This is a genomic window from Prosthecobacter algae (assembly GCF_039542385.1).
Taxonomy (GTDB): Bacteria; Verrucomicrobiota; Verrucomicrobiia; order Verrucomicrobiales; family Verrucomicrobiaceae; genus Prosthecobacter; species Prosthecobacter algae.
The window spans coordinates 285,776-343,446 of sequence record NZ_BAABIA010000008.1 but is presented as its reverse complement, the minus strand read 5'-3'; the positions used below and the strand labels follow the sequence as shown (position 1 = coordinate 343,446).

General features: G+C 60.2%; 33 protein-coding genes (2 of these 33 running past the window's edge). 16 read left to right on the top strand and 17 right to left on the bottom strand.

Annotation, left to right across the window (positions count from 1 at the left end; all coding sequences use genetic code 11):
* From glnD to ABEB25_RS19235, 3 genes are all read right to left on the bottom strand, one after another.
* Nucleotides 1-1,763, bottom strand: partial view of a [protein-PII] uridylyltransferase gene (glnD, locus tag ABEB25_RS19245; RefSeq protein WP_345738066.1) — the 5' portion only. Its footprint begins 1,012 nt before the window's first position; the window shows 1,763 of its 2,775 coding nt (coding positions 1-1,763); it begins with the start codon at nucleotides 1,761-1,763; its stop codon lies off the left edge, out of view.
* A gap of 18 nt (nucleotides 1,764-1,781) precedes the next feature.
* Nucleotides 1,782-2,315 (bottom strand): adenine phosphoribosyltransferase, encoded by a 534-nt coding sequence (locus ABEB25_RS19240; RefSeq protein ID WP_345738065.1) that lies wholly within the window; start codon nucleotides 2,313-2,315, stop codon nucleotides 1,782-1,784.
* 72 nt (nucleotides 2,316-2,387) lie between these two features.
* Nucleotides 2,388-3,032, bottom strand: a complete 645-nt coding sequence (locus ABEB25_RS19235) for a hypothetical protein (protein ID WP_345738064.1) — start codon at nucleotides 3,030-3,032, stop codon at nucleotides 2,388-2,390.
* A gap of 166 nt (nucleotides 3,033-3,198) precedes the next feature.
* Here ABEB25_RS19235 and ABEB25_RS19230 point away from each other — a divergent pair, with 166 nt between their 5' ends.
* From ABEB25_RS19230 to ABEB25_RS19205, 6 genes are all read left to right on the top strand, one after another.
* Nucleotides 3,199-4,839: a peptide chain release factor 3 gene (locus ABEB25_RS19230; protein ID WP_345738063.1), complete on the top strand. Its 1,641-nt coding sequence runs from the start codon at nucleotides 3,199-3,201 to the stop codon at nucleotides 4,837-4,839.
* Between the two features lie 73 nt (nucleotides 4,840-4,912).
* Nucleotides 4,913-5,458: a hypothetical protein gene (locus tag ABEB25_RS19225; protein ID WP_345738062.1), complete on the top strand. Its 546-nt coding sequence runs from the start codon at nucleotides 4,913-4,915 to the stop codon at nucleotides 5,456-5,458.
* Nucleotides 5,459-5,594: 136 nt separating this feature from the next.
* The gene (locus tag ABEB25_RS19220; protein ID WP_345738061.1) at nucleotides 5,595-6,206 is read left to right on the top strand and encodes a sigma-70 family RNA polymerase sigma factor; all 612 of its coding nucleotides are present in this window, start codon (nucleotides 5,595-5,597) and stop codon (nucleotides 6,204-6,206) included.
* Nucleotides 6,190-6,837 (top strand): anti-sigma factor family protein, encoded by a 648-nt coding sequence (locus ABEB25_RS19215; RefSeq protein ID WP_345738060.1) that lies wholly within the window; start codon nucleotides 6,190-6,192, stop codon nucleotides 6,835-6,837. The genes ABEB25_RS19220 and ABEB25_RS19215 overlap by 17 nt, the downstream gene beginning before the upstream one ends.
* The gene (locus tag ABEB25_RS19210; RefSeq protein WP_345738059.1) at nucleotides 6,834-7,334 is read left to right on the top strand and encodes a hypothetical protein; all 501 of its coding nucleotides are present in this window, start codon (nucleotides 6,834-6,836) and stop codon (nucleotides 7,332-7,334) included. Before ABEB25_RS19215 ends, ABEB25_RS19210 begins: the two co-directional genes overlap by 4 nt.
* A 271-nt stretch (nucleotides 7,335-7,605) precedes the next feature.
* Complete coding sequence (locus ABEB25_RS19205) at nucleotides 7,606-9,888, top strand: bifunctional SulP family inorganic anion transporter/carbonic anhydrase (protein ID WP_345738058.1); 2,283 nt, start codon at nucleotides 7,606-7,608, stop codon at nucleotides 9,886-9,888.
* 56 nt (nucleotides 9,889-9,944) lie between these two features.
* Here ABEB25_RS19205 and ABEB25_RS19200 read toward each other — a convergent pair whose 3' ends face one another.
* Both ABEB25_RS19200 and ABEB25_RS19195 read right to left on the bottom strand, forming a co-directional pair.
* Entirely contained in the window at nucleotides 9,945-10,694 is a 750-nt protein-coding gene (locus tag ABEB25_RS19200; RefSeq protein ID WP_345738057.1) for an HAD family hydrolase, read from the bottom strand.
* 53 nt (nucleotides 10,695-10,747) lie between these two features.
* Nucleotides 10,748-11,830, bottom strand: coding sequence for a mannose-1-phosphate guanylyltransferase (locus tag ABEB25_RS19195; protein WP_345738056.1), 1,083 nt, complete (start codon nucleotides 11,828-11,830; stop codon nucleotides 10,748-10,750).
* Between the two features lie 80 nt (nucleotides 11,831-11,910).
* Here ABEB25_RS19195 and ABEB25_RS19190 point away from each other — a divergent pair, with 80 nt between their 5' ends.
* Complete coding sequence (locus ABEB25_RS19190) at nucleotides 11,911-12,231, top strand: hypothetical protein (RefSeq protein WP_345738055.1); 321 nt, start codon at nucleotides 11,911-11,913, stop codon at nucleotides 12,229-12,231.
* Between the two features lie 248 nt (nucleotides 12,232-12,479).
* The gene (locus tag ABEB25_RS19185) at nucleotides 12,480-13,481 is read left to right on the top strand and encodes an acyltransferase family protein (protein ID WP_345738054.1); all 1,002 of its coding nucleotides are present in this window, start codon (nucleotides 12,480-12,482) and stop codon (nucleotides 13,479-13,481) included.
* A gap of 56 nt (nucleotides 13,482-13,537) precedes the next feature.
* Here ABEB25_RS19185 and ABEB25_RS19180 read toward each other — a convergent pair whose 3' ends face one another.
* The 7 genes from ABEB25_RS19180 to ABEB25_RS19150 all read right to left on the bottom strand — a co-directional run bounded on the left by ABEB25_RS19180 (nucleotide 13,538) and on the right by ABEB25_RS19150 (nucleotide 18,869).
* On the bottom strand, nucleotides 13,538-14,152 hold the full coding sequence (locus ABEB25_RS19180) for a hypothetical protein (protein ID WP_345738053.1): 615 nt from the start codon (nucleotides 14,150-14,152) through the stop codon (nucleotides 13,538-13,540).
* Between the two features lie 66 nt (nucleotides 14,153-14,218).
* Entirely contained in the window at nucleotides 14,219-15,925 is a 1,707-nt protein-coding gene (locus tag ABEB25_RS19175; protein ID WP_345738052.1) for a GspE/PulE family protein, read from the bottom strand.
* A complete protein-coding gene (locus tag ABEB25_RS19170) occupies nucleotides 15,925-16,638 on the bottom strand; it encodes a hypothetical protein (protein WP_345738051.1) in 714 nt (237 codons plus the stop codon). Before ABEB25_RS19170 ends, ABEB25_RS19175 begins: the two co-directional genes overlap by 1 nt.
* A 60-nt stretch (nucleotides 16,639-16,698) precedes the next feature.
* The gene (locus tag ABEB25_RS19165; protein WP_345738050.1) at nucleotides 16,699-17,355 is read right to left on the bottom strand and encodes a class I SAM-dependent methyltransferase; all 657 of its coding nucleotides are present in this window, start codon (nucleotides 17,353-17,355) and stop codon (nucleotides 16,699-16,701) included.
* The gene (locus tag ABEB25_RS19160) at nucleotides 17,352-18,122 is read right to left on the bottom strand and encodes a glycosyltransferase family 2 protein (protein ID WP_345738049.1); all 771 of its coding nucleotides are present in this window, start codon (nucleotides 18,120-18,122) and stop codon (nucleotides 17,352-17,354) included. The genes ABEB25_RS19165 and ABEB25_RS19160 overlap by 4 nt, the downstream gene beginning before the upstream one ends.
* Nucleotides 18,119-18,616, bottom strand: coding sequence for a lysophospholipid acyltransferase family protein (locus ABEB25_RS19155; protein WP_345738048.1), 498 nt, complete (start codon nucleotides 18,614-18,616; stop codon nucleotides 18,119-18,121). Before ABEB25_RS19155 ends, ABEB25_RS19160 begins: the two co-directional genes overlap by 4 nt.
* Nucleotides 18,561-18,869 (bottom strand): hypothetical protein, encoded by a 309-nt coding sequence (locus ABEB25_RS19150; protein WP_345738047.1) that lies wholly within the window; start codon nucleotides 18,867-18,869, stop codon nucleotides 18,561-18,563. Before ABEB25_RS19150 ends, ABEB25_RS19155 begins: the two co-directional genes overlap by 56 nt.
* Before the next feature lie 108 nt (nucleotides 18,870-18,977).
* Between ABEB25_RS19150 and ABEB25_RS19145 the strand changes: the two genes are divergently transcribed.
* The 5 genes from ABEB25_RS19145 (at nucleotide 18,978) to ABEB25_RS19125 (ending at nucleotide 39,072) form a co-directional block, all read left to right on the top strand.
* Entirely contained in the window at nucleotides 18,978-19,418 is a 441-nt protein-coding gene (locus ABEB25_RS19145; protein WP_345738046.1) for a 3-hydroxyacyl-ACP dehydratase FabZ family protein, read from the top strand.
* Nucleotides 19,419-19,808: 390 nt separating this feature from the next.
* A complete protein-coding gene (locus ABEB25_RS19140; protein WP_345738045.1) occupies nucleotides 19,809-22,784 on the top strand; it encodes a PSD1 and planctomycete cytochrome C domain-containing protein in 2,976 nt (991 codons plus the stop codon).
* A 92-nt stretch (nucleotides 22,785-22,876) separates the two neighbouring features.
* Nucleotides 22,877-24,295, top strand: coding sequence for a DUF1501 domain-containing protein (locus tag ABEB25_RS19135; protein WP_345738044.1), 1,419 nt, complete (start codon nucleotides 22,877-22,879; stop codon nucleotides 24,293-24,295).
* 75 nt (nucleotides 24,296-24,370) lie between these two features.
* On the top strand, nucleotides 24,371-27,409 hold the full coding sequence (locus ABEB25_RS19130) for a PSD1 and planctomycete cytochrome C domain-containing protein (RefSeq protein ID WP_345738043.1): 3,039 nt from the start codon (nucleotides 24,371-24,373) through the stop codon (nucleotides 27,407-27,409).
* A gap of 164 nt (nucleotides 27,410-27,573) precedes the next feature.
* Nucleotides 27,574-39,072 (top strand): Ig-like domain-containing protein, encoded by an 11,499-nt coding sequence (locus ABEB25_RS19125; RefSeq protein WP_345738042.1) that lies wholly within the window; start codon nucleotides 27,574-27,576, stop codon nucleotides 39,070-39,072.
* 198 nt (nucleotides 39,073-39,270) lie between these two features.
* Here the strand turns inward: ABEB25_RS19125 and ABEB25_RS19120 are convergent, their stop codons facing one another.
* Nucleotides 39,271-40,812 (bottom strand): glycosyltransferase, encoded by a 1,542-nt coding sequence (locus ABEB25_RS19120; protein ID WP_345738041.1) that lies wholly within the window; start codon nucleotides 40,810-40,812, stop codon nucleotides 39,271-39,273.
* A gap of 227 nt (nucleotides 40,813-41,039) precedes the next feature.
* Here ABEB25_RS19120 and ABEB25_RS19115 point away from each other — a divergent pair, with 227 nt between their 5' ends.
* On the top strand, nucleotides 41,040-46,073 hold the full coding sequence (locus ABEB25_RS19115; protein WP_345738040.1) for a DUF1800 family protein: 5,034 nt from the start codon (nucleotides 41,040-41,042) through the stop codon (nucleotides 46,071-46,073).
* 12 nt (nucleotides 46,074-46,085) lie between these two features.
* Entirely contained in the window at nucleotides 46,086-47,531 is a 1,446-nt protein-coding gene (locus ABEB25_RS19110; RefSeq protein WP_345738039.1) for a DUF1501 domain-containing protein, read from the top strand.
* 249 nt (nucleotides 47,532-47,780) lie between these two features.
* On the opposite strand, the gene ABEB25_RS19105 is transcribed toward ABEB25_RS19110, so the two are convergent.
* The 3 genes from ABEB25_RS19105 to ABEB25_RS19095 are packed head-to-tail and all read right to left on the bottom strand — an operon-like array spanning nucleotide 47,781 to nucleotide 52,804.
* A complete protein-coding gene (locus tag ABEB25_RS19105) occupies nucleotides 47,781-50,048 on the bottom strand; it encodes an FG-GAP repeat domain-containing protein (RefSeq protein WP_345738038.1) in 2,268 nt (755 codons plus the stop codon).
* Nucleotides 50,049-50,063: 15 nt separating this feature from the next.
* A complete protein-coding gene (locus tag ABEB25_RS19100; protein ID WP_345738037.1) occupies nucleotides 50,064-51,896 on the bottom strand; it encodes a hypothetical protein in 1,833 nt (610 codons plus the stop codon).
* Nucleotides 51,893-52,804 carry a S1C family serine protease gene (locus ABEB25_RS19095; RefSeq protein ID WP_345738036.1) on the bottom strand — a complete coding sequence of 304 codons (912 nt, stop codon included), beginning with the start codon at nucleotides 52,802-52,804 and terminating at the stop codon, nucleotides 51,893-51,895. The genes ABEB25_RS19100 and ABEB25_RS19095 overlap by 4 nt, the downstream gene beginning before the upstream one ends.
* 187 nt (nucleotides 52,805-52,991) lie before the next feature.
* Between ABEB25_RS19095 and ABEB25_RS19090 the strand changes: the two genes are divergently transcribed.
* Nucleotides 52,992-53,333: a putative quorum-sensing-regulated virulence factor gene (locus ABEB25_RS19090; RefSeq protein ID WP_345738035.1), complete on the top strand. Its 342-nt coding sequence runs from the start codon at nucleotides 52,992-52,994 to the stop codon at nucleotides 53,331-53,333.
* On the opposite strand, the gene ABEB25_RS19085 is transcribed toward ABEB25_RS19090, so the two are convergent.
* Nucleotides 53,296-57,671, bottom strand: partial view of a beta strand repeat-containing protein gene (locus tag ABEB25_RS19085; RefSeq protein ID WP_345738034.1) — the 3' portion only. It continues 958 nt past the right edge of the window; only the last 4,376 of its 5,334 coding nucleotides appear in the window; its start codon lies beyond the right edge, outside the window — the gene reads right to left on this strand; its stop codon occupies nucleotides 53,296-53,298. The genes ABEB25_RS19090 and ABEB25_RS19085 overlap by 38 nt on opposite strands.

Here is a 57,671-nt window from a genome sequence, read left to right as displayed (position 1 = left end):
ATCGTTGTGGCAGTGCGATACATCAGCAGGTGGTTGTCCACCAGGAAGAGCAGCAGCTTGCGCCGCTCGCCTTTGATTTGCAGGCGTCGGCACACGGCATCGGCCATCAGGGTGCTTTCGGCGTCGTGGGCCTTGGCATTGGCAGCGCGGCCCGCATCGTGCAGCAGCAGGGCCAGATACAGAATGGCGGGCTGGGCCAGCTCGTGAAAGAGCGTTTGGTAAAGGCTGAGCCCCGGCTTCGGCGGGCCGCTCAGTTCATCCAGCTTATCTAGCGTCCTCAAAGTGTGCTCATCCGCCGTGTAGCGGTGGAAAAATTCATGCTGCACCAGGCAGGTCAGTGCGCCGAATTCCGGCATGTACCGCCCCAGGAAGCCCACGCGGTGCATCTGCCGCATCACACGCGCCACATCGCCCTTGCGGGAAAGGATGGCCTCAAAGGTCTCGCGCACCCCTTTGTTATACCGGTAGCTCACATTGACCAGACGGAAGTTTTCCTGCATGACCTGGAAGAGTTCCGGGCTCAGCCGCAGATGCCGCTGCTGCGTGTGCAGGAACACCTGCATGAGCTGGCTGGGATCCTCTTTGAAAAGACCCTTGTCCTCCACAAACAGGCGTTCGTTTTTGGCGATGAATCCGTCGAACTTTTCCGTCCGCTTCAGCGCTGTCTTGCGCCTCACCATGAAGTTCAGCAGTCCCTTGCGCGTGCTTTCATCGTCCAGCGACTGCAGGTGAAAGCGGTCCATCACCTCGCTGCTGCGCTGCAGGATGTCGCGCGTGGCCATGTAGTACTCACGCATGAAGGCCTCGATGCGGCGCAGGATGCGCTTGTGTCGGTAGCCCAGGTTGGTCGCCACAAAGCCCTGGAGCCGCAGCGTCAGAATGTCGCTGGCGCGCTTCTCCGTGTAGTGCATTTCATTGCGGGTGCGCAGGATAAAGTCATAGGCCTGCTGGATCTCCTTCCATCCGGCCGGTGACATCAGCCCTTTGGTCACTAGGTCATGCGGGTTCAGCGTGCCCAGTTTCGCATAGGTCATCCAGATCAGGTTCTGGTAGTCGCGCAGGCCGCCGCAGCCATTCTTCACGTTAGGCTCCTGCACGCAGTGCGTGCCCCCGTATTTGGCGTGGCGGCTAGTCAGGTCCTCCTGGCGTAATTTCAGGAATTCCGCCTCACGGCCCGCCATGCATTCTTTGTCAAACCGGCCCCGAAATTCCTGAATGGGTTCTTCGTTGCCACAGAGAAACCGCGCCTCCATCAGCGCCGTCTTCGTCTCCATGCTCTCATTGGCCAGCTTCAGGCAGTCCCCCACGCTGCGCGTGCCGTGGCCCACCTTCAGCTTCATGTCATAAAAGTACAGCAGGTAATCGCCGATCAGCTTTGCCAGGTCGGGGGACACGTTGGAGCTGTTGCCCGGCAGCATGAAGGTCAGGTCCACGTCGCTGCCGGGGCTCATCACCTGCCGTCCATAGCCGCCGTGGGCTACCACGCTGAGGTTCAGCTTTTTCTTCACCGCCGGGTCCAGCGCCGCCAGGCACTCCTCCCAAAGCAAGCGCACGATGTAGTCCATCACATCCGAGCGCATGCGGCAGATCTCGATCCCACTGCCACCCGCCCGGTGCCGCTGCTTGATGCGCTGCTCCTTCAGGCGCAGGAAGCGTTTGCAGAGCTTCAGCGTCTCCGTGCGGCCACGCGGCAGGGCCACGTCTTTGCCAAAGACCTTCTGGGCGGCCGCCTCCAGGCGGTGCTGATACTCTTGCTCAGTCATGTGGGCAGGGGGTCAGAGTCAGAATGTCAGCAGGGAATGGATCGGACCCATGCCTTCCAGCTTTTCCCGGCCACATAGAAAGGCCAGCTCAATGAAAAAGACCGAGCCCAGCAACTCCGCGCCCGATTCCCGGATGAGCTGCAGCGCCGCACCCGCCGTGCCGCCCGTGGCCAGCAGATCATCCGCCAGCACCACCCGCTCACCGGGGGCCAGGGCGTCCAGGTGCATCTCCACGCTGTTCGTGCCGTATTCCAGGCTGTAGTCCACGCCGCGTGTCTTCCACGGTAGCTTGCCCTTTTTACGCACCGGCACAAAGCCCGCGCCCAGCCGCTGGGCAATCATCGCGCCAAAGATGAACCCGCGCGCATCAATGCCCACCACCTTGTCCACCTTCTGGTCGGCAAAGATCTCCGCCATGCCTTCGATCGCTTCTTTCAAAAGCTGTGCATCCGCCAGCACCGGCGTGATGTCTTTGAAAAGGATGCCCGGTTGGGGAAAATCCGGCACATCGCGGATCGTGGAGCGGAGGCGTTCGAGGGAGTCGGGAGACATGGCGCGCCAGTGTGCGGGGCCGCCACGCAGATGCAAGGGCGAAGGCTGCTGCGGGCGAAAGTGCCGTATTTTCTATTCCAGCGCCCACACCTTCACATTGTCCAGTGCCACCTCCTGGCCATCCTTGCCGCCCATGCGGAAGACCAGGCCGGGTTTCTTCACATGGAAATCTGGGGCGTTGGCTTTCAGCGGTTCCTTGCCGGTCACTTGGGCCACCACCTCGCTGCCGCGGCATTCCAGCAGCAGCGTGTACGTCATATTTGGAGCAAAATCCGTCTTGGCCATCGCATGCACTTTCGTCTTGGAGGCCGGGTTTGACTTGTCGTTATGCTCGATCAGGGACCAGCTCTTCGGCGTGATGACGACGGAAAAAAGGTGGCCCTTTTTCTTCAGCTCACCGGGGGCCGGGTCATACCCCAGATTGATCACCCGCATGGCCCCCAGCTTGAACTCCACCTGCACCGCGCAATCCTGCAAAGGCAGGCGATGGCGGAAGGCACCAATGTGCTTGTCGCTGGATTTCTCACCTGCATGAAGCTGGCCTTCCACAATCCGCAGGCTGCCCGTGTTCGCATGCCAACCCTTCGGCACTTCCGGGCCGGAAAAGGTCTCCTCCAGCAGCAGTTTGCCCTTTTTGCCCAGAGTGGGCTCCAGGTCAGCAGCGAGGGTGGGCAGGGCGGTGGCGGCGAAGGCTAAAAGTAGGGATGTCAGTTTCATGGCAGGATCAGGTCTGCATGCAAACGCATGCCTGGGACGGATCTATGCCAGATTTTAATCTCGCATCGAAGGCCACCTCGGGACCCGCCCTCCCGCATCTCCCAGGAATCGTCCTTGAGAAAAGCTGCGGGGGAGGCGATGAAAGCCGCCCCCGTTTTCCACCGCCATGTCCGAAGTCGCCGCCAAAGCCCCCCACGAAGTCAGCCGCCGCCGCACCTTCGCCATCATTTCCCACCCGGATGCCGGGAAGACCACGCTGACGGAAAAGCTCCTCCTCTACGGCGGGGCCGTGCAGCTTGCGGGCAGCGTCACCGCCCGCAAGAACCAGCGCGCCACCACCTCCGACTGGATGGAGCTGGAAAAGCAGCGCGGTATTTCCGTCTCCTCCACCGTGCTCCAGTTTGAGTATAAGGACTGCGTGGTGAACCTCCTCGACACCCCCGGTCACAAAGACTTCTCGGAAGACACCTACCGCGTGCTCACCGCCGTGGATGCCGCCGTCATGGTCATTGATGCGGGGAAGGGGATCGAAAGCCAGACCCTGAAGCTCTTCGAAGTCTGCCGTCGTCGTGGCGTGCCCATTTTCACCTTCATGAACAAGCTGGACCGCCCCGCGCGCCCACCTTTGGAGCTCCTGGATGAACTGGAGCGCGTGCTCGGCATCGCCGCCTGCCCCATGAACTGGCCCCTTGGCGATGGCGTGGACTTCAAAGGCGTCTTCGACCGCGAGTCAAACCAAGTGCATCTCTTCGAGCGTACCGTCGGCGGCAAGTTCCGCGCTCCGGTGAACGTCAAAGGCATCGAGGATGAAAGCGTTCGCAATGCCCTGCCGCCCCTGGTTTATCAGCGCGTGGTCGATGAGCTTGACCTCCTGGAGGGCGGTGGCTCCCCCTTCGATTTTGAGCAGGTGCGCAAAGGCCAGCTCTCCCCCGTTTTCTACGGCAGCGCCATGAACAACTTCGGCGTGCAGATGATGCTGGATCGGTTCCTGGAGATCGCCCCACCGCCGGCCCCGCGCATGTCGGGTGAGGATTTCATCGAGCCGACCAGCCCCGCCTTCAGTGGCTTCGTTTTCAAGATCCAGGCCAACATGAACCCGAAGCATCGCGACCGCGTGGCCTTCATCCGCATCGTCTCCGGCTGCTTCCAGCGGGACATGAGCGCGGTGAACACCCGCACCGGAACACGCATGCGGTTAGGTAATTCCCAGCGTCTTTTCGCCCAGGAGCGCGAAACAGTCAATGAAGCCTGGGCAGGCGACGTGGTGGGCCTCGTGGGCAACTACGACCTGCAAATCGGCGATACATTGTCTGAAGAAAACGGCGTCAAATTCGACGAGATGCCCACCTTCCCGCCAGAGTGCTTTGCCTACCTGCACAACGAAAACACCTCCAAGTTCAAACGCTTCCGCGATGGCCTGGACCAGCTCCTCAAGGAAGGTGTGGCCCAGCCCTTCGAGCTTCCCGATGCCGCCGTCCGCATACCGCTCCTCGGGGCGGTGGGTCCTCTCCAGTTCGACGTGCTGAAATACCGCCTTGAAAGCGAGTACAATGCCGAAGTGCGCCTGGAATTCGCCCCCTGGACCCTCGTCCGCTGGCTGAAGGACAAGGACGCCGTCGTGGCCCCGAAACCTGTGCGCGGCCAGGTCGGCCCGCCCCGGCCCGCTCTCGTCGCTTCCTATGATACCACCCTCGCTCAGGATGTCTATGGCAACTGGGTGGCCCTGTTTGGCGACAAGATCAGCCTCGGTTACTTCGAGTCCAAGAACAGCGAGAAATTCCACATCAGCCCGTTCCCCATTCAGTAACGCTGGCAGACTTCCGCATCGGATCGGTCCGGGCTTCCCATCGGGGCAGCCCTCGTCCATACTCGCATTTCTTATGCGCTCGTTCCTGCTCCTCGTTACATCTCTCCTGGCTTTCACCATTCCGTCATTGGCGGAGACGGTGGATCTGGGCCATTACGGCCAGGTCAAGCTGGCGGTTCCTGGAGGCTGGGGCATGCAGAGCCAAAAAGTCGGGGATATCGGTGTAAACCTGACGGTCCGTCCCAAATCGGATGCCAATGCGGCCTGCAAAGTGACCATCGCTTTCACCAATCAAAAAGAGGAGGTCAGTGCCGAGGAACAGCAAAAGCGGTTTGAAAAGATGGCTGCCATTTTTGCTCAGAGTTCTGTCGAACAGAAAATCGAAGTACAGAAGATCCGGCTGAAGTCTGGCGTCGGATTCTACGCCTGCTTCACCGATCCCAACCTCGTCGGCAAACCTCCCGAGCCGCGCAACTACAAGGTCCTGGCCCCGGCCATGATCGTCCTTTCCAAAGACGTGCTGATTTCAGTCACCCTTTTTACGGACGACAAAACAAGCCAAGAATTTACAGACTTGGTCAAAATGCTCGAGTCGGTGGTCCTGGTGAATACCCTGTGAGGTCCTCGCCAGCCTCATTCAACACATCTATGTGTCCTTCTTGATGCATCTCTTTGACTCTCGCCGTTATAAAGGCGAGGATTCTTTTGAATAAGGCGTTTCCTGCGCCCGTCATAGCCTCTGCCACTCCTAAAACATGCCCGCCTCCACTGCGCCTGATCCTGGCGAAGTCCCGGACTCCGACCTGGTCAAGCGCTGCCAGGCGGGCGACACACGTGCATTTGACGTGCTCGTGAACCGTTACCGGGGGCGGATTTACGCCATGACTTATCACATGATCCAGAACGAAACCGAGGCCTGGGACCTCGCGCAGGAGGCCTTCATCAAGGCCTGGCGCGCCCTGCCGCGTTTCAAGCTGGACTCCAGTTTCTACACCTGGCTGTATCGCATCGCCCACAACGTCACCTACGACTACCTGCGCAAGAAGCGCATCCAGGGCGACGGCGAGTTTGACGACTCCCGCACGGAGCACAAGGTCGCCGCTGGGGCCGAGACCGTGCCGCATGCCGATGCCGCCCCGGACACCATTTTGAAGAATGCGGAACTCGGGGACCGCATTCGTGCCGCCATCGCCCAGCTCAGCCCGGATCATCGGCAGGTGATCGTGCTGCGTGAGGTGGAAGGCCTGCAATATGAGGAAATCGCCGCCACCATCCCTTGCTCCCTGGGCACCGTGATGAGCCGCCTTTTCTACGCCCGAAAGAAACTCCAGGAACTGCTGAAGGACACTTATGAAAACGCCAACTGAAGACCACGATCTGATCCGCTGGCTGGATGGGGAAATGGACGCCGCCGAAAGCGCGCGCTTCACTCTCCGGTTACAGTCTGACCCGGCCCTGAAAGCCGAGGCCGACCTGATGCAGCGCATGTGTGCGGACGTGCGCACCACCCTCCCGGCCGAGATGCCCGTCCCGTTCGGCGACTTCTTCAATTCCCAGATCCAGATGCGCATCGCGCAGGAGGATTCCCAAAGTCCTGAGGTCGCCCCCGTCCGCTCCTCCTGGCTGGACTGGTTCCGCCTGCCCGGCTTTGCCACCCTCGCCGCTGTTACTGCTGCCGTGGTGATCGCTGGTGTCATGATCGTGAAGCAAGGCTCCGCCGAAGGCAGTCTGGTGCTCAGCACTTACGCACCCAACCAAAGTGTGCAGGTCAATTCCTTCCATTCCGAGGATGCTCGCGCCACGGTTCTCATGCTCAATGGCCTGGAAGACGTGCCCGCAGACCGCCAGATCGTCGGTTACCACATTGAGCGCAGTGAGACCGAGCAGGCACTCGCCACCACCACCCTTTATGGGGAGCGTGGCGAGGTCGTCCTCGTCGTCGCCAAAGACGCCCGCAACCAGCCTCGCCTCCTGGCAGCCGCCAATCCACGCGGATGAGATTCCTCCTTTCCATCATCGCCCTTTCCCTGGTCTCCTTCACTGGAGCCATGGCCCAGAGTGCCGCCCCACCTGCCACCCAGCAGTTGCCGACGGTCAAGCCGGCGACGGATGGAAAAGTCTGGGGCGCTCTCATTTTCGCTTCCAACGAATCGCCCAAAGGGGGCTCGAAAGAGCAGCCCCCGGCCAGTTTGGCCGATCTCCCCCAGCGTCTGAGCAAAGTCTTTCCTTACAAGCACTACGAGATTCTGGGGCAGCACCTCCAGGACGTGTTTCGGGAGTATGAATCTTGGGTCGTCCCTTCCAAGGACTTGTTTTTGAAAGTGGACTCCAAAGGACCCTCTTCTGGTGGTGGAGTGAATCTGCACCTCCAGTTCTGGCGCGACCAGCAGGTCCTGGTGAAAACCGATGCCGTTTTACGCTCAGACAGCCCCCTCTTTATTGGCGGTCCGAAATGGCGTGAAGGCCAGCTCATCTTTGTCCTGGTGCTCCAGTAAAGCCCGAACTCGAAGGATGGGTGGATAGCGCCCACGGGTGATTTGACCTTTACAGGGAAAATAGCGCATCTCAAAAGTCCCAATAAAAGAGATTTTATCCCATCAGATGGCTTAAAGTGCCAATTTTTCAGGTCATATAAAGGATTCCTTTATATAACGATAAGCGTCAACCGGGCGATTTTTTAGCGGATAAAGGTTGAACGGTGTGCGAATTTTGGCGTCCCATTTGGGCCTTTTGTGGTTCAAAGCGTTCTCCCCCATCCTGCCAACAATGACTAGCATCAATCCCCTCTCGCCCAAAACGATTCCTCGAGACCTCACGGCTGGTCTTGTTGTCTTTCTCGTTGCCCTTCCCCTCTGCCTTGGGGTCGCCCTCGCCTCCAATGCACCACTCTTCTCAGGCATCCTGGCAGGCATTGTTGGCGGTCTTCTCGTCGGCATGCTCAGCGGCTCCCATACCAGCGTCAGCGGCCCTGCCGCAGGTCTGACGGCAGTGGTCGCCGCGCAGATCGCTGCTCTGGGTAGCTTCGAAGCTTTCTTGGTGGCCGTGGTCATGGCAGGGGTCATTCAGATCATCCTTGGCATTTGCCGCGCGGGTTTCATCGCCGCCTTTTTCCCCTCCAGCGTGATCAAAGGCTTGCTGGCCGCCATCGGCGTCATCCTCATTCTGAAACAGATCCCCCACGTGCTCGGTCATGATGCGGACCCCATGGGAGATAAGTCCTTCATCCAGCCAGACAATGAAAACACCTTCTCTGAGTTGGCTGAGACCTGGTTTGACATTCAGCCCGGTGCCGCCCTGGTGGGCCTGCTTTCCATCCTCCTCCTGGTTTTTTGGGATAAGATCAAGGTCCTGAAAAAATCCCCCGTGCCCGCACCGCTGGTGGTCGTTATCTTTGGTGTCGCGATGAGTATGCTCCTCCGCAAGATGGGTGGAGATTGGGTCATCGAGACCAGTCACCTCGTGCAGGTGCCAGTATCGAATTCGCCGAAGGAATTTCTCGGTTTTATGATCTTCCCAGATTTCAGCGTGCTGGGAAATCCCACCGTCTATATCGCGGCAGTGACCATCGCCATCGTCGCTTCCCTGGAGACTTTGCTCAACCTGGAAGCGGTAGACAAGTTGGACCCTGAACAGCGCAGCAGCCCGCCCAACCGCGAGCTTTTGGCCCAGGGCATCGGCAACGTGGCCGTCGGCCTCATCGGTGGCCTGCCCATGACCAGCGTCATCGTCCGCAGTTCCGTGAACATCAATGCAGGCGTGAAGACCAAACTCAGCGCCATCTTCCACGGAGCCCTGCTCCTGAGCTGCGTGATGTTTGTCCCCACTCTGCTCAATGAGATTCCCCTCTCTGCCCTGGCCGCCATTCTTTTGATGACTGGCCTCAAGCTCGCCAGCCCGAAACTCCTCAAGCAGATGTGGGGAGAAGGCCGCAGTCAGTTCCTGCCCTTCATCATCACCGTCGTCGCCATCGTCCTCACAGACCTCCTTGTCGGCATCCTCATCGGCCTCGGCATCGCCATCGGCTTCATCCTTCACAGCAACGTCCGCCGCCCCATCCGCAAGGTCATGGAAAAGCATGCCACCGGCGATGAAGTGCTGCGCATCGAGCTGGCCAACCAGGTCAGCTTCTTCAACCGCGCCACGCTGGACGAAACCCTGCGCAGCGTGCCCCGTGGTGGTCACGTCCTGCTGGATGCCCGTAACACGGACTACATTGATCCGGATATCCTGGATCTCATCACAGACTTCAAGGATACCACCGCCCAAGCTCACGGTGTGCAGCTCAGCCTCACCGGGTTCAAAGAGCGCTATCCGCAGCTCGAAGACCGCATCCAGTTCGTGGACTTCAGCAGCCGCGAAGTGCAGGATGCTCTCACCCCTCAGCGCGTGCTGGAAATCTTCCAGGAGGGCAACGATCGCTTCCTCAATGGCACCCGCCTCAGCCGTGACCTCGGCCGCCAGGTCGATGCCACCTCTCTGGGGCAGTTCCCCATGGCCGTCGTGCTCGGCTGCATTGACTCACGTGCGCCAGTGGAGTTGATCTTTGACCTGGGCCTCGGTGACGTCTTCACCATCCGTATCGCCGGCAACATCGCCCGCGATAAGGTCTTAGGCAGCATGGAATACAGTTGCGCCGTGGCCGGGGCCAAGATCATCCTAGTCATGGGGCACACATCCTGCGGCGCAGTGAATGCCGCTGTGGACCTCATTTGCAGCCACAAGACAGCGGCCGAAGCCACTGGCTGTGTGAACCTAGACTCCTTGATCACCGAGATTCAAAAGTCCGTGGACCTCAGCACCTGCAAGAACCCTGATCAGTGGCTGGCAGGCGAAAAAGCGGCTTACGCCAACGAAGTCGCCCGCCGCAACGTCCTGCGCACCATGCGCAAGGTCCGCGAGCGCAGCTCCACCATTGATGGCCTCGTCCGCGAAGGCAAAGTCGCCATCGTCGGCGGCATGTATGACATCTCCACGGGCAAGGTTTCCTTCTTCCAGACTTCGGAGTCTAGCTCCAAACCGTTGCCCATCGCCATGGCGACGGCGGTCTAAGACTCTTCCAAAGATCTCGATTCATCCAGGTGCTCTTCGGGGCACCTGGATTTTTTTTAGCGGGCAGGCCCTCGTTCGCCATGCAGACCCACCATTTGCCGCAGGGCAGACAGCATATCCCCCGCCTTTCCCCAGTAAGGTCGGCGTGGGGTGACCACCGTGACATCATGCTGAGGAAAGTGCTTCTTCAGCCCACCACTCGGATGCACGAGGATGCGGTTTCCACAAAACTCCAGGAGAGGAATGTCTGCCGCACTATCGCTGTAGGCCCAGCAATGGAAGCGCTGCTCATCCGTCAGCGCGGCGACTCCCGGCACAGAAGCTTTCATCGCCGCGATCTTGGCTTCACGCTTGTTGTTAGACCCGATCAGGGCAGGTCGCAGCGGCACGATGTTACCAATGTGGAAACGCGTGGCCACACAGTGATCAAAATCCAGCACGGCAGCTATTTCTTCGGCATAAAAATCCGGGCTTGCCGTATTCAGCACCAGCTTCCGCCCTTGGTGTTTATGCCGCAGGATCTCGGCCCGCATTTCCGGGTAGATCCAGGTATCCACACAGTCATGGGCAAAGTCACGCGCCAGCCGGCGCAGGTGCGCACGTTTCATTCCCCATAGGTAGGAAAGAAAGGCCCGCTTCGCAGTGGCCGTGCTCACCACCCCCACCGCCCTTCCCAGGGCAAAGGGGACAAACCACGCATGCAAAACGATGCGCCAGGGATGCCGATGCAGCACGAAATTGCAAAACAGCGTCTGTGTATCAAACGGCAGCAACGTGTGGTCGAGATCGAAAAAGGCGTAACGCATCGGGAGATAGGCTCAACGGAGCTAGGCCATGAAATTCATCTTCAGCCAACGCTTTAGCGCAATTCTTTGGGCAGCAGGTCCGCCATCTTTTTGATGCTTTCCGCCTGGGCCCGGCTGGTGATCAAAATCGCGTCTTTGGAGGCCACGACTATCAAATCCTGCACGCCCAGCAAGGCGATGTGCTGCCCAGTCTGGGAAAAGACCAGGTTGTCGGAGGCATTCATCTGGGTCATCGCACAGTTGTGCTGGTTGCCCTCGGGGTCGCACTTCAAATAACGGCCCACGGATGTCCAGTTGCCCACGTCATCCCAGTCAAAGGTCGCCTCGATATTCAGCACCCGCGAGGCGCGCTCCATCAGCGCGTAATCAATGGAAAGCTTCGGCAGCTTGCTAAACTGGCGCTCCACCGTGGCACAGAAATCCTTGGAACCACGGAGCTCGGAAACAAAGTCCGCCAAGGCAGGGCAGTGGCGGGACAGCTCACTGAAGATGGCTGGGATCGTCCAGATGAACATGCCCGCATTCCAGGTGAAATTGCCCTGGGCAATGAAGTGCTCAGCCAAGTCTGGATTCGGCTTTTCCCGGAACCTCGCCACTTCATACACGGCCACCTCACTCACCCCCAGGACGGAGGCGCGCTTGCCGCGCTCCACATACCCGTAGCTCGGGCAGGCCCAGGTCGGTTTGATGCCCACTGTCACCAGGCTGCTCGCCGCCTCGGCACACATGGCGGCATTGATCAGCACCTTCTGAAATTCCGCCACGTTCTGGATCAGATGATCCGCTGGCAGCACCATCATCGTGGCGGAAGGATCCCGAGCCACCACCCAGCCCACGCCCAAAGCAATCGCTGGCGCGGTGTCCCGCTTCTCAGGCTCTGCCAGGATGTTTTCAGGCGGCAAAAAAGGTAGCAAGGCACGCACCGTAGCCTCCTGCTGCTTGTTGGTCAGAATGACGATGTTTTCCTTCGGCACTACGCCTTCCAGACGATCCACCGTCATTTCCAGCAGGGTTTTGTCGCCAAACAGCTTCAGAAGCTGCTTTGGCAAGGCGTCCCGGCTAACCGGCCAGAAGCGTTGGCCACTACCTCCAGCTAAAATGAGGGCGTATCGTGAGGGGGATGCAGGCTGACTCATGTGCATGGACGATGGCCCAATCATGACCAGGAGCAAATTCCACTTTGGAGAATCTGCGGTGATGCTATCTTATCTCCGTTATGCCACCTGAATCCACAGTCGAAAGCCGCTACGAAACCTACGCCAGCATGATCGCTCCTGCCGCTGCAGGTTGCGCTCTCGGCATCCTCTTTGGCCGTGGTATGGGTCGCAGCACCTCGAACATCGTTTCCCTCACGCTCCTGGCCGCCAGCGCCGTCGTCGCCGCCCCACTCATTGGGGACATCGTCTCCCGCACCGCCAACCGCCCGACTTCGGAGCGCGGCAGCCGCAAGCGTCTCGAAGGCATCCGCAACGGTGCCGTGCCGGATGAAGACCTGAAGGAATTCTTCGTGGATTCCCCGAACGCGCTCCTGCCGTAAATCGGCCAGAGAGAATAGAGGGGGCCCGCACAGTCTCTGTGCGGGACGCTGCCTGGGCACTTTTAGACAGGTGGCTGCTCCAGTAGCCGTTCCCCAAACCTCTGGGAGGTGGGCAGCATTCTTGTATTCAGGTGGCAAAGAGCAACGCCGGTTAGCATGACGGAGATTCGTTGAATCCTTTGAGATGTTTACAAGCACCTCTTCCTGAGCCGCTCTGGATCTCGTTCATTTCAAGAAATGATCCTCTAATGACGACCTCCCGCAACCCCTCTATTGATGCTTTCAGGCTCGTGTGCGCCTACGGGGTTGTTTTTGTTCACCTGGCTCCCTGCGAGACTTATGGAGACTGGGTGGGGCGCTCGTTCAATATTCTGACGGTGCCCTTTTTTATCGTTACAGGGCTGTTCTTCTTTATTGGAAAGACACACTCGGCGCTTCAAACCCCTGGCCCCCTTCTGCCCCGCTTGCATTTCGAAAGGCTGTGGGTGCCCTACCTTTCATGGACCCTCCTCTATCTTGCCATGAGGCTTGTCAAAAGTCGTCTGCAGCAGACCGAGATGGCTTTCGAATGGCCGCAGCTTCTGCTGTATGGGGGAGCAGGCGTGCAGCTTTACTTTTTGCCATTGATGCTGCTGTGCCAGGGCTGGGTGCTGGGGATCCTTCTCCTCCGAAAACGTCGGCACCTGCTGCTCGCCGGGGTGGTGTTGCTGGTGGCATTGGCTTATGCCTGCATCGGCTCGGTGAAGAATTACGATCAGTTTGAGGAGGCTGTGCCGCGCAGCCTTTTGTACGTCTTGGCCGCTTGGCTGCTGCACCACGTGCACGCCTCCAGACGCGCCGTTAGGGCAAACGCCTGGATAGGCGCTGTTGTTTCTTTAGCGGCTGTTGCCGCTGCGGGGCTGGATGTGATCCCCTCTTGGCTAGCCTGGGTGGCTGGCCCCCTCGCAGGATACGCCATCAGCAGCGCCGTGCTGGCGCTTCCCTCCATTAGGTCCTCTTCACCCCTGGTCCTCTGGGCCTTGAGCTCCTCGTATGGCATTTACCTCATGCACCACGGACTCATTGAATGTCTGGAAGTGGTGATGGCCCGGAGCGGATTCCCTCTGACACCTTATGACTTCTATGTGAAATCGCTGCTGGTGGCCCCGCTGGTCTGTCTCGCCTGCATAGGGCTGATCGGCGCTCTTCGTCAAAGCCAGCACCTGCGTTTCTTTTTATTGGGAGAAGCCTCTCCCACAAGGCCTCGATGAAGACCTGAAAGAATTCTTCGTGGATTCCCCTAACATGCTGCTTCCTTGATCCGCGTTCAGTTCTCGTCGGCGGCTTTCCCCAACGGCATCATTTCATAGTCAAAGGCTCCCAGCAGGGAGCCTTGTTTGACCTTGTGGCATTCGAGGCAGCTTTTGTCCGCTGTGATCGGCGCGATGATATGGACAGTATCATAACTGTATTCGCGAGGCGGTCCCACGAATGTTTCCCAGGCTGCTGGCAATCGCACCCAGGGGGCTGTGCCTGCCCGAATCTGGGCCACCGCAGCCGCCTCATCCTCTGAAAGCTTTCTGGTTTTAGCCGTGGTCAATTCCGCTTTTTTGGGCATGCGACCTTCAAAATATCGGTCGCCTTCTTCGGGGGTCAACCCAATGAGATTGACGTTCGTAGGCCGAAAAAGATTCCCCTCCAGACGGACGCTATGCTCCATCCAATAGCCTGATCGCCGGAATCGTCCGTAGCCGAATCCCTGGCTATCAACGAATGTTTTGACCGCCCTTGCGTGGGCTTCGGGAAAAGGGCTATTGGCATTCGGACCTTCCAGATAACCCACCAGCAACAATGGGATCACCAGCCACTCTGGAAACATGAGTGTGAAAAGACCTAGCAGAAGAAGGATGATTCCTGCCAGACGTTTGAGAACTTTTTTCATCAATAAGCGTCAAGGTGGCATGGCTGAAAACAATCTGGCCCCTGTGGTCACGGGCCCTGGCAGACATCACTGCTCCGACTCCGCCACCGTCACGCTGATGACTTCTTCGATCGTGGTGTTGCCATCCAGGACCTTGCGCACGCCATACTCACGCATCGGGCGGTAGCCGTCCTTGTAGGCCTGCTGCATGAGCTGGGCGCTGCTGGCCTTGTGGGTGATGAGTTCGCCCATGGCAGGGGTCAGGCGCACGAGTTCGTAGATGGACATTCGGCCTTTGTAGCCCGTGTGGCGGCAGGCTTCGCAGCCACCTTCTTTGGCCCGGTAAACCTGGGTGCGGATGGGCCCAGTGTACTTCAGCTCGCGCAGCTTCATCTCGGCCTCCGGCTCTGGTTCGCGGCAAGAGTTGCACAGCAAACGCACGAGGCGCTGGGCGATGAAAGCACGCACGGAGGTGGCGACGAGGAAGGGCTCCACGCCCATGTCCACCAGACGCATGATGCCGCCGATGGCGTTGTTCGTGTGTAGGGTGCTGAACACCAAGTGACCCGTCAAGGCGGCACGGATGGCGATTTCCGCCGTTTCCAGGTCACGCATTTCCCCCACCATGACCACGTTGGGGTCACCACGCAAAATGCTGCGCAGGCCGGTGGCAAAGGTGAGCTCAATCTCAGGTCGCACGGCGATCTGCACCACGCCCGGCAGTTTGTTTTCCACCGGATCCTCGATCGTCACGATGCGGCGATGCTCGGTATTGAGCTGGCTGAGGAAAGTATAAAGCGTGGTGGATTTACCGGAACCCGTCGGCCCCGTCACCAGGATGATGCCGTTGGGCTTTTTCAGGAGTACTTCAATTTCACCCCGCAAGTCCGTTTCCATCCGCAACTTGTCCAGGTTGAACTTCTCCTGGCCTAACAAACGAAGCGAAATGCTCTCCCCTTCCACGCTCGGGATGGTGGCCACACGCACGTCAATGAGCTGACCGGCGATCTGCAAGCTGATACGACCATCCTGCGGCAGGCGGCGCTCGGCGATGTCCAGCTTGGCCATCACCTTCAGACGCGCGATCACGGACTGCTGGAGTTGCTTGATGTTTTCCGGCACGGGCACCTCGCGAAGACGTCCGTCAATGCGGTAGCGCATGCGCAGTTTGTCTTCCATGGGCTCCACGTGAATGTCCGTCGCCTGCTGCTCCAGGGCTTCACGAATCACCGTGTTCACAAACTTCACGACCGAGGCCTCTTCGTCATCGGCATCGATGATGTTCGCCTCGTCCCGCTGCTCCAGGTCAGAGCCGTCCACATCACGCCCTTTCAGGATCTCTTCAAAGGTGTCCGCACCCACGCCGTAAAAGTCGCGCATCGCATTGAGCAAACGTTTACGCGGGGCGATCTGCCAGCGTACCGGCGCATCCACCTCGCGGGATACGGCTTGGCGACCGATGAGATCAAAGGGATCATAAGCCGCCACGATGAGCTTCCGGGCACCGCCTTCCTCTTCCTCGATCTTCAATGGCAGCAGTCGATGTTTCAGGGCGACACGCGGCGGCAGCAGCCGCTTCATCTCCGGTGCATCCGCACTGTCTGGCAGCGGCATCGAGACGTAGCCCAGCCCCAAACGCACAGCGAGCTGGGAGAGAAAGGATTCTTCATCCAGGGCACCCGTATCGAGGAGCTGATTCACCACCGAGGAACTCGGCGTGGCAGTCGGCAGGGGAATGCCGGAGCCGCCTGAGGCCTCCAGACATTGGACCAAGGCTTGGCGGATATTTTTCATCAGTCGTTGGCGGGTGCCTGGCCGTGGGTTTCGACAGGGAAGAGGCTGGCATCGATCACCGCTGCCTCGGAGGAGGAGATGGCGGGCGCTGGCAGGCTGCCGTCATCGGGCGTGTACCCGTATTTTTCCAGCAGCTCGATGATGTAGGCGGTCGCCACATTTTGGGAGCCGAAGGCGCTGCTCACATTCGCCGTCAGATCTTCCCGCAGAGTCCCGGTGATCAGCGCACTGCCCACCACTCCAAAGGAACCATCGGCTGCGGGCCCCGTCACAGACTCATCATCCGCAGCCATCAGGCGACCGGAAAGACTTTCCGCCACCCGCCACGATCGCGAGCCCGTGCTGCCATTCAGCAGCAGGGAGCGGTTCATCGGCCCGGAGGCCGTGTAAAAGGCCTGGGACGTGCCCGTGAAAGCCGCCGCCGCAAAGACGGCCTTCCGCACGCTGGCGTTGGCCGCCACGAAATACTTGCCGCTGCTCTCCGCCACAGCGTAAAAACGGCCGCCTTCCTCCGTCGTCAGCACGATGGTGGCCTCGCCACCGCCAGCCGGGACCACCACATAGCCGCCCGTGTAAAAGCTGAAGTTCACGGATTCCTTCTCAGGTGTAAAGCGCAGCTCATACACCAGCCACTGGGCCGGGGCCGCGGCCACGCCTGCCAGCCATAGCAAGGCTGCGCAAAAGAAGGGAATAAAACGGGTGGTGGACGACATGCGGGCGGTTTTCTAGCCGAGATGGACAGCGTTGTCGAGACGGGCGTTGAATCACGCGGGTTACCTTTGTGCAACAATCAGATGATTGTTGAACGGGGTCCCCCCCCACAGAGGGCTGATTTCCACCTGCAGGCCCGCTTCGGTCAGCACTTTTCTGAACTGCTCCGCATCCGGGTAGCAGGTCGGCGCAGCCTTCATCCAGAAGGTCACCTTCGCTAGGTAATCCCCCAGCACCGTCACGCGAAACCTCCAGGAATCATCCCGCAGTCCGGTGCGGATCACCAGTTTTCCGCCAGGGGCCACCCGGGCCGCCGCCGCTGTGATCAGCGCATTTTGCTCCGCTGGGGTGAAAAATTGCAGAATGTCCAGAATCACCACATGCCCGCTGAATTCAGGCAGCCCCGTGCGCGCATCACCGGCGGAAAAGGTCAGTCCCTGCTGGCCAGACTTGCGCACCATCGCCCCGGCACTGTCGATTTTGCGCTGGTCATAGTCAAAGCCGGTCACCTGCGCAGTATGCCCGCAGGCACGGAGGTAATGGGCCAGCAGCCCGATGCCGCAGCCGATGTCCAGCACTGGCAGGGGACTCTCCCCGATCTCCCTCACCACCGCCTGGTAAACGGGATCGCTGGCGAGCTTGGAACGCGTGTAAAAGAAATCCCACCGCCGGTCACAAAGGGCGGCGATGTTTTCGAGTTGGGCCGGGGTGGGCGTCATGCCGTGACTTTACGCAGGGGATTGCCTCCTCGTCCAATGCGTAAGAGCAACAATGGCAGCCTCCAGGCAAAGCCGAACAGCAGCCGCGCATGCATCCACGTCAGCACGCTGTTGTCCCGGAAATAGCGGAACTGCGAAACCCCCCCCTCCTCCTGGGTGAGATAGCGCACCGTCGTCGGCACCGCCAGCATCGGCGCTCCCTGCCAGGCCAGACGCACGGCGATCTCCGTGTCATAGTCAAAGCGCCGCGCCCAGATGGTGCCGCGAAAGGCGCGCAGCAGCAGCGGCACAGGGTAAAGGCGCATGCCAAAAAGCGTGTCTGGGATGCCCCAGTTCAGGGTCTCCAGATTGGCCCACATGTTGGAAATTTTACGCCCTTGCACGCGCAGTTGCGGGGCCTCCGGGCCGAAAACAGGCGTGCCCATCATCACGGCATCCGGGTACTTTTGGGCCAGCGTCACAAAGCGGGGAATGTCATCCGTGGGGTGCTGGCCATCCGCATCCATCGTCAGCACATGGGTGTAGCCCGCCTCGTGGGCCAGGCGCGTGCCATGCAGCACGGCCGCCCCCTTGCCGCCGTTTTTGGCGATGGAGATCACCTTCAGCCCAGGGGCCGTCGCCTTCAGTGGCTCCAGCAGGGCCGCGCTGCCATCGGTGCTGCCATCCATCACCACCCACACTTCAGGCCAGTGTTTCAGCACGTCGGTGACGGTCTGGGGCAGGATGCGCCCGGTGTTGTAGCTGGGGATCAGGACCAGGATCTTCATGCGGTAGGGGATTCCAGGGCCAGCAGGTAACGCTGGCGCAGTTCATCAATGAATGGTTGGGCTTCGCCGTGTTCAGGAAATCGCAGCGGTTCCCCCACCGTCATGCGTAGGCGCACTTTTTCCGTCGGCAGGTGCCACAGCGGCCAGCCCTTGTTCAGGTAGCGGCTGTTGGTTTCCACAAAAACGGGCCAGATCGGCACCCCCGCATTCTTCGCCACCACGGCCAGCCCACCTTGGAAAGGGTTCAGCCGCCCATGCTCCGGGCGCGTGCGGGTGCCTTCTGGAAAGAACAGCAGTCGTCCCCCTTCCTTTAATGTATCGATGCACTGGCGCAGCATTTTGTGAGTAGGTTCGTTCGGGATGAAGCCAGCGGCCGTCGCCCCTCCGAACAAAATCGGATTGCACATCAGGGATGCTTTCAGCACGCAGGCCATGTGGTCAACCTCCGCCAGCACGAACACCGCATCCCACAGCGCCGGGTGGTTGGGTGCCACGATCATCCCCCCCCTGCTGCGCACGCAGTCGGTCAAAGCCGACATACTCACACTCCACAATGTCAAACCACGTCAGCACCTGTAGAAATCCTCGAAAGGCCAGCCGCAGCGCCCCCTGGCCGATCGCGCGCGCCTGCTCCCCACGAAAAAACAGCGGCAGCAGCAGGCACAAAAGAAAAAACCCCGTGCCCCCAATCACCCAGTACAGCAGGCTGGCAGTCCAGGCGGTGATGAGGCGGAGGCGGTCCAGCATGCAAAGGGGAATAAAACCAGCTACGCTTTTTTGAAGTCAGCGTGTCAGGGTTGTTGAGCATTCAGAATTGGCACAATCCGTAAGCATGGGGTATTGAGGGCGCCGATTATGTTGCAGCCAGCCCCGCTTGTCCAAGCCCTTTCCGCGCTTCCCCACGGTCCCTCCTTTCGCTTTGTTGATGAACTGGTTTCCATGGAGGCGGGAGTCACCGCCACGGGCCGCTGGACCCTCAAGGGCGATGAAGCCTTCCTCGAAGGGCATTTTCCGGGCCAACCTTTGCTCCCAGGTGTCATCATGATCGAATCCCTCGCCCAGCTCGGCGGCATCCTCGCCCAGAGCGACCGGGGGGATCAGCCTCTGAAAAATGTTCGTCTCACCGCCGTCCGCCAATTCAAGATCCTCGGCAGCATCCCCCCTGGCGAGACCCTCACCATCGTCGCCCGGCGGGATGCCGTGATGCCTGGCCTCGTCCAGGTCAGCGGGGAGATCACCACCGCCGACGGCACCCGCCTGGCCACAGGCAGCGTCATCCTCAGCGGCGAGGAATAGCGGCACAAACGCCACACACCACCTGGCTTCCAGTTAGTTTTACTTTGGTGAAAACATCATTTGATGATATAATCCAGCGTCCCTTCCCTGGTGCGCGATTCCTGCCGCCTTCCTTTCTTTTGCCCGCATGCCGCCTCCCCCGTTCTCAAGCCCAGCCTTCTCCCCACGGCATACCCATGTTTCCCCATTCATCCTCAGATGGGGATTTTTGTCCCCATCGTAATTCATTGATTGTCAGTGGTTTAAATCGAAAAATCCCCAAATGGGGAAAATTTGTGATTCTTCCCCATCGCCACTCCCCCGCTGCACCTGCCTCCGTCGGGAAAGCATGGATGATCCTGCGTTGCGCGTAGGATGTGGCCCTGGCGGACGTTACCTCCATTGATTCCCATGCCCCGTCTGTTTGCCATCTTTGCCCTCGCCCTGCCTGCGTCGCTCACCGCCGCGGCGCTCGACTTTCAACGCGATGTGCGCCCCATCTTGTCCAACCACTGCTACCACTGCCACGGCCCGGATGAGCAGGGTCGCAAAGGCAAGCTGCGGCTGGACATTCGCGAAGACGCCCTGAAGGCGGGCAAATCCGGCGAGGTAGCCATCCTCCCCGGCAAGGCCGAAGCCAGCGAGATCATCCGCCGCATCCTTTCCGAAGATGAGGACGAGCTGATGCCGCCGCCCCATGCGAAAAAGCCCATCACCGCCGCCCAAAAAGCCACACTAAAACAATGGGTGGCCGAGGGGGCTGAATACGCCCCCCACTGGGCCTTTGCCAAACCCATCGCCGCCACCGTGCCCGCAGGAGTCCACCCCGTGGATCACATGATCCAGGGAAAGCTCCACGAAGCCGGACTGAAACTGGCCCCGGAGGCCGATCCTTACACCTTGGCCAGGCGTGTCTCTTTGGACCTGACGGGACTGCAACCCACGACGGATGAACTGGAGGCCTTTGTGACCGCCTTCAAAACCGAGCCGCAGGCTGCCTATGAAGCCTATGTGGACAAACTGCTGGCCTCTCCCGCCTATGGCGAACGCTGGGCCCGCCGCTGGCTGGACCTCGCCCGGTATGCCGATACCAACGGTTACGAAAAAGACCGTGAGCGCAGCATCTGGCCCTACCGCGACTGGGTCATCCAGTCGCTAAATGCCGACATGCCGTTTGATCAATTCAGCATCGAGCAACTCGCCGGTGACATGTTGCCCGGGGCCACGCTGGCGCAGCGCATCGCCACCGGGTTTCACCGCAACACCATGCTCAATGAAGAGGGCGGCATTGATCCCCTGGAATTTCGTTTCCATGCCATGACGGACCGCGTGGCGACGACCGGGGCCACCTGGCTGGGCCTCACCATGCAGTGCACCCAGTGTCACACGCACAAGTTCGATCCTATCACCCATACCGAGTACTACGGCATGATGGCCTTCCTCAACAATGCGGACGAGCCGGACCTGGACCTGCCCGATGACGCCCTCGCCGCGAAGCATGAGGCCAATCTCCAAAAAGCCGCCGCTTTACTGAAGGAGCTGCCCTCCAAATGGCCTAACCAAAAAAACGGAAGCACCGCAGAAACGGCCTTTGATCAGTGGCTGACCACCGAACGTGCTCGCACGATCCCGTGGCAGACGCTGAAGCCCACGAAGGCCTCGACCAATCTTCCTCTGCTGGCCATCGACTCAGACGGCAGCGTCCTCGCCTCCGGCGACATCACCAAGTCAGACACCTACGATCTCACCCTCACCCCCTCGAAACAGCCCGTCTCCGCCATTCGTCTGGAGGCCCTGCCCCATGAAAGCCTGCCTGCGCATGGCCCCGGCATGTGCAACTACGAAGGCCCGAAAGGCGATTTCTTCATGGGCGAGTTCAAGGTCATCGTGAACGGCCAGCCCGTGAAGGTGGTCTCTGCGACGGAGAGCTATTTCAAAAACAACTTTGGCAAAAACCCCGCCACCGCCCAACAGGCCATTGATGGAGATCCCCAAACAGGCTGGAGTTGCGCCGCCCGCTATGGCGAACGTCACGAAGCCGTTTTTATCCTGGCACAGCCTGTTCCTGCCGGGGCCGAGATCCGTGTGATCATGCAGTTTGGCCGTCACTACGCCTGCCCACTGGGCCACTTCCGCCTCTCGGCCAGTGCAGATTCAAAGGCCGTCGCGCACGACATGGACAACGAACTTACTACCCTGCTTTTAAAGCCGGAACTGGCTGCTGCTGAAAGGCAGACCCTGTGGGAGCACTTCCTTCTCACCGCCCCACCCCTCGCCGCAGAGGCCAAGGCGATTCGGAATCTACGCATTGCGCCCACCCTGCCCACCAGCCTCGTCATGCGCGAGCGCCCGGCCAATCACCAGCGCCCCACCTTCCGCCATCATCGCGGGGAATTCACCCAGCCCAAAGAGCCCGTTCAGCCAGTGACCCTGGCCGTCCTGCATCCATTTCCTCGGGCGGCCCCCAAGACCCGACTGGAGTTCGCCCGTTGGCTCATGTCCCCTGAAAATCCTCTCACCCCCCGGGTGGTGGTGAACCGCCAGTGGGCCACGCTGTTTGGTCGTGGGCTGGTGAAAACGGTGGATGACTTTGGCTATCAGGGCTCACTGCCAAGCCACCCCGAATTGCTCGATTCGCTTGCCGTGGAGTTTGTTAGGCAGGGCTGGTCCATGAAGAAGCTGCATCGCCTGCTGGTGACAAGTGCCACGTATCGGCAATCGGTCCAGGTCTCCGATCTCAGCCAGGCCAAGGACCCAGAAAACATTCTCTACTCCCGCTTTCCTCGCGTGCGGCTGGAGGCTGAGATGATCCGCGACTCCATGCTCAAGGCCGCAGGTTTGCTGAATCTTAAGTTAGGCGGCCCCAGCGTCTATCCACCCCAGCCGGACAGCGTCACGGAGGTCGCCTACGGCAAATTTAAGTGGACCCCCAGTACGGGAGAAGACCGCTACCGCCGCAGCCTCTACACCTTCAGCAAACGCACCGCCCCCTTTGCGCTTTATACCACCTTTGACGCGCCCACGGGAGACGCCTGCCTAGTCAAACGCGAAGCTTCCAACTCCGCCCTCCAGGCCCTCACGATCATGAACGATGTCATCTTCACGGAAGGTGCCCAGGCCCTCGGCAACCTGCTCGCTAAAGAGGCAGGCGGGGATGAAGCAGCCCTTCGTCAGCTTTACCTGCGGGTGCTTTCTCGCCAGCCTGAGGCGGATGAAATCCAGCTCATGCAGACCTTCCTCCAGCAGCAGCGTGCGCGCCTGAAGTCAGGCGACCTCAAAGCCGCTGAAATCTGCGGCCAAGCCAACGCACCCTCGCCTGAAGCCGCCACCTGGACCCTCGCCTCCCGCGCCCTCTTTAACCTCGACGAGTTCATCACCAAAAATTAAGCCCCCTCACGGAAACCCAAAAGATAAGATCCAAATCAATCTTCCCACTTCCGTGTTTTCCGAGCCTTCCGTGGTTGTCCTTCTTTTTTCCTATGTTTCACACCCCCACCTTCTATTCACGCCGTCACTTCCTGCGTGATTGCACTTATGGTTTGGGCAAAGTGGCCGCTGCCGGTCTGCTGACGGATTCCCTCAGCGGTGCTGCTGCCGCGAATCCCCTGAGCGCGCGGGGCCCGCACTTCGCCCCGAAGGCCAAGCGGGTGATCCATCTCTTCATGGCCGGAGCCCCCAGCCAGCTCGAGACCTTCGACCCCAAGCCCATGCTCACCAAGTATGAAGGCAAGCCCATCCCGCCCGAGGTCATTGGAGGGCAGCGTTACGCCTTCATCCGGTCGGATGCAGCCGCTTTGGGCCCCCGGTTCAAATTCGCGCAGCATGGGCAGAGCGGGGCCTGGATTTCCGAGGTGATGCCGCATGTGGCCAAGATCGCCGATGAGCTGTGCATCATCCGTTCCGTGAAAACGGACCAGTTCAATCACGCCCCCGCGCAGATCTTTTTCCAGACGGGTTTTGGCCAGCCGGGCCGACCCTGCATGGGTTCCTGGGCACTTTACGGCCTCGGCGCTGAGACGCAAAACCTGCCTGCCTTTGTGGTCATGTCCACCGGCTCAGGTCTCAGCGGTGGCACGGCCCTCATGTCCAGCGGCTTCCTGCCCACGATCTACAACGGCGTGCGCTTCCGCAACAGTGGCGACCCGATCCTGAATGTCTCCAGCCCTGCGGGCATTGATTCGCGCGCGCAGCGAGACACGCTAGACCTCGTCAGCCAGCTCAATCAAAAACGCCTCGGTGCAGTGGGAGATCCCGAGATCGCCACCCGCATCGCCTCCTATGAAATGGCCTTCCGCATGCAGACGAGCGCACCGGAACTCACGGACCTGCGCAGCGAGAGCAAGGAGACCCTGGAGATGTATGGCTGCGACCCTGACAAGCCCAGCTACGCCCGCGCCTGCCTGCTGGCCCGGCGCATGATCGAGCGCGGGGTGCGTTTCGTAAACATCTACCACGAAGGCTGGGATGCCCACTCCAACGTCGAAGGCAACGTACGCAACAACTGCAAGGAGACCGACCAGGCCAGTGCAGCTCTGGTGAAGGACCTCAAACAACGAGGTCTGCTGGACGATACGCTGGTGGTCTGGGGCGGTGAGTTTGGCCGCACCCCGATGGTGGAAACCAATCCGGCGTTAGGCCGTGCGCTTGGCCGCGATCACCATCCGCAGGCCTTTACCATCTGGATGGCGGGCGGCGGTGTCAAAGGTGGCCAGACCATCGGGGCGACGGATGAACTAGGCTTCAATGTCGTGGAAGATCCCGTCCACGTTCACGATGTGCAGGCCACCATGCTCCACCTCATGGGCTTCGATCATGAACGCCTCACCTTCCACACCCAAGGCCGTGACTACCGCCTCACCGATGTCCACGGCCACGTCGTCAAGAAGGTCCTCGCGTGATGGTTGCACGAGGCTGAATCCTCCATGCCAGGCGCTCTTGGCTTTTGACCCGCGTTTGCGTATAACTTGCCTAACATGCTGCGGTATTCCCTTTTCCTCCTCGCCTTTTCTTCTGCTCAAGCGGTGGATTTTGTGGCGGACATCCAGCCTATCTTTGAGCAGCGCTGCTACGGCTGTCATGGCGGCAACAAACAGGAGGCGGCCTTCCGTCTGGATCACAAACCCAGCGCGCTGAAGGGGGGTGACTTTGGCCTGGCCATCAAGCCTGGGCACAGTGCAGATTCCATCTTGGTCCACGCCATCGAAGGCCGGAACCCGAAGATGAAAATGCCCCGCAAGGGAGATCCTCTTTCTGCCGAGGAGATCGGCAAAATCAAAGCCTGGATCGATGCTGGGGCCGAGTGGCCGGACAGTGCCAGCGTCAGTCTGGAAACGAAGGTGGACCACTGGGCCTTCAAAGCACCGGTGAAGCCAGCCCTGCCTGCCGCCATTCATCCAGTGGATGCCTTCATCCAGCAGCGCCTCACCTGCGAAGGCTTAAAACCTTCTCCAGAGGCTGCCCCGGAGACTCTCATTCGCAGGGTCTCTCTGGACCTTACGGGCCTACCGCCCACGCCTGAGGAAGTGGCTGCTTTTGTGAAGGATTTTAGAAGCTCCCCGAAGGCTTATGATCGCCTCATAGACAAGCTGCTGGCCAGCCCGCATTATGGCGAACGTTGGGGCCGCCACTGGCTGGATGCCGCCCGTTACGCAGACAGCAACGGTTATGAAAAGGATCCCATGCGGCACATCTGGTTTTACCGCGACTGGGTCATCAGCGCTTTCAATCGTGACCTGCCCTATGACCAGTTCATCATCGAGCAGCTCGCCGGCGACCAGTTGCCCAAAGCCACGCAGGACCAAATCGTCGCCACCGGATTTCTGCGCAACTCCATGATCAATGAAGAAGGTGGCGTGGACCCTGAGCAATTTCGCATGGAGGCCATGTTTGATCGCATGGACACCATCGGCAAAAGCATCCTCGGCCTCACCATCGGCTGCACCCAGTGCCATAACCACAAGTATGATCCCATCAGCCAAGCCGAATACTATCAGATGTTCGCCTTCCTGAACAATGACAACGAACCCTGGCGCGTCGTCTATACCAGCAGCGAGCAGATGCAGCGCGCGCAGCTTTTGCAAGGCATCCAGGACCTGGAAAACAAGCTGAAGCACGAGTACGCCGACTGGCCTCAACGTCTGGACCAATGGGCCTCTCAGGTGAAAGGCAACCAACCCGCCTGGACCACCCTTAAATTTGAAGATGATCCCTCCGGCGGTGAAAAAGCCATCCGCCAAAAAGACGGCAGCATCCTGGCCCAAGGCTACGCACCCACCAAGTCTCACGTCAAATTCGTTGTGAACCTCAAGGACTCCCAGAAGAACGCAGCCCCTACGCGCACCATCACCGCCTTCCGCCTGGAACTTCTCAACGATCCCAACCTTCCAGCCTATGGCCCAGGTCGCTCCATCAAAGGCATGACCGCCCTCACCGAGTTCACGGCTGAAATCAAAATCGGTGACAAGCTCACTCCGCTGAAATTCATCAAGGCCACTGCTGATTATGGCGAGCCTGAAAACACGCCCCTGGTGCCCTACGCCCGCGACAAGGAAGCGGACAAGGACAACCGCGTCACCGGCCCGGTCACTTACGCCATCGATGGCGATGCCAAAACGGCCTGGGGCATTGATGCCGGACCTGGCCGTCGAAACGTGCCCCGCAAAGCGGTCTTCGTTTTGGAAAAGGCCCTGGTCGTCACCCCCGACATGGAACTCACCGTCGGCCTCAGCATGAAGCATGGCGGCTGGAACAGCGATGACCTGCAAACGATGAATCTAGGCCGCTACCGCATCAGCGCCACCGATGTCCCTGACGCCACGGCTGATCCCCTGCCACCAGCCGTCCGCACCTGGGTGGAGAAAAAGGAGAATGCCTCCATGAAGGACGCAGGCATCCCATCCCCCGTCTTTGCTTATTTCCGCACTACTGTTCCCGAATGGAAGCACCTCAACGACGAGATCGAAACTCTCTGGAAACAGCATCCCGAAGGCACCACCACCTTGGTGCTGGACGGACGCGATGAACCCCGCATGACGAACCTACTAAAGCGTGGGGATTTCCTCAAGCCAGGTGAGAAAGTGGCCGCCGGTGTACCTGCGATGCTGAACAATCCCTTAACAAAGACTGCGGACGGCTCCCGCCTCACCTTCGCCCGCTGGATGGTTTCCCGTCAGTCTCCCACCACAGCACGGGCCTGGGTGAACCGGGTCTGGCAGGCTTACTTTGGCACGGGATTGGTGGATACACCGGAGGACTTTGGCCTCCAAGGCAGCCTGCCCAGCCACCCCGAACTGCTGGATTGGCTCGCGACCGAGTTCATGGATAAAGGCTGGTCTAACAAAGACCTGCATCGCCTCATCCTCACCAGCGCCACCTACCGCCAAGAGAGCAAAGTCACGCCTGCACTTCTAGAAAAAGATCCTTACAATCGCCTACTGGCCCGCGGGCCTCGCTTCCGCGTGGAAGGTGAAGTGGTGCGTGATATCCAGCTCGCAGTCAGCGGATTGTTAAATCCTCAGTTGGGCGGGCGCAGTGTCATGCCGCCGGCCCCGGAGTACTTGTTTGAAAAGCCGGTGAGCTACGCTCCTTTTCCCTGGAAGGTGGAAGGGGATAACCAAAAGTATCGCCGAAGCGTCTATGTCTTCCGTCGTCGCAGCACCCCCTTTCCTTTCCTCGGCACCTTCGATGTGCCCAATGGGGAAACGGCCTGCGTGAAACGCGCCCGCAGCAACACACCGCTTCAGGCCCTGATGACGCTCAATGAAACCCTCAGCATGGAGGCAGCCCAACATCTGGCCCATCGCATGGAAAAAGCCGGCGCAGGCGATGATGCCAAAGCCATCTCCCATGGCTTCAGCCTTTGCACCTCACGCCCACCCACCGCCAAAGAAGCCGCCCTGCTGGTGGATCTGCTGCAACGTCAGCGGCAGATCAAAGCCGCCGACGAAGCTCCTCCGATGGTGGTCGTCGCCCGCGTCCTGCTGAACCTTGATGAGACCATCACCAAGGAGTGACCCTCTCAGAGGGCGGCAGCAGCATTGGCGGACAAAGCCCGATTGGCGAGGGCTTTTCACCTTGAGATGCTTTCCCCTTAAGGCATAGTCAAGGTGAACTAATCCATTCACACGTTACCGTGGTGGAGTCTCTTAGAAATCGAAGTCTCCTTTTAACGAAATAAATGTTCCGCCGCCCTAGATTGTTTGTGTTCATCCTCTTGGGTCTAGTGGTGGGGGCTGGGTGGTTCGCTGGTGAAAAGCATCTTCCTTCCTTCATGAAGGCCGCCGGACGGCCTGCGGGTTCAGATTCCTCCCTCATCTCTGAGATGAGTTGGGCTCCCGTACTACCTGCCGATGAAAGCCCGCCTGAGTCAGGAGATGAGGACGCAGGGGAGGAACGCACGTGGACAGCCGCGCCCGAAGACGGTCTATTAAAAGGAGCTGTGCTGCTGGAGAGCCGCAAAGCCCCCCCGGATGCGCGTGGTTGGAGCCGTGAGCTCAAGCTGTGGCGCACCTCCTTCAAGCATCCGTTTATTCGCGAAGAAACCTGGAGGCAAGGCGGGGGAGGAGCGGAGATGCAGCAGTCATTTTCGGTGGCGGATCATGTGATGATCAAGCTGCCTGCGGACCTGCCGGAGAAAGCCCTGCAAGCCTGGGCCGAGCAGCATGGGTTCAAGCTAAGACAGCGACTGCTCACCACCCCTGTGTATCTGGTGGCTTCCCCCACACCCACTGTGGATTCTGCGGACATGCTCCTGGCAGCCTTCCAAGAATCCTTCCCGGCCGCAGGCCAAAAGGCCACGGCGGAACGCGATGGTTTGCTTTCCATCAGTGCCCAAATGCCGAATGATGCCTCTTTTCCTCAGCTCTGGGGCCTGCACAACACCGGCCAGACCCAGGGTGTGGCGGATGCAGATATTGATGCGCCGGAGGCCTGGCAGCACACCACTGGCTCCCGAGCCGTCAAGGTGGCGATCATTGATACCGGGGTCGATTACCACCACGCCGATCTGGCTGCGAACATCTGGAAAAATCCCGGCGAGATTCCCGGGAACCGCCAAGATGATGATCTCAACGGCTATGTGGATGACGTGTACGGCTGGGACTTTTATGCGGGAGATAACGCGCCCCTAGATAGCCACGACCACGGCACCCACTGCGCGGGCATCATCGGTGCTGCGGGGAACAATCGCGATGGCGTCGTGGGGGTAAACTGGCGGGTCTCCCTGGTCAGCGTGCGTTTTTCCAGCGCGGAAGGTTTTGGCACGACCAGCGATGCCATTGACGCGGTGAATTACACCACCCAACTCGGCGTGGATCTGACCTCCAACTCCTGGGGCGGTTCTGAAAACAGCTTGCTGCTGAAAGAAGCCATCCAACAGGCTGGGGAAGCAGGCATTCTGTTTGTCGCCGCAGCGGGCAACCACGGGCGCGACTTGGACAGGACGCCCACTTATCCGGCCAGTTATGACCTCGACAACATCGTCGCTGTGGCCTCCACCACCCATGCGGACAAACTTTCCAGCTCTAGCAATTACGGCACGTTGGCGGTGGACCTCGCCGCCCCAGGCTCAGAAATTCTCAGCACTTTACGGAACGGTTCGTATGGCACGGCCAGTGGCACCAGCATGGCTGCCCCCCACGTTGCCGGAGCCCTCGCCCTCGCGCGAAGCGTGGCACCGGGGATGCCCGCCGATCAATTGAAAAACCGCCTGCTGCTGAGTGCGGACCGCCTGCCGGGCTTACACAATCTGGTTTCCAAAGCACGTCTGAATGTGGGCCGCTTGATTCAGTATTGCTTGGGCCCTCTGCCAGTCATCACGGACTTAACGGTGGAAGAAGCCCCCGACAGCAATGAAGATGGCATCTTTAATCCCGAGGAGAATCTGCTCATTCGTTTCGGCGTCAAAAACGCCGGTCTTGAGCCTGTGACAGACCTCCAGGCCACGCTATCTAGGCAGAACCTTGGGACCATGGTCAGCCTCACCCGCAGCAGCGCCGCCTTTGGTAACCTGGAACCTGGGCAGCAGATCCCGGCAGAGGAGCATTTTGCTTTGACGGTGCGGGCAGAGACGCCCACGCCTTTTGATGAACCGTTGGTCATCACCCTGACGTGTGTAGGGGCGGAAAAAACTCAGTTCCTCAGCCTTCCGTTACAGAGTTCCTCTCGGGTCGCTGGGCAAGTGATTTCAGCCACAGACGGTGCGCCTTTAGCGGGGGCGGTACTGCACTACACGGGGCCGAAGGAAGGACAGGCGACGACGGATGCCCAGGGGCGCTATTCCCTGGTGTTAGCTGGGGGTGACTATCAGGTGAAAGCCTCCGCACCCGGTTATCTCACCAGTACTCCCTTGAGCTTAGAAGTTCCGCCGGATCATCTCGCGGTGGACATCCCACTGAAACGGACTGCGTTACAGGTAACTCCGACCGAAATCCTGGCCACGGTGGATTCTGGGGCCATCGCAGTTAGCGAAGTCACGTTGGAAAATCGCGGCAGCACCCCGCTGAACTGGAATCTGCACCTAAAATCCGGCCTCACCCCCCCCGTCATGACGACTCTGACGGCATTCAATCTGGCTAGGGCGACGGATCCAGAGGCCGCCCCTGAGACCCTCACGACATTCACCGCTGACGTTCCGGGCCAGACGGTGTCCCTGGGCAAACTCAACGGCGTACGCATCGGCGTTATGGGAGAGGAATCAGATCGTGCCGTCCTGCTAGAGGACCTGCGGCGGCGCGGGGCAGTCATTGTGCCCCTGCCAGCTACATTTACGCCCGACCTGATCCAGGCGGTCTCCATGATCGTGGTGGATGATACCATCCGCCTGCTGACCCCTGAGCAAATCGAACTATTGCGGGACCGGGTGAAACAGGGCGCGGGGCTTTTGTGCGAGGCAGATGAAAACGCCTCCATCGGCGCCGTGAACAAACTGTTTGAGGACACCGGCATTTCCGCATTCTATCAGGCTTACCTTAATTCGACCTACACAGACATCCTGCCGCATTCGCTGACCTGGGGCGTCAAGACCCTGAATGAGGTCTCCCCGACGGCCACGGCTAACGTCTTGCCGCCAGCCCAGCCCCTCGTCACTCAGACTTCCAGATCTTCTGCGCACGTGGCAATGACTCAGTTGGGGCTGGGTAGCATGATCTTTGCGGGCAATGAACTTACCCATACAGTCAACTTCGCCAGCGGTGATGCCCGTGTTTTGGCCAACCGATTTTTTGACGGTCTAGCGGGAACGGCAGAATGGGTGCTCCCTGCTGCCACGACAGGCACTCTGGCTCCGGGAGCCACCGCCTCTCTGGCGCTGCAACTGGATGCGCGCCTGCTGATCGACGGGCCTTATGATGCCACGGCCTTTTTTACCACCGACTCTCCAGATGCCCCGCAGGTTCTTCTGCCTTTGACTATCCAGGTGAAGGGCACCCCGGATATTAAGGTGAGCCATTCCATTTTGGATTTCGGCGTTTTGCACACGATGGGACTGGTCTCATCTCATTTGGTGGTGAACAACCAAGGCAGCAAAGCTCTGAATGTCTCTGGAGTTTCCATTCGGGGCATTGATTCAGCGGCATTCTCGACCTATTCCCAAGCGACAACGATTAAACCCGGAGGACTGATCTATATTCCAGTCCATTTTAAAGGATCCGAATGGAGACACTACGTGGCGGAAATAGTCATCGGAAGCGATGATCCAGACTCCCCGCAATTCATTGTCCCCTTGAAGGGCGCAAGAGTGGAGACAGGTTCCCTCGAAAAAGCACCCACTAAAGTGACATTGTCACTCAAACAGGGCGCGTCTGGCCAAGCGATTTTCAAATTTAACAACCGCGGGCCTCCGCCTCTAAGCTGGAAGGCAGAACTGAACGAGTCCTCCTACGAACCCCTTTGGGCCACCTTGACAGGCCAGGCCGAAGGTTCATTAACGGCAAAGCAGACCCAAACTCTGACCGTTGCCGTGAACACGACAGACACCCGACCGGGAGGCTACTACGAGCGGAGGCTGTTGATCAATTTTAATGATCCGAATCAATCGTATGTGTATACCAGTGTGGTCTTGAAGGTCTTGCCTGCCCCTTTGGTGACACTGGCGGAGACAAGCCTGGTTTTCCCTGATACCTTTGCCAAAGGCAGCTCAATCATGCGTCTGGGTATATCCAATCCAGGCGGCGCCAACCTAACCATCAGTTCGGTCAAATCCACCAGCTCCCTGTTTGTGGCCGGTCAGGCACTGCCCTTGGTGGTGCCGCCTGGCGGCTCTCGCGAGTTGTCGCTGGCGTTCAAGCCCACCGCGGCGGGCTCTTTTCAAGACCAGATTCAGATCAAGACCAATGCCGTCACCTCCACCCACACAGTTACGGTTTCTGGCACAGCGCCTGAAGGGCCCGTGCTCAGCGTGACCCCCGGGAAATTTCCCACACTCTCTCTGGAAGCGGACAGCGTCGGGGAACAGACGTTGCAGGTGCAAAATACGGGCTCGGCGACTTTAAACTGGAAGCCTTCTCTGGGCACCAGCTCACCCTCTTTGAGCGTGACGCTGAACAGTCTGAACAAGGGCATCAGCCGGGTGACGGATCTCATCCCATCCCTCGTGAAGCTGAACGGTGGAGATAAGGGCAGCTCCGTGACCAGTGATTTCATGTATGAAGCCAATAACCTTGGCCGACCCTACACCCTGGGGCGCATCGCCGGGCACCCGCAGACTCTGGGCCGTGGGGGGCGCTATTTCACACGCAAGTACCACCCCGGGCTTTTTGTCTCCGTGGCGGATGCCAGCTTAACTGAAATGTGGGAATTCCGGGTGAGCGGTTCCCTAAACTCCACCACCGGGCGCAAGGTGGATTCCAGCGGCTTGGTTTACCAGCGTGAGGGCCGCACTTTCCGTGCCTGGATCAAGCAGGTTCACGGTGGCCACATGGATTCACTGAATCATGTCTTCATTACCGAGGCGGAGAGTGCCCTTCATCATTACGAGAACCATCCTCGGTTCGATCATCATACCTTGTGGAACTTGCCACCCAAAGCGCGGGTGCATTACTTAATGTTCATGACAGCCGGGGGCGAAAGGCTCCAGGATCACTCCTTGCAGCAAATCCTGGAGGCTTACGTGGACGTGGCAGAATCCCCCGCCCCCTGGCTGAAATTGCAGCCTGTGACAGGGACTCTGGAGCCTGAAGAAAAGGAAGATCTACGACTACGTGTGGACAGTGCAGAGCTGGCGGCTGGCAACTATACCGCGAATCTGTTTTTGACCAGCAATGACCCGCAGAAAGCCAGCGTGAAAATTCCCGTCACCGTTCGCGTGAAAGCCGCCCCTGTGCTGGCCTGCTTGCCGGAGGCACTTACCCTCCCTCAGGTGTGGACCGGGCAACCTATCGAGGCCGCACTTCTGTTGCGAAATACAGGCAGCCAAGCCATCAAGATCCGCTCCATCACCACCGACAACCCACAACTTTCAGTGGTCGCTCCCTTTTCCGCCACAATGGCGGCAGGGGCAGCGCAAACGATCCAATTACGGTTGCTAGCCGACGCGGCAGGGGACTTCGAATCCGAGCTGCAAATCGTCACCAACGCCTCCCGCACCCCCAGCCTCATCGTGCCTGTCACCGCCACCGTGCGAGCTAAACCCCAGGTGGAGGTGAATCCGGTAGCCGTTACGGCCACCATGCTGCCAGACAGCACCTTCACCCAGACGGTGACTGTGCATAACCCGGGCGGAGACCTCTTACAGTGGTGGGGTGAGATCTCTGACAACCCCTCCCTGGTGCTGACTCCGGCGAATGGCACAGTGGCGGCAGGCGGCAGTGGGCAGATGCAGATCACCTTCAATAGTCAGAACCGATACGCCGGCTTGGTGCCTGCCACGCTTCAGCTCGTCACGGATGCCCCGGATCTTCCCAAGATCGATGTCCCCATTCGGCTGACGATCTCAGCGGCTCCCATCTTGGTAGCAGATGCGGCGCAGACCTTTCCCGAGACGCTGATCTCTTCCAATTCGTCTCTTGCCTGCATCCTGCGCAATTCCGGAAATCGGCCTTTGACGATCACAAACATCACTTCCAGCCACGATGCTTTGAGTGCCCCGGGTCTCACTTTCCCCATCACGATTCAGGCGGGCGGCACGCGTGCCGTTTCGGTCCGTTTCGCCCCCACAGTTGCGGGTCAGATGAATGGTCAACTGACCATCGCTAGCGATGCGGCCAATGGAGCTTTTTTGGAAATCCCCTTCTCCGGCTTGGGCATGCGAGGACCCGCAGCCGGACTCGGACCTAACCTCTCACGCACCCTTCCATCGGGCACGACTCAAACGGCGACGATGACCATCACCAACACCGGCTCTGCAGACCTCGTGTGGAGCACCGCGTTAACCTCCCCGTATTCGATTGGTGGCTTGATTGAGATCTTAGCCCCAGCTTCAGGCACTACTGCACCCGGTCAGACGACGGACCTAAAGCTCGCCATTCATCCCAGTGCCGCGCATAGCCCGGGAACCTATACTGCCAACGTTCGTCTCACCACCAATGATCGGCTAAATCCGCTCCTGATCGCCAATGTCACGATCACAAGCCAGGCCGCGCCGAAACTCTCCATCGTTCCGAATGAGCTCGTCTTTCCAGACACCTTTGTGGATGGGCAGGCCACCTTGCAGTTGAAGTTGCAAAATGCTGGTAACGCGAAATACAGCGTTGTAGGCATGACCTCCACCCTCCCGGAGTTCACTTATACAGGTGATTCTTTCCCCATGGTCATGTTTGACCCCAATACCTATGCTCCTCCGTCGCGGACATTCGTGGTCAAGTTCGCGCCGCAGCAGGTGGGGGATTATTCAGGGAGGCTGGACATTGCAACCAATATGCCAGGCACACCGGTCATTTCAGTACCCATCCGGGGCCGTGGATTGTCGGAGCCACGCCTGCAAGTGAACCCGGGGCGAATTGATGCCACGCTACTGCCTGGGAAGTCCAGTGAGCATAGCTTGACGGTGGCCAATCCTGGGAATGGACACGCCCTGGAATGGAGGGCGGAACTGGTGACGGTGGAGCAGCCTGCCGTGGTGCATCCAGAACTCGAGGAGGTGGTGAATCGTTTTGATTCTGCCGTTGAGGGACTGGCGGATGCATTGCCCCCGCTTGTGGATCTCACGAAGCTTTTTCGCACCACCTACCTGTCTGGTGACCCTCTCTACGGCTATTATGAGGGAGGCAATCACATCCTTCGGCCTGAAAATACTTGGGGATCAAGCGGTGTCCCTTACACGGACGGCCAGATCCATGATCATCCACAAGTCGGCCCACATGGCAGGTACTTCACCCAGTATAAAGATGGCGTCTTTTTCATGGCCGCCGACTTGGACGGCCTCCAGCGGTTTCACATCACTGGGTCACTCGGTAGCTCCTACGGCAACGAGCAACGGAGCCTCCACGGGAGCGTGATCCACCGCGAAGCCAAGGGCGTACGGTTCACGGGTTTTTTCAAGCAGGTGTTCGGACTCCTGCAAAGTTCGGTCAATCATCTTATCATCACCGAAGAGAGGCCCGGCCTGACCCGGAACTACCCTGACAATGCGACCTATGATAACCATGAGATCACCGGTTTGTCTGGGCGCTCCCGCGTCTATTACCTGCTATTCTCCACGCCAAGTGGCACAGGCATGCTGCCCGCCTCCGCGCTGGACCAGTTGATGAAGACATTCGTGGAACGCGTCGCCAAGGATGATCATCAGCCGTGGGCCACCGTATCCCCCGTTTCTGGGAGCACCCCTGCTGGGGCTTCGTCTCCACTCACCCTGCGCCTGCATGCACGACCGGATTTAGAGGTGGGGGTGCATCCCTTGACTCTGCGTCTGACGAGCAACGCCCCAGTCAATCAAGGGGTGCTAGAGGTACCTGTCACGCTGACCGTTCAGCCCCGAGTTCTAGAGGCCTCCCCACGCTTGGTGCGGGAAGACTTCCTGGAAGGCGCACCCACCCAACCCCGCACCTTATCCCTCCAGGTCCGCGACGGCGAAACGGCATCCTGGGTGGTGGATACGGACGTACCCTGGCTGACGGTATCTGAGCGATCCGGCTCAGGTTCGTCAGTACTAACTCTCGGTTATGCCCAGCTAGCCTCGGGCCATCATTGGGGGCACGTAATCATCACTTCAGGTGGCTTGGTGCAGAGGGTGAAGGTGTTTGTAACTGTGCACCCCCAGGCTTTCACCCAGATGCTGACGGACCACCACGGGGGGCGCGTACTGGGTATTCAGCGCGGCACCGACAGCTTCCGGCCCTCCTTTTTGACGACCCTTTCAAACACCGCGCAGATCACGAATGCGGTCATTCTCCCGACGGACATTATGGACGCCGACATCAGCAGCGATGGCAGCACTTTATACGCCATCAGCTTTCGCGCGCGCAGCCTTACCCGGATCAATCTGGACACGCTGACGATCATAGACCAGCGACCGCTGCCACCCATCACGGGAGAAAAAACGGATTCCTATGCGCGCTATTATGTTCAAGCGGGCAGGCCAGGGATCGTATATTACATTGATGCCTTGGAGAAGCCGAGGCTGCATCAGTTTGACTATGTGGCAGGTGTGGATACCGCGGTGTTTTCACATCCGAACATTGAAGCCGTCAGGGAAGTGGTCGCAGCTCCAGACGACAAAACTCTGTACCTGGCGGTGGATCCCAAGAGTGGGTATGGAGGTCTCCTCAAACTGGACGTTTCTACGTCCACCTTTGAGCTGCTGGCGAATTCTTGGCTCGGGCTCGGCTACTACACGCCTGCGAATTCTGAGCGCCTCACTCTCCTCGCAGACGGGCAGGAACTCATTTACCAGAAAACTCGTTTTGCTTCCTCAGACCTGACAACACGGGCACGGATCCAGGCCGACAATACCTATGCCCCGATCGCCGTCTCGGCTTATGGCGACATCATGGTTTCAGGCAGCGCTTTTTACCGCACCCGTCCCTGGCAGAAAGTGGATACCCTGCTCTTACCCCAAACACAGGTGGGAGCCTTCACCGCCGATCAGACGCGCTTTATCTACTTCAACGAAACCAGCCGTCGGGCTGAATTCCAGTTGCTTCCTGGCCTGGAGTCCGTACTGCCACCAGCAGGCCTCTCGCCACACATTCCCGACGCAGCCGTGGCAAAAAATTTGCCTCAGGAACTGAGCTGGCGCGGTGATCCGCAGAGTTCCGAATACCAAGTTTATTTGGGGAACGATGCTGGCGCGGTGGCGGCGGCAGGTCCGGAAGCATCCGAGTTTTATCTGGGCAGCACCTCGGCCGTTTCACTGGCCCTGGCACAAGGTAGGCTGGTCCTGGGGCAGATGTATTATTGGCGGGTGGACCGCCTGGGGGCAGACGGTGTGCGGATTCCTGGGCCCGTATGGAGCTTCCGCACGCCTGACGTGCTGGCCCAGCCTGAGGAGATTGCCCGAGCATCCGTTTACAGCAATGACCGAACTGACAAGACGGTCACTCTCACACTCACCTCCGCGAGCCCAGACACGCCCTGGACTCTGGAGTCCGACGCATCGTGGATCACTTGTTCCCCATCATCCGGCACAGGGCCCGCCACCGTGACCGTGCTGCTTAAAATGAGCACCTGGTATCCGGAGCATTCACCAAATTCCACTCTCCGCCTCCTATCGGGGCAGCAATTACAGAACATTCCCGTTCAAGGCCGGATGCTGACTTCACTCAATATCAAGAAGATGGTGCCTGATCCCAAACTGCCGTGGATCTACGGGCTGAATCAGACTTACGCAGGCCACATTCTCTGGATCAATCCCGCTACCGCCGAGATCGAATTCGTCTCGTCCATGCCTTCAGGAGTCATGAGAGATATGACGGTGCACGAAGGAGAAGACCGGATCTATGTTTACACGGCGAGCCACACTCCTTCGATTTATGAAACTCCGGTCACGTTGCTACACCAAGTCGAACGACAAGGCCTGCGCCGGCTGCAGACCTCACCAGCGGCTGAGGCCATTTGGCACTCCACCTTGTCCATCCATGCTGCAGGACCTAGGGGTGTGTATCTATGGTCCGATTCTTCTTCACAAGATAAGGCCATCATGATGCACCCTATCACGGGGGACAGCTACATCGCCAAAAAAGAATACAACTACTGCACTCTCGAAACCAGCCGTTGGCAGCCTGATCTGAGCTTCATTGAGCAGCGAATTCTCTTCAACCTTCTGCCAGGAAATCTCCCCTCCCGGGTCGTCGGCTCAGCCGATGGGGCCGGCTTGTTTTACAGACGCACGGCCATCCGCACGCGTGACCTGGAGATACTAGGCAGTGACTACCCAGAAGAAATCGTGGCGACTTCTTCTTCTGGTGATTTGGCGCTGGGCTCCCGGGGCGTTTATCAAACGGCGACTCGTGCGCACCTGCTGGATCTCAGCACTGGATCCACCATCTCCGCCGTGGCGCCAGATGGCCTTAGCGCGGTGCAGTTTGATGCCGTCGCGGGGAAATTGAAAGCGACCTCGCTCACCGCGCTGCTGGCGACTCCGAAATCTGCGGATTTCGGCCAGATTCCCCCCGGCAGCACGTCCAGCCGCGTCTTTGAGCTCACCAATTATTCGGCCCAGGATGTCACGGTGGTGATGACGTCCACCCATCCGGCTTTCATCGGACCGCTCACTCCGATCACTCTGAATGCCAAAGGATCTGCCCAGGTCACCGTGCACTTCACTCCAACAGAGACAGGCCTTAACCAAGCCACGCTCACTTTCGCCGTGCCCGGTCAGGCCCTGCTGACACGTGCCGTGCCAGTCAGTGGAACAGCCGTTTTGCAGGCCACCACCACTCGGCTCGACTTTGGCGTAGGCGCACCTTCGGCGGCGGGGATTAAAGGTCTGGGCACCTACCTGGAGTCCGGCTTCAGTGTCACCGGGCACCGCTATGGCACAGGGGGGTACAACATCTTCAACCAGTTGGGTTCAAACGTCGTGGGACGTCCGAGCAATGGCAGCCCGTTTATTGCTCTGTCAACAACTCATAATCGTCCCCATGTCATGCGGGTGGTCAGGCAAAACGGAGGGCTCTTTACTCCTCATTCCGTGAGCCTGGCCGAGTATGGCAGTCATCTCAATGGCTCGGCCCAGGTCACTTTCCGAGGAGGCCTAGACGGAGGCGAAACCACCCAGGTCACCTTTACGCTGGACGGGGTTATGGATGGTGCAGGGTCAGCGGTGGATTTTGAAACCTTCTCCTTTCCTGCAACCTTCCACAATTTAGTCAGCCTGGATGTGGAACTGGCGATGAACAGCGGCTGTAGCCTGGATGATCTGAGGCTGGAAGTGGTGCCTGAAGTCTCCGTGCAGCCAAGCGCCCCACTCAGCGTGAATGCGGAGGAACCGACCGCCGCGATGGATGTGAACGGGGACGGCGTGGCCGAGACCAGCAGCCTGAATGTTACCGCTTCCGCCCCAGCGCAGGATAGCACGCGCCATTACACTGCTGTGTATGTTCGCCCTCTGGGTGCAAATCCTGCCAACTATCTCCTCCAGGCCACCCAGGACGGCGACGCCTGGCTCACCTTGACTCCGGACGTGGACTATAAAGTGATTCAGGTTTCCCCCTCCCCCGGTAACACTCAGGAGCGCGTTGAATTGTCAATCCAGGCTACGGCGAGGACAGAATGGCAGTTCCGTCTAGTGGCTAAGCCATAACCCCTGACTGAATCAAGAATCGAAATCACAGGCTTGACCAGAGGGGCAGCTATGGCGTCCATAGTCGAAGCTCTCCAGCTTCGCGCGTGCACCCTCCTCTGTTTGGGAAGTGTTGCCTCGACTACCAACTGAAATTTAGAGGCGATGAGCGAGTCTCTTGAGGTGCACCCTTGGAAGACCTAAAATAATTAAAGCCCATTAGGCCACCACCACTTCGGTCTCTTCGCTCTCGCTTGGGCCTTTGGAGGGGGGCTCGGGCGGGGTGAAGGTGGCCATGGAAAAGCGCTTCATCAGGGAGCTGAGGGAAACGTAGAGGAAGCCGCCGAGGAACAGGGCGAGGAAGGGCAGGGAACCCCACTGCTCCTTCTGCACCGCCATCCAAAAAAGGTGGCCAAAGTATCCGACCAGTGCGAGTTCGATCCACAGGCAGAGGGACTTGCCCGCCTTGTAGCGGAAGGATTTCTTCGAGGCCTGCGCCTGGGCTCGGCTGTTCACCCCATACTTCGGTGTGCGAACAAAGTCGGACTCCTGGCCGAGCAGGGCCTCAATGACAGCCTTGCCATTGTTGATGGACATCCCGATGCCTAGCGCCATGAAAAGCGGGATGTAGGGGATGGTCTGTAGCCAGCCCAAACGCCGCTGTGCGCCCTGGGCAGTGAGGTAAAAGGCGATCACAGCCACCGTGGCAAAGAGGAACACGGGCAGGTCCACAAAGACCGCCTTCTGCCAGGAATTCACCGGCAGAAAGTCCACTGGGTACAGCAGCACCAGGGTGCAGAGGGTGAGCAAGTTCGCGAAGTTCGAGGTCAGGTGGGCGGTGGCCTCCACCTTTTTCATGAAGGGCTCATCGCTGCGCCAGACCTTGCCCAGCACCTTTTTGCAGACTTGGACGGAGCCCTTGGTCCAGCGATGCTGCTGGGATTTGAAGCCATCCATGTCCGGCGGCAACTCCGCAGGGACGATGATGTCATTCAGGTAAATGAAGCGCCAGCCGAGCATTTGCGCGCGGTAGCTGAGGTCCAGATCCTCCGTCAGCGTGTCATGCTTCCAACCGCCTGCTTCATCAATCACGCAGCGGCGCCAGAGCCCGGCGGTGCCGTTGAAGTTGCAAAACTCACCCTGCCGGCTGCGGGAGGTCTGCTCCATCATCAGGTGTCCATCCAGCAGGATGCCCTGAAGGCGGGTGAGCAGGGAGAAGTCCAGGTTTTTGTGGCCCCATCGCGCCTGTACGATGCCCACCTGGGGATCGGTGAAGTGGTGGATGGTCTGCTTCAGGTAGTCAGGTTCCGGCTCAAAGTCGGCATCGAAGATGCAGATGAACTCGCCTTTGACCGTCGCCATGGCGGCATCCAGCGCTCCGGCTTTGAAGCCCTGGCGGTTGCTGCGGTGGCGGTATTCCACGTCGAAGCCCTGCTGCCGCATGGCCTGAGCGTATTGCTCGCAGGCTTGGGACGTTTCGTCAGTGGAGTCGTCGAGAAACTGGATCTGCAGCCGGTCTTTCGGATAATCCAGGGCGCTGATGGAGGCCACGAGCTGGCCCAAGACATCCGCCTCATTAAAGATGGGGAGCTGGATGGTCACCACGGGCAGTTCGGCGAACTCCTCCAGAGCCTTGGGCGGGTTTTTGCGATGTTTCCAATAGGTGTACAGAACCTTAACCTTGTGCGCCCCAAAGGCGGACAGTCCGGCGGAAACAATGATGTAGCTGGTTAACCAGAGAAGCTTTTCCCACTCGATCATAGGGAGCCCGGATGTCGGGGGGCAACCAATCACTGCCGGTTCACTTCCGTCAAGCAGCAATCCAGGGGCCAAAATCTTCTCTTTTCCCTTGGCAGCGGTGAAATCTTCATTTTTGAGAAGGGGAGAAAGGGTGTTTTTGGTTCACGAGGGTGAAACTTTGCGCTGTGATTGCGGGAACCAGTCGCTGGGGTTAATCTTCCTCTGTTTGTTTTCCAAGTTCTCCCGTCATGAAAGGTCGTTTGACTCTCCCTGCTATCGCCCTGGGCCTGCTCTTCGGGGTGCCTGCTTTGCAGGGTGAGTTCACTTCTCTGGGAGTGTTGGGAAACCAGGATGGCAATCCGGAGGAGTTTGGCGATCGCATCTGGGGAACCAATGCGGCCCCGGGCAGTGCGGTTGCCTTGGACAATGATTTTTACTTTGCGGGGACTTATCCCGCGCCCATCGGCACGGTTGCCTCTTCGGAGCCATGGACGAATCTGGAGCGTTCCCTCGGTCCGGGCAATCCGCTCACCCGGATTCATTTTAACCTCGGGGCCAACCAAGCCACGCCAACACTGCGGCTGCGTTTTGTTTTCCACCATGTCTGGGGATACTGGGAGGAGCCCGGCTACGGGGCCCATGAACTGGAGGTGCGGCTGAATGGCACCGTGCTGAAAACGGAGATGGTGACCGCCAGCGGCACCGTGGTGGTGGAGGTGGATGCGGGCAGCTTTACCCCAGTTGTTGGCGAGAACATCCTGCAAGTGGCCCGCATCGGTGGTGCGGCAGACGGCTGGGTGCAGTTTGATGCGCTGAGGCTGGAGATCCACCCCACCGCGCTGGTGGATGAGGATGACGATGATCTGCCACGCTGGTGGGAGGAAGATCATGGGCTCAGCGATGCGCTGGCTGCGGACGCTGCCGGAAATCCGGATGGGGATGGCCTGAGCAACCTGCAAGAGTTTGCCCTGAAAACGGACCCGCGTGTGGCCGATACGGATGGCGATGGGCTGAAGGATGGCCGTGAGGTGGAACTGGGCAGCCACCCCCTGCGGGCAGATACGGATGGTGATACCCTGAGCGATGGCGAAGAAACCTCCGCTACCCCGCCCACGAATCCCCTGCTGGCCGATACGGACAATGATGGTGCGCCTGATGCGTGGGAGGTGAGGACCGGGTTCAATCCCGCCCTGGCGAGCAGCACCCCACCGGCCTGGAGTGGTAGCATCGGACTGAATTTTGTTTCCGAGCTGAATCCAGAGAATGCCCTCGCGGCGCTGGCCGTCACTGGTTTTGCCCCGCAGATGAACTGGAACAGCACGATTCCGCTCACCAGTTGGAACTCCTCTACGGGCAACCAGGAGGCCGTGGCGAGCCCTGTGGCCGGGGTGCTGGTGAACAGTGCAGGCGCTCCCACTGGCACGACGATGAGCTGGAGCTCGAGCTCCAGTTTTTGGGCCAGCGGCCAGGGTGGCAGTTCCACGGGCAAGCTGTTCGACGGCTTTTTAAGCGTGAACAATGACACTGGCGGCACCCTCACTTTTGGCCACGTGCCCTATGCCACTTATGACGTGATCGTCTATGTGGGTTCCGTGTATGATGGTGCCAAAGGGCGGCTGCGGCTGAATGACAGTGCAGGCAGCGACCGCTGGTTTGTCACCTCCAGCACGGCCCCGGAGACGCGTTTTATCCAGCCGCTGGTTTCCAGTGAGAGTGTTCCGTGGCGAGGCAATACGATCCGGTTTCGCAACGTCACTGGCAGCGTTTTTAACCTGAAACTCTTCCGCACTAGCTGGTATGAGGTAGGCATTCATGGCGTGCAGATCGTGGACGCAACTGCGAATGCCGACAACGATGGTCTGCCCACGTGGTGGGAGCTGGCGAACCGGCTGAACCCGGTGCTCAACGATGCGGGTGGGGATCTGGATGGCGATGACCTGGACAATCTGGGCGAATGGACCCGGCAGACGGACCCACATGTGGCAGACACGGACGGGGATGGGCTCACGGACAAGGTGGAAACGGGCACAGGCCTGTGGGTGAATGCGACGGATACGGGATCGAACCCGCTGATCGCGGATACGGATGGCGACGGGCTGGCTGATGGAGCGGAGGTGCAAAACCTGCCATGGCCTACCAATCCGAATTTGGCCGACAGCGATTACGATGGGCGCAGCGACCCGGAAGAGATCCGCCAAGGCACGCATCCGCTGGAGGCCGATGCCGCCAATGGGCAGATGCCCATCGTCACCACCTCGCCCCGTAATTTCATCTGGGTGGTGGACAATGTGCAGCTCCTCTGGGATCACACCCGGGGGCATCTGGCGGACATGCCCTGGGGGGACAACCAGCTCATGAATTTCCGGCTGGCCAATGCTGCCAATCCGGGCCGTGATGCCTTCCAGGTGGCGCTGCGGGTGAAGGGCGGCCGGGTTTCCTATTTTCTGTATTCCAGTTTTGAGAACGGCTTCAGCCACCCTGACAACGATGGCTGGGACATCTGGGACGCGGACTGGACTGAGACACCGACGGATCACAAAGCCGCGCTAGGGTTCAGCGGGCATGGTAGTGTGGACATCTCTGATAGGCTGCGTTTTCAGATCCTCGGCAACAGCACGGGTTCGCAGACGAATTGGTCCTTCACCTTCAGCCTGATCAATCAGGACACGGGCGCCACGGTGATCAGCCGCAGCTTCACAGGTTGCCGCCTCGCCACGAACGTGCATAACAATGCGGTGAACTGGCAGGACTTCCGCGATCCGCCGAATGCCAACCGGCTGGAAATCACCCGCCACGACGGGGTGCAGATGTTTTTCCAAAGCACGCCGCTGGAGGACACGCCAGCCTTTGCCGTCTACAAGGATAGCGATGAAGATGGTATGCCGGATGGGTGGGAGGACCTGCACACGCTGAATAAAAACAATGCCGCCGATGCCGGGGTGGACAGCGATCTGGATGGCCTGACCAATCTCCGTGAATATCTGGTGGGTACAATGCCCCGGGATCGCGACAGCGATGACGATGGCGCACCCGATGGACTGGAAGTGCAGGGCGGCAGCCATCCTCTCCAAGCGGGCAGCCTGCCGCCCTTCTACCACGGCGCTCCGGGTTTGCCAGCCATGGAAGATTTTAATGGCAATGGCATGTCAGATCCCTGGGAGCACTGGGCCGGCGGCGGAATTCTGCCCCGGCATCTGGATGCGGACCAGGATGGCCTAACCAATGGTGATGAAGCTGCGGCGGGTACGGATCCTTTCGATGCGAACTCGCGCTTCTGGTCCGCTGTGGATCATGTGGGTGCGGATGTAACGGTCCGCTGGCCAGCGCTGCTTCATAAAACGGGCCGTGTCTGGCAGTCGAACAACCTGGCCGACTGGGCGGCTGCGGCCGGTGCGCCGGTGCCGGATGGGGGTGCCTTTCAGCAGACCTTTGCCAACGTGCTGCAAAATCCGGTCAACACCTTCTACCGGCTGGCCTTGGAGGATGTGGACAGGGATGGGGATGGCGTCAGCGATTGGACGGAGGTGAACGTGCTGGGCTCTGACCCGATGGTGGCCAGCAGTGTGCGGCCACCCGTCTATACGGACCTCAATGCCGACGGTGTGCCCGATGCGGAGGTGGGGGGAGATCTGGTGAGCCTCCTTGAGCAGTTTGGCCAGGGCAGCGGCAGTGCGAATGGAGGCAATCCGGCCATCATGAGATCCCAGGCCTCGCGCTTCCTCATGCAGGCGGCCTTTGGCCCGACCCTTGAAGACATTCAGCGTGTGCAAACTCTTGGTTATGCTGGCTGGATCGAGGAGCAGGTGGCCAAGCCATCCACCCTGCACGCCACTTACATCAAGGGCATCTACGACGACATGCTGGGGCAGCGTTCGCAGAGCAACTTCAACCGTGGAGGGGAGATCGAAGCGCCTTTCCTCTTCGGCAACAACATGATGACGGCCTTTGCCCGGGCGAGCATCCAGGGGGAGGACCAGTTGCGCCAGCGCGTGGCCTTTGCCCTCAGTCAGATCCTGGTCACCTCCCGCCGGGATGCGAATCTAGAAAGCCGTTGCCTGGGCATGGCTGACTACTACGATCTCCTGGTGCGGCATGCCTTTGGCAACTACCACGACCTGCTGATGGAGGTGACGATGCACCCGGTGATGGGCCGGTACCTGAGCCATGTGGGCAACCAAAAGGCGGACCCTTCCATCAACCGTTACCCGGATGAGAACTATGCGCGTGAGATCATGCAGCTCTTCACCATCGGGCTGTGGGAGCTGAACCCTGACGGCACGCAGAAGCTGAACGGGCAAGGGCAGCCGATCCCCACGTACAGCAATGCGGAGATCACCCAGCTCGCCCGTGTGATGACAGGCTTTTGGTTCGGCGGGCACAACTGGGGCGGCGGCGGATGGACGGAGCAGGACCTGGCCACGCCGATGACCCTGCGTGGCGAATACCATGACTTTGGCAAGAAAACTTTGTTAGGCGGCTACGTCATCCCGGCACGGGCGGCAACGGACGAGAATGCGGAGCGCGATGTGCGGGATGCGGTGCGGCATTTGTTTGAGCATCCGAACACGCCGGTCTTCATCGGGCGACAGCTCATCCAGTTTCTGGTCATGGACAATCCCAGCCCGGCCTATGTGCAACGGATTGCGGCTGTGTTTACCGACAATGGCGAGGGCGTGCGGGGAGATCTGAAGGCGGTGGTGAAGGCGATCCTTCTGGATGAAGAGCCCCGTGATCCTCGCATCACGGGGCGAGCTTCCTACGGTCGGCTGAAGGAGCCGGTGATCCGCACCATGGCGCTGGCCCGCGCCTTTGGCCTGAAAGAGGTGCCGGATCTGCTGTGGTGGGACTGGGGTGATTTCTTCAATGCCAGCCGCCAGGAACCCACCTACTCGCCGAGTGTCTTTAACTTCTACCGGCCTGACTACCGTGCGCCAGGATTGCTCACGCAAAACAATCTGGCAGGCCCCGTGTTTCAGATCACCGACAGCTTCAGCTCCATCTCCTTTCCGAATCGGCTGTGGCAGATCATGGTGCAGGGTTTTTCCCAGTGGGAGACCTACCGGTTTCCTCTGGATCTCTCCCGTGAAAAAGCTCTGGCCGCGACTCCGGCGCACCTGGTGGATCATCTGAACCTGCTGTTCTGCGCCGGGCAGATGCGGCCCGCCACCCGGATGCTCATCCTGGGAGCCATCAACCAGATTCCCGCTGAACAGGCCGATGCCCGTGCGCAGGTGGCAGCCTATCTGGCCATCGTCTGCCCGGAAGGTGCGGTGATGAAGTAAGCTTAGTTCCCTATGAAGCCTTCAACCTCCACCCGCCGCCGTTTCATCGGACAATCTGCCTGTTCGGCGCTGGGCAGCGTCTCGGTGCTGAACACGCTGCTGAACCTGAAGCTGGCGGGGAATGCAGCCGCGCAGGGGGCACCGACGGATCACCGGACGCTGGTGTGCCTGTTTTTGCATGGGGGGAATGATTCCTACAATTGGTTAGTCCCTCGGGACAGTGCACGGCACGCGGTCTATGCGGAGACGCGGGATCATCTGGCACTGGGCACTGCGGAGCTGCGGCCTCTGAACCAGGATGGCGGGGACGGGCAGCTCTATGGCATCCATCCGAGCTGCCCTGGCCTGCAGGAGCTGTTCAATGGTCTGGGCGGGGATACGGCGAAGCGGCGTGCGGCCTTCATTTCCAATGTGGGCACTTTGATCCAGCCGGTGACAAAGGCGCAATACCTGGCCGAGACCATGCCGCTGCCACGTGCCCTGTATTCGCACAGCGACCAGATCGACCAATGGCAGACGTCCGTGCCGCAGGGCATGACGCAGCTAGCGGGCTGGGCCGGGCGGGCGGCGGATGTGCTGCACAGTGTGGTGAATGCGGACAGCATCTCGATGAACATTTCGCTGGCGGGCAACAGCCTCTGGCAGGTGGGCAACAGCACCACGCAGTTTGTGGTGACTGACAGCGGGGCGCTGACTTTCACGGGCAGTGACATCGGGGAGGCGCTGCATCCGATGCGGCTGAAGAATGCGGCGCACCGGAGCATGATCGAGCAGTCTTACTCGAACCTGATGCAGCAGTCCTATGCCCGGCTGACCAAGACGAGCATCGAGCTCCAGGAGTTCTTTTTGCAGCAGTTCAACGGCTATGATGACAGCGCCATCAGCGGCCTGTTTCCCTCGGGCAACTGGGTGGCGCAGCAGTTTCGTGCGGCGGCTAAGATGATCGCGCTGCGCGATAGCCTTGGGCTGCATCGGCAGACCTTGTACCTGAGCTTTGGCGGTTGGGACCATCATGGTGAACTGCTGGAGACGCAGGCCGAGATGCTGACGATGATGGACGAGGCCCTGACGGCTTTTCAACGGGCGCTGGACCAACTGAGCCTACAGGACAGTGTGATCACGTACACGGCCTCGGACTTTGGCCGGACGCTGCGGAGCAACGGCCGAGGCACAGACCATGCCTGGGGGGCGAATGCGCTGGTGATGGGCGGGCCGATACGCGGCGGGCGCATCTATGGGACATTCCCGGACCTGACTCTGGAAAGCAACGATGACACGGGCTACGGTGGCCGGACGATTCCTACGACTTCGGTGGACTCACTCTTTGCCGAGATGCTTCGCTGGTTTGGCGTGTCGGCGGCGGACATGGATTATGTGCTGCCGAACATCGCGAATTTTTATAACGTGAACTCGAGTTCGCTGCCGATCGGGTTTTTGAAGAACGGCACGTGGAGTTGAGGTTAGGGGTGCTCCTGTGAGCCCGGTCTGAAGCAAGAGAGGTGGCGGGGTGGGAATGCAGGGGCTGCGAAGGCTCCCAGACAGGCGGGTAATCCGGCGATGGGACGTATTGAGTTGCGAGCTTTTTTTGCCCCGGACACACCCGCCCTACGACTGAGCTTCCGACCGGAACCGGGGTGGGATTTGGGCGAGCTAAAGCTCTGGAGTACTTTGGCGCAGGCGGCTTCTCGGCTCGGTCATTTCAGCCCCTTATTTCCTCACGTAGAGGAGGAGGCGATCGTGGACGAGGAGGGCGAGGTCGAGTTTGCCGTCGCCATTGAGATCCACGGAGGTGTAGTCGTGGGGTTCGCTGGCGAGGCCGGTTTTGCCACGGTACTGGGGGTCGATTTCGAAGATGCGGAAGTGGAGGGCGCTGATCCAGGTGGGAGGAGTTTCGGCCTGGGCCTGGAAGAGTTCCAGCACGCGGCTTTTGCCGGAATCGATCATGACGAGATCGTCGTTGGCACCCTGGGTGAAGGGGGCGACGATGAGGTCGGTAGCGGAGGTGTCCTTGAGTTCGCTGTCAAAGGTGGTGACGGTTTCCAGTGCGAGGATGTCGCCGGTGAGGGGGCTGATTTCGAAGCTGGTCTTGCCAATGAGGAGGAGGCCGTTGCCTTTGCCGGTGGGGATGAGGTGGCATTCGTCCGGGGTGAGGCTGGAGAGGGCGTGGGTGTGGGCGGAGCGATAGACGCCGTCCTTGCCTGGCACCATTTCGTAGAGCTGGCCGTTGGCGGTATCGGCCAGCAGGACATCGGGCTTGTCTTTGCCAGGGACGACGATGACGGCGCTGATCTGGGCGGTGGATTCGGGAGCGTTGAACTGCTCGACCGTGACAGCTTTGCCATCGGCACCGATGCGGAGGGCACGAGCGATCTGATCCTTGGCAACGATGATTTCGGCTTTGCCGTCGCCATCGAGGTCGGCGGTGGTCATGGCGGTGGCGGAGAGCTTGTTGAGCAGGTTGTCCGGCAGGCCTTCGGCGCGCTTGAAGGGGATTTTTTCGTCCTTCTGGCTGAGGAGGATCTGCATGGAGGCGATGCTGGAGAAGATGGCGAGATCGCCGCGGCCATCCTGGTTGGCGTCAACTAAGCGGAGGGCATTGGGCTTGGTGGGGCTGCTGGGCAGCTCCTGGCTGGAGGCCTGGAATTTCTTGTCGGCGGAGGCCCACTTCAGGGAGAGGAGGGAGACTTTGCTTTTGGCCTCGGTGAGGACGAGGACGGAGGTTTCCTTGGAATCGCCGAGGCGGCCGGTCTGAAGGGTGAGCAGGGTGTCAGTGGTCTGATGGATGACCTCCGGGTAGGTGAGGCGGTCCTTGGCCCAGCGGGAGAGGCCGAGGCTTTTTTCGGCGGGACTGAGGAGGAGGAGCTCGGGTTTGCTGTCACCATCGACATCGGCAATGGCGATGCTTTCGATGCCGCTGAGGGCGGGGAATTCACGGCCTTCGGCAAAGCCGCCGGTGGCGAGGCCGGCGAAGAACCAGAGGCGGGCGTTCTTGGGCTCGGCGAGGACGATGTCAGCGACTTTGTCGCCATTGAGGTCGCCATAGGCGGTGCCGCCGCCCTTGCTCTCCGTGGTGGGCATGGCGTGGCGGATGGTGACGGCGCGGTCGGAATCGGGCTTGGCGGCGGTGCTGGTGAGGCGGGCGATTTCGACCATGCCAGTGTCGCTGCGGATCCAGGCGAGGCCGGTGTCCTTGCCGAGTTTCACGGGGTGGACCCAGCAGCGGCTTTCGGGCATCTCGAGACGCCATTCTTCGCCAAAGCTGGCGCCTTCCTTTTGTAGCCTAACCAGAAGTGCATCAGAATCAGGCGCGGTGTAAAACAGGTCTGTGAGGCCGTCGCCGTTGAGGTCGCCACTGCGCAGGCCGCCGCACTCGGTCTGGCCGAGGACGTAGGTCTTGGGCTCGGCCCAGGTGCCGGGGGCGCTTTGCAGCCAGACCATGAGGCGGGTGGAGGTGAGGAGGGCTAGGTCGTGGCGTTTATCGCCGTTGAGGTCCGTGGCGATGAGGACGGTGCCATCCTCGGCGGTGGAATCGAGGGTGAACTCTTTTTTCTGGCTCCAGTCGCCGGGCTTGCCCTGGGTGCGGAGGACGAGTTTGTCATCGTCGTTAGTGTAGGCGATATCGGGGCGGTTGTCGCCGTTCCAGTCGCCGACGGCTAGCGACCAGGCGCTCTGGCCGATAATGAGTGGCTGCTTTTCCAGCCGTGAGACTTCGAGGATGGGGTTCCAGCGATCTCCCCGGGAGGTGCGCTCCGGCTCGCCAGGCTGGGCACCCGCCTTGCGCTGGAGAAGGAACTCGATGCGCGCGCGATCCTGATTCAAGACCACGAGGTCCTGCAGCCCGTCGCCATTGAAGTCGCCGGAGCGGGGGCTGGAGGTGTTCCAGTCCAGCTTGACGACTTCCGGCCCATCAAAGTAGAGGCCGGGGGTATCGGCAGCCTGGGCGGTGAGGGCGGCGAGGAAAAGGAGGGCGCGCATGAGCAGGGCGGCGATTTACTGGGCCTCGACAGGGGTGGAGATGGCGCGGTAGTGGATGGCATCGGCAGGGGAGTAGTAGCCGCTAATGCTGGTGCCGAAGTAGCGCTTCCACATGGCGTCGGAGGGGGCGGCGGCGGGGTCGAACCAGGAGTCCTGGCCACCTGCGATGGCCTCGAGGGCAGCATCGGTGTCGTCAGGATCGACGGCTTTTTTGCCTTTGCCCTTCTTGCCCTTGCCTTTTTTCTTGGAACCCTGGCCGACTTTGCCCTGGACCATGGACATGGCATCCACGACGACCTTCATCATCTTGCCGCCATCGGCGACGCCGACGCCGCCGTAGCCCTTGGGCAGGCGGGCGATGAGATCCTGCACGCGGGCGTCATCCCAGATGCTGGGGCCGGTGGGCTCCTTCATGCGGGCGAGGACTTTTTTCAGTAGGGCCTGGGGGCCGGTGCTGAAGAGGAAGTAACCATCGGTGAGGCAGAAGGCGAGCTCGGTGCCGCTAGGCTGGGCGGCCTTGATGACATTGATTTGGTAGCCGAGGTACTCGGTCTCCTCAAAGGCGGCAAAACCGGAACCAGCAAAACGCTTCACGCCATCGACGGCACCACCGAAACGTTCGCGGTCCTTGACCTTGATGGCGAGGACCTGGCTCTGGTCTTCGAGGGTGCCATCGGTAATTTCGATGTATTCGTCATCGAGGCTAGCGAAGATGTCTTCGCGGATTTTCACCCCGGCCTGGGCTTCCACGCCGCCGAGCTGCATGGTGGCCATGGCGGCCATGGGGCCGAGCTTGTTGACCATGGCGAGGAGATTGTCCCAAAGGCCGAGGAGGCTGTAACGGGTGACGGTGCTGCTGAGGACGTCTGCAGGGACGAAGGATGGGAGAGTGATCTCGCCCTGGGAGCTGCGCAGGAGATTGACGAAGCCGGTGGGTTTTTCAGGATGGAGGATGGCCATCTCGATGCGGGACTCCGCATCGGAGAGATCGAGGGTGAGGGCGATGGACTGGAGTTCCTTGGGGCCGAGGGCTTCGATGATGGTCTCTGGGGAGACGGGCATCTGGGCGGCACCTTCACCGGCGGAGGCGAGAGCGGCATCGAGACCCCACTGGACGAGGGTTTCGCCATTGAGGTAGATGAGGACGTCGGTGTTGCCGTCGGTCAGTTTGGAGAGACGGGTGAGGTGGCCGCCGACGACGTCGGAGCCTTCCCCGGCACCGCTTTTCAGAGCGGTGATGAGGTATTGCATGTCCTTTAGGGAGGTGGCCTCCACAAGGGTGCTATCCACGAAGGCGTGACCGTCTTCCCAGCCTTCATCGGCATCTTCAGAGTCCGAGAGGATGTGGACGGTGACACCGGCGACGTCCTGGGTGCGCTGCTTGAGGGTCTCGTCTTTTTTGATGGAGAGCTCGGCCTCTTTGGCCTTCATTTCTTCGAGGGCTTTTTCCTGGCCGGTGGCGTCGCTTAGGGCGCAGACGGGGGGCGAGTCGCCGGAGAAATCTTCCGGGCTGTCGCCCACGAAGATGGCCATGCTGGCGCCAGGGTAGCGCTTGAGGCTGTCATAAAGGCCTTCGCCGGTTTCTTCCTTTAGGGCCTTGTCCCAGGGAGTTTCGCCGTCCTTGATCATGGGGGCGGTCCATTTTTTGAACTCCTCATCCTGCATCAGTTTGGCGAAGCTGCTCTTGTCCCAATCGGCCAGCAACTCGGGCGTGTTCTTGATGGCGATGACACCGACGGTGTTTTTGGGCAGGAGCTTGTACCATTCGTCGAGCTTGTCTGCGCGGGCGGACACGCTACCCAGGAGGCTGAGCAGGGTGAAAAGGGAAAGAAAACGGGGAGGTTTCATGGCTGAGTCTCTGGGGTTTTGGAGGAAGGTGCAGGGGCGGCCGGAGTGGCCGGGGCAGGGGGAGAGAGGTAACGGAAGCCGCTGTTGGGATTGCGGGGATCGAAGGCGAAGGCGTCGCGGTTTTTGAGGAAGAGCTTGAGCAGATTGGCCGGGATGGAGAAGCCGAGGCCCTCCACACCGACACCGGCGAGCTTCATGTTGTTCACTCCCACCACTTCGCCGCGGGCATTGAAGAGGGGGCCGCCGGAATTGCCGGGGTTGATCTGGGTGGTGCTCTGGATGGACCAGGCCCCACGGGTCTCGCGGGCGCGGACGCTGACGATGCCCTGGGAGACGGAGCGCTCAAGCCCGAGGGGGCTGCCGATGGCAAAGACGGGCTGGCCCTGGATGAGGAGGTCTGAATCGCCCAGGGGGGCAAAGGGCAGCTTGCTGGCGGCGGGATCGTCAATCTGCAGGATGGCGAGATCGAGGAAGCCGTTCATGGCGATGATCTTGATCTTGGGGAAGACTTCCTTTTCCAGGCCGCCGTTCTTTTTGCGATAGACGACGACGGAGATTTCGCGCTCGCCGGCGATGACGTGCTGGTTGGTGATGACGTGGCCGAGCTTATTGATGATGAAGCCGGAACCGAGGCCGGAGGAAGTCTGGATCTGGACGACGGCCTCGCCTACGCGCAGCACGTTTTTGTCCACGGCAAGAGGCTCGCGGCCAGGCTCGACGAAGTACATGTCCTCGCTTTCGGCGATGCTGGGGCCGATGAGCTTTTGGGCGCTGGTCTTTTCCTGGGAGGCGATCTCGGTGCGGGGCACGTTCAGGACGGTGAAGCCGAGATCGAGCATGAGGACGTCATCGCGTTCGCGGAGAATGTCGCCCTGGACTTGGGCTCCGTTTTTGAGGGTGACTTTCACGGGCTCTGCCGAAGAAATAGCTGTGCCTGCCACGCTGAAAGCAAGCGCGCCCCAAATGCCCCTGGTGCTTTTTTTGATCACGGGTCGGGAAACTAGCAAGCGCCCGCCAGGATACGAGGATTTTGTGTAGTTGGGAGACGATTCTTTCCTGGCTGGACAAAAGGGACGGCCCAGCCCTTGATGAGGTATGGATGACCTGGCCGCCCAGATGAAGCACGATCTTGAGGAGATCGGGCGGACGCACATGCCGTTTGGTAAGTACGGGCCGCAGAATCACCCGCCTTATGGAGTGCCCATTTATGACATCCCGGCGGAGTACCTGGGCTGGTTTGCCAACAAGGCCGGATTTCCGAAGGGACGGCTGGGCACGCTGCTGAAGATGGTCCACCAGATGAAGGTGGACGGATCGGACGTGGTCTTTGACATCTTCCGCAAGCAACGGGGTGGCCCCACGCGCTTGCGGCCGAAAAAACGGCGTGTGTGGGAGGGGCTCAACCCACCCGACGACGGCGGCGGAGCAAAAGGCTGAAGCCGCCGAGGGCGAGGAGGAAGGCGCGACCGGGCTCTGGAGCGATGGTGATGAAGCCGGTGGTGTAGAGGGCGCTGGTATCCCAGATGAGGCCGGGGCTGAGGGTGGGCAGGTTAAAGCTGGCAAAGCCGCCGGTGTGATGAGGGTCGGGGCTGAGACCGCTCCAGTCAAAGAGCTGCCAGGAATCGCCATAGACCCAGGTGGAGGTGTCATCCAGGGTGCTGTTGGTGACTTCCAAGGTGCCGCCGATGATGACCGCCGTATCGGAGGTGAGTCGGAGGATGTCATTGTTTTCCGTGCTGTTGATGCCGGCGCTGCGGGCGAAGAGATCGAACTGGACGATGCCGCTGAGGGTGATGGTGCCGAGGCCGCTGGTGGCGAGGTCGAGATCGGCAGGGATGCCTTCCTGGATGCCGTGGGTGCTGCCGATGCGCAGCCTGCCACCGCTGTTCACTAGAATGTTGGCGGTGGAGCTGGCGGACCCGATGCTGCCTGTGCCGCCGAGGGTGGCCCCGGTGAGGACGGAGACGGGGCCCAGGCCCGTGCCTGAGCCAGCGGTGTTGTTTACCAGCAGCACGCCGCCATTCACGGCGATGCCGCCGGTGTGGGTGCTGGTGGCGGTGAGTTCCAGGGTGCCGGTGCCGGTTTTGATGACGGAGCCGCTGCCGCTGATGGCCCCGCTGTAAAGGGTGGATTGGTCATTGCCGCCGACGGTGAGTGCCACGGGGTTGTTGCCGGCATTGGTGAGGCTCAGATTTTGGGAACCCTTGATGCCGCCGAGGGTGGTGGCGGCGGTGGTGACGCCAAAGCTGAAGTTGCCGCCCTGGTATTCGAGGGTGCTGTTGGTGAGTGCGCCTGTGACTGCGCCGAAGGTGGCGGTGGTGCTGCCTGCGGTGGCGGCGACGGTGGAGCGGATGGTGACCTGGGAATTGCTGTCAATGGAGGCGATGAAGGAGCCTGCGGGGATGCCAGCGCCCGTGATGGGCTGCCCCACCAAAAGGGTGGTGGTGGCATTGGTGAGGCCGGTGATGACGGTGGTGAAGTTGCTGCTGCTGCCAGTGCTGGCAGCGAGGGTGCCGGACTGGATGGAGCCTGGCGCATTGCGTAGCTCGATGCCACCGGCCACCAGCACGGTGTCGCCGGTGGTGGTGCTGTTGCCTTGCAGGCTGAGGATGCCATTGCCGTTTTTCACCAGGGAGACTGCGCCTTGCAGGCTGCCATCGAAGAGGCTGTTGGTGGCCTGGTTGAGGGTGAGGTAGGAGCCAATGGTGCCAGTGAGGATGCGGGTGGGGCTGGTGTAGCCGCCTGAACCGATGGAGATGGCCCCGGTGCGGAGCTCGGCAGCGGTCTGCTGGGTGCCATTGAGATTGAAAGTCGTGTTGGGCGAACTGCCACTGAAGGTGGCGTGGTAACCCAGCTCAAGGACGCCGATGGGGCTGAGGGCATTGCTGACGGTGACCTGGGAGAGGGCTCCCCAGCCGGAATTCAGCACGCCGTAGCTGTTGCCTGCGACGGCGATGATGGGCTGGGTGGCACCGGAGACGAGTTCCAGGCGACCGGTGTACATATTGACCGGGTTGTCGGTGAAGGTCACCCCGCCGACGACAACGAGGGTGTCCGTAGAAGAGACGCCTGAACTGCGGACGCCGCCGCTGACGATGAGCCTGCCGGTGCTGCTGACGTTGATGCGCGAGCTGCCGGAGGAGGGCATGGTGATGAGGCCAGAGACGGTGCTGTCGGTCGTTGTGTTGCTCTGCAGAGCCCCGGCGCTGCTGATGCCCTGACCGATGAGGAAGAGAGGCTCGGCCAGGGTGAACCCGGCACCTTCCAGGCGCAGGGCAGCGTTGTTGGCCACGGTGGTACCGCTGGCGGTAGTCCCCAGGGCCGAGCCGTGGCTGATGCGCAGGCGGCCTGCATTCACATAGGTGTGGCCGGTGTAGCTGTTGGCGACGCTGAGCTGGGCATCTCCGGCCCCGGTCTTGTTCAAGGGGCCATTGCCCGCAACGGGGACGGCGACGGTAAGGGCCAGGACATTGGCTGCGGAGGTGGCTTCAAGGGTGCCACCAGAAGCGCCGAGGGTGATGCCGCGATTCGCATCATCGAGGGTGAAGGCGGTGCCGGTGGAAAGGGTGCCGCCATTGAGGGTGAGCTGGTCGGAAGCAAAGGCTGTGGGATTGGCCCCCAGCGCGGTTTCGGCATCAATGATGAGACGGCCTGCATTGAGGGTGGTGCGGCCGGTGTAGGTGTTGGTGCCGGTGAAGCGGGTGGTGCCGGTGCTGCCACCGAGGGTAACGGAGACAATGCCTGTGCCGTTATTGGCGATGGTGGAGTTGACGGTGAGATCATTCGTGGACCAGCGCTGAATGAGGATTTCGCCTGTGGTGTCCGGTGCACCACCTGCGGTGAGGGGGCCGTCATTGGCGGCGGTGCCGATGAGGAGGGCGCTGGCCCCGGCGGCGTGGAGGATGCCGCCTTGGGCGCCCAGGCGCAGGGTTTCACCGGTGCCAGGGTCGATCGTGGTGGTGCCGCCATTGGCAGTCATGTTCAGGCTGTGGATGTCGGTCGTTGTGGCGGCGAGGGTAATGTTGCCACTGGTGCCGCCATTGATGATGCGGATGTTGGCCCCAGGGGAATTGGGCACTGCGCTGACGCCGACGCGGGTGATGTCGCTGTAACCAGTGAAGGCGGTGATGGCCCCATCGGCCGCATTGGTGGAGTTCACGGCCCAGTCGGTGCCGCCGACGGTGGCCCAGGTGCCGAGCATGCCTGCGGCATTGTTCAGGGTGTCGGTGGTGGCGATGCCAGCGGTGGCGATGTTCAGGGTGCCGCCTTCACGGGTGATTTCATTGAGCTGGAGGGTGGAGGTGCCGCCGGGGCGGGTGATGTTGGCCGAGCCACGAACGGTGGTGGAGCCGACGATTTCCACATGGGAACCGGTGGGGGTGGTGGAGCGGTCGAGCTGGAGGGTGGCGGTGCCGAGAATGAGGGCGGCACCATCGGCCAGTTTGGTGGTGTTGCTGGCGGTGTAGTCCAGGATGAGGGTGCCGTTGTTCACGGAGGTGGTGCCAGTGCCAGTGTGTGTGCCCTGGAGGGTGAGTGCGGCGGTGCCGCCTTTGACGAAGGAAACGGCCCCGCCAAAGCCTGCATCATAGCTGGTGGGTGTGTATTGGTTCACCGTCAATGTGGCGGGGGTGGCGCTGGTGATGACGCGAGTGCCCGCCAGAGAGGTGCCCGTGGAGAGGGAGCCGACGGTCTGGTTGAAGCCATTGAGGTCCACCCCACCGCTGACGGCATAGCTGAAGCCGAGCTGGAGCTGGCTGAATTCGGGCAGAACGTTTTCTGCGCCCAAACGCAGGGTGGGTGTGGTAGCGCTCGATCCGATGCGGGTGCTGCCCCAGTAGTTGCCTGTGGAGGAAAGTGTGGTGAGGCCGCCGGAGTCGGCGTAAAAGCTGCCGCCCGCGCCGAGGATGACGGACTGGCCGGAGAAGTTGATGGTCGAGCTGGAGTTGATGACGAGCTGGGACGTGGCCAAGGCGTTGACGCCGCCGGTGACGTTCATGATGCCCGCGCTGGTGGCAATGCGGGAACTGCCTGTGACAGTGATGAGACCTGTGAGGGTGTTGTTGCCAGAAAGGTTTCGGAGAGCAGCGGCGAAGTTCACGCCTTCACCAATGAGGGTGATGGGTTCGGCGGTGGTGATGTCGCCACGGAGGCCGAGGATGCCGCCTTCGACTGCGTTGACTACTGTGCGACTACTGGTGCTGCCCAGCGCGTTGTTGTGAGAGGCAGTAAGCGTTCCCTGGTGGATGTGAGTTTCGCCGGTGTAGGTGTTGGCTGCGGAAAGGATGACTTCATTGGCACCTGCCTTGGTGATACCACCGCCGCCCGTTACGTTGATGGGGACACTGATAGTGAGGGTGTTGCCCTGGGCAGTGAGGATACCTTCATTCCAGATGCCGTTGCCGAGGGTGATGCCGCTGAAGCCGCTGATGGTGGTGGCACCACCGGTGAGATTGGCGATGGCACCGCTGGCCACAGTGAGAGTGCCTGTGCCGCTGAGGGTTGAGCCTGCGATGAAGCGGAGGGAGTTCACCGTGGGGCTGGCGTTCGTGAGGGTGCCGTTGAAGCCGGTGACGTTTTCGGGATTGAGGGCACTGGTGTAACCAGCGGTGAGGACGGTGTATTCGCTGGTCGCCAGGGGGCGCAGGCCGCCGACGGAATCGTAGGTGACAAAGCTGGTTCCATTGCCTGTCGCGGAGGTGTCGCCGAGGAGGTAAGGGACGATGCGGAGGTCTTTGGCGGTGCCGGGGGTGCTGCCGCTGGCGGTGGAGGTGCCGA

Bases quoted from the DNA above. Each gene is read 5' to 3' on its own strand.
- ABEB25_RS19240 (WP_345738065.1), bottom strand. From the start codon at position 2,315: ATGTCTCCCGACTCCCTCGAACGCCTCCGCTCCACGATCCGCGATGTG.
- ABEB25_RS19235 (WP_345738064.1), bottom strand. From the start codon at position 3,032: ATGAAACTGACATCCCTACTTTTAGCCTTCGCCGCCACCGCCCTGCCC.
- ABEB25_RS19230 (WP_345738063.1), top strand. From the start codon at position 3,199: ATGTCCGAAGTCGCCGCCAAAGCCCCCCACGAAGTCAGCCGCCGCCGC.
- ABEB25_RS19225 (WP_345738062.1), top strand. From the start codon at position 4,913: ATGCGCTCGTTCCTGCTCCTCGTTACATCTCTCCTGGCTTTCACCATT.
- ABEB25_RS19220 (WP_345738061.1), top strand. From the start codon at position 5,595: ATGCCCGCCTCCACTGCGCCTGATCCTGGCGAAGTCCCGGACTCCGAC.
- ABEB25_RS19215 (WP_345738060.1), top strand. From the start codon at position 6,190: ATGAAAACGCCAACTGAAGACCACGATCTGATCCGCTGGCTGGATGGG.
- ABEB25_RS19210 (WP_345738059.1), top strand. From the start codon at position 6,834: ATGAGATTCCTCCTTTCCATCATCGCCCTTTCCCTGGTCTCCTTCACT.
- ABEB25_RS19205 (WP_345738058.1), top strand. From the start codon at position 7,606: ATGACTAGCATCAATCCCCTCTCGCCCAAAACGATTCCTCGAGACCTC.
- ABEB25_RS19200 (WP_345738057.1), bottom strand. From the start codon at position 10,694: ATGCGTTACGCCTTTTTCGATCTCGACCACACGTTGCTGCCGTTTGAT.
- ABEB25_RS19195 (WP_345738056.1), bottom strand. From the start codon at position 11,830: ATGAGTCAGCCTGCATCCCCCTCACGATACGCCCTCATTTTAGCTGGA.
- ABEB25_RS19190 (WP_345738055.1), top strand. From the start codon at position 11,911: ATGCCACCTGAATCCACAGTCGAAAGCCGCTACGAAACCTACGCCAGC.
- ABEB25_RS19185 (WP_345738054.1), top strand. From the start codon at position 12,480: ATGACGACCTCCCGCAACCCCTCTATTGATGCTTTCAGGCTCGTGTGC.
- ABEB25_RS19180 (WP_345738053.1), bottom strand. From the start codon at position 14,152: ATGAAAAAAGTTCTCAAACGTCTGGCAGGAATCATCCTTCTTCTGCTA.
- ABEB25_RS19175 (WP_345738052.1), bottom strand. From the start codon at position 15,925: ATGAAAAATATCCGCCAAGCCTTGGTCCAATGTCTGGAGGCCTCAGGC.
- ABEB25_RS19170 (WP_345738051.1), bottom strand. From the start codon at position 16,638: ATGTCGTCCACCACCCGTTTTATTCCCTTCTTTTGCGCAGCCTTGCTA.
- ABEB25_RS19165 (WP_345738050.1), bottom strand. From the start codon at position 17,355: ATGACGCCCACCCCGGCCCAACTCGAAAACATCGCCGCCCTTTGTGAC.
- ABEB25_RS19160 (WP_345738049.1), bottom strand. From the start codon at position 18,122: ATGAAGATCCTGGTCCTGATCCCCAGCTACAACACCGGGCGCATCCTG.
- ABEB25_RS19150 (WP_345738047.1), bottom strand. From the start codon at position 18,869: ATGCTGGACCGCCTCCGCCTCATCACCGCCTGGACTGCCAGCCTGCTG.
- ABEB25_RS19145 (WP_345738046.1), top strand. From the start codon at position 18,978: ATGTTGCAGCCAGCCCCGCTTGTCCAAGCCCTTTCCGCGCTTCCCCAC.
- ABEB25_RS19140 (WP_345738045.1), top strand. From the start codon at position 19,809: ATGCCCCGTCTGTTTGCCATCTTTGCCCTCGCCCTGCCTGCGTCGCTC.
- ABEB25_RS19135 (WP_345738044.1), top strand. From the start codon at position 22,877: ATGTTTCACACCCCCACCTTCTATTCACGCCGTCACTTCCTGCGTGAT.
- ABEB25_RS19130 (WP_345738043.1), top strand. From the start codon at position 24,371: ATGCTGCGGTATTCCCTTTTCCTCCTCGCCTTTTCTTCTGCTCAAGCG.
- ABEB25_RS19125 (WP_345738042.1), top strand. From the start codon at position 27,574: ATGTTCCGCCGCCCTAGATTGTTTGTGTTCATCCTCTTGGGTCTAGTG.
- ABEB25_RS19120 (WP_345738041.1), bottom strand. From the start codon at position 40,812: ATGATCGAGTGGGAAAAGCTTCTCTGGTTAACCAGCTACATCATTGTT.
- ABEB25_RS19115 (WP_345738040.1), top strand. From the start codon at position 41,040: ATGAAAGGTCGTTTGACTCTCCCTGCTATCGCCCTGGGCCTGCTCTTC.
- ABEB25_RS19110 (WP_345738039.1), top strand. From the start codon at position 46,086: ATGAAGCCTTCAACCTCCACCCGCCGCCGTTTCATCGGACAATCTGCC.
- ABEB25_RS19105 (WP_345738038.1), bottom strand. From the start codon at position 50,048: ATGCGCGCCCTCCTTTTCCTCGCCGCCCTCACCGCCCAGGCTGCCGAT.
- ABEB25_RS19100 (WP_345738037.1), bottom strand. From the start codon at position 51,896: ATGAAACCTCCCCGTTTTCTTTCCCTTTTCACCCTGCTCAGCCTCCTG.
- ABEB25_RS19090 (WP_345738035.1), top strand. From the start codon at position 52,992: ATGGATGACCTGGCCGCCCAGATGAAGCACGATCTTGAGGAGATCGGG.